Annotated in this window: 54 protein-coding genes, 2 tRNA genes and 1 pseudogene; 38 read left to right on the top strand and 19 right to left on the bottom strand. The window is 68.9% G+C overall.

Features of this window, described 5'->3' with window-relative positions:
* Window positions 1–25 precede the first annotated feature (25 nt).
* The 4 genes from rsfS to HWX58_RS12260 all read left to right on the top strand — a co-directional run bounded on the left by rsfS (window position 26) and on the right by HWX58_RS12260 (window position 1,662).
* Window positions 26–403, top strand: coding sequence for a ribosome silencing factor (rsfS, locus tag HWX58_RS12245; RefSeq protein WP_175988295.1), 378 nt, complete (start codon window positions 26–28; stop codon window positions 401–403).
* 1 nt (window position 404) lies between these two features.
* On the top strand, window positions 405–1,094 hold the full coding sequence (locus HWX58_RS12250; RefSeq protein ID WP_175988136.1) for an SDR family oxidoreductase: 690 nt from the start codon (window positions 405–407) through the stop codon (window positions 1,092–1,094).
* 97 nt (window positions 1,095–1,191) lie between these two features.
* Entirely contained in the window at window positions 1,192–1,365 is a 174-nt protein-coding gene (locus HWX58_RS12255; RefSeq protein ID WP_175988134.1) for a hypothetical protein, read from the top strand.
* Window positions 1,366–1,464: 99 nt separating this feature from the next.
* A complete protein-coding gene (locus tag HWX58_RS12260; protein WP_175988138.1) occupies window positions 1,465–1,662 on the top strand; it encodes a hypothetical protein in 198 nt (65 codons plus the stop codon).
* Window positions 1,663–1,724: 62 nt separating this feature from the next.
* Here the strand turns inward: HWX58_RS12260 and HWX58_RS12265 are convergent, their stop codons facing one another.
* The 3 genes from HWX58_RS12265 to HWX58_RS12275 form a co-directional block, all read right to left on the bottom strand.
* Complete coding sequence (locus HWX58_RS12265) at window positions 1,725–2,072, bottom strand: cupin domain-containing protein (protein WP_175988140.1); 348 nt, start codon at window positions 2,070–2,072, stop codon at window positions 1,725–1,727.
* Window positions 2,073–2,171: 99 nt separating this feature from the next.
* Window positions 2,172–2,855 (bottom strand): response regulator, encoded by a 684-nt coding sequence (locus HWX58_RS12270; protein WP_175988142.1) that lies wholly within the window; start codon window positions 2,853–2,855, stop codon window positions 2,172–2,174.
* Window positions 2,852–4,441 carry an ATP-binding protein gene (locus HWX58_RS12275; protein WP_438268260.1) on the bottom strand — a complete coding sequence of 530 codons (1,590 nt, stop codon included), beginning with the start codon at window positions 4,439–4,441 and terminating at the stop codon, window positions 2,852–2,854. The genes HWX58_RS12270 and HWX58_RS12275 overlap by 4 nt, the downstream gene beginning before the upstream one ends.
* A gap of 158 nt (window positions 4,442–4,599) precedes the next feature.
* Between HWX58_RS12275 and HWX58_RS12280 the strand changes: the two genes are divergently transcribed.
* The 3 genes from HWX58_RS12280 to HWX58_RS12290 are packed head-to-tail and all read left to right on the top strand — an operon-like array spanning window position 4,600 to window position 7,749.
* The gene (locus tag HWX58_RS12280) at window positions 4,600–5,619 is read left to right on the top strand and encodes a Bug family tripartite tricarboxylate transporter substrate binding protein (protein WP_175988146.1); all 1,020 of its coding nucleotides are present in this window, start codon (window positions 4,600–4,602) and stop codon (window positions 5,617–5,619) included.
* Entirely contained in the window at window positions 5,616–6,179 is a 564-nt protein-coding gene (locus HWX58_RS12285) for a tripartite tricarboxylate transporter TctB family protein (protein ID WP_175988148.1), read from the top strand. Before HWX58_RS12280 ends, HWX58_RS12285 begins: the two co-directional genes overlap by 4 nt.
* On the top strand, window positions 6,172–7,749 hold the full coding sequence (locus tag HWX58_RS12290) for a tripartite tricarboxylate transporter permease (RefSeq protein ID WP_175988150.1): 1,578 nt from the start codon (window positions 6,172–6,174) through the stop codon (window positions 7,747–7,749). Before HWX58_RS12285 ends, HWX58_RS12290 begins: the two co-directional genes overlap by 8 nt.
* A gap of 59 nt (window positions 7,750–7,808) precedes the next feature.
* Here the strand turns inward: HWX58_RS12290 and HWX58_RS14885 are convergent, their stop codons facing one another.
* From HWX58_RS14885 to HWX58_RS12305, 4 genes are all read right to left on the bottom strand, one after another.
* Window positions 7,809–7,940 carry a putative transporter small subunit gene (locus HWX58_RS14885; protein WP_217702991.1) on the bottom strand — a complete coding sequence of 44 codons (132 nt, stop codon included), beginning with the start codon at window positions 7,938–7,940 and terminating at the stop codon, window positions 7,809–7,811.
* A gap of 1 nt (window position 7,941) precedes the next feature.
* A complete protein-coding gene (locus HWX58_RS12295; RefSeq protein WP_175988297.1) occupies window positions 7,942–9,603 on the bottom strand; it encodes a sodium:solute symporter family protein in 1,662 nt (553 codons plus the stop codon).
* A 415-nt stretch (window positions 9,604–10,018) separates the two neighbouring features.
* A complete protein-coding gene (locus tag HWX58_RS12300) occupies window positions 10,019–11,167 on the bottom strand; it encodes a calcium:cation antiporter (RefSeq protein WP_175988299.1) in 1,149 nt (382 codons plus the stop codon).
* 251 nt (window positions 11,168–11,418) lie between these two features.
* A tRNA-Ala gene (locus HWX58_RS12305) sits at window positions 11,419–11,494 on the bottom strand.
* 127 nt (window positions 11,495–11,621) lie between these two features.
* Here HWX58_RS12305 and HWX58_RS12310 point away from each other — a divergent pair.
* Genes HWX58_RS12310 through HWX58_RS12320 form a run of 3 tightly spaced genes read left to right on the top strand, consistent with a single transcriptional unit; the run spans window position 11,622 to window position 14,568 of the window.
* Entirely contained in the window at window positions 11,622–12,686 is a 1,065-nt protein-coding gene (locus HWX58_RS12310; RefSeq protein ID WP_175988301.1) for an NAD(P)-binding domain-containing protein, read from the top strand.
* Between the two features lie 26 nt (window positions 12,687–12,712).
* Complete coding sequence (locus tag HWX58_RS12315) at window positions 12,713–13,369, top strand: SDR family oxidoreductase (RefSeq protein ID WP_175988152.1); 657 nt, start codon at window positions 12,713–12,715, stop codon at window positions 13,367–13,369.
* Between the two features lie 5 nt (window positions 13,370–13,374).
* Complete coding sequence (locus tag HWX58_RS12320) at window positions 13,375–14,568, top strand: glycoside hydrolase family 3 N-terminal domain-containing protein (protein ID WP_250646227.1); 1,194 nt, start codon at window positions 13,375–13,377, stop codon at window positions 14,566–14,568.
* On the opposite strand, the gene HWX58_RS12325 is transcribed toward HWX58_RS12320, so the two are convergent.
* Genes HWX58_RS12325 through HWX58_RS12335 form a run of 3 tightly spaced genes read right to left on the bottom strand, consistent with a single transcriptional unit; the run spans window position 14,472 to window position 17,138 of the window.
* Window positions 14,472–15,410, bottom strand: coding sequence for a 3-methyladenine DNA glycosylase (locus tag HWX58_RS12325; RefSeq protein ID WP_250646228.1), 939 nt, complete (start codon window positions 15,408–15,410; stop codon window positions 14,472–14,474). The genes HWX58_RS12320 and HWX58_RS12325 overlap by 97 nt on opposite strands.
* A gap of 10 nt (window positions 15,411–15,420) precedes the next feature.
* Window positions 15,421–16,449 carry an App1 family protein phosphatidate phosphatase gene (locus tag HWX58_RS12330; RefSeq protein WP_175988154.1) on the bottom strand — a complete coding sequence of 343 codons (1,029 nt, stop codon included), beginning with the start codon at window positions 16,447–16,449 and terminating at the stop codon, window positions 15,421–15,423.
* A 5-nt stretch (window positions 16,450–16,454) separates the two neighbouring features.
* Window positions 16,455–17,138 (bottom strand): DedA family protein, encoded by a 684-nt coding sequence (locus HWX58_RS12335; RefSeq protein WP_175988155.1) that lies wholly within the window; start codon window positions 17,136–17,138, stop codon window positions 16,455–16,457.
* A 32-nt stretch (window positions 17,139–17,170) separates the two neighbouring features.
* Here HWX58_RS12335 and HWX58_RS12340 point away from each other — a divergent pair, with 32 nt between their 5' ends.
* The 6 genes from HWX58_RS12340 to HWX58_RS12365 all read left to right on the top strand — a co-directional run bounded on the left by HWX58_RS12340 (window position 17,171) and on the right by HWX58_RS12365 (window position 26,003).
* On the top strand, window positions 17,171–18,493 hold the full coding sequence (locus HWX58_RS12340; RefSeq protein WP_250646229.1) for an anthranilate synthase component I family protein: 1,323 nt from the start codon (window positions 17,171–17,173) through the stop codon (window positions 18,491–18,493).
* Between the two features lie 46 nt (window positions 18,494–18,539).
* On the top strand, window positions 18,540–21,119 hold the full coding sequence (gene leuS, locus HWX58_RS12345; RefSeq protein WP_175988157.1) for a leucine--tRNA ligase: 2,580 nt from the start codon (window positions 18,540–18,542) through the stop codon (window positions 21,117–21,119).
* Between the two features lie 117 nt (window positions 21,120–21,236).
* On the top strand, window positions 21,237–21,833 hold the full coding sequence (locus HWX58_RS12350; RefSeq protein ID WP_250646230.1) for a ComEA family DNA-binding protein: 597 nt from the start codon (window positions 21,237–21,239) through the stop codon (window positions 21,831–21,833).
* Window positions 21,834–21,844: 11 nt separating this feature from the next.
* Window positions 21,845–24,229 (top strand): ComEC/Rec2 family competence protein, encoded by a 2,385-nt coding sequence (locus HWX58_RS12355; RefSeq protein ID WP_250646231.1) that lies wholly within the window; start codon window positions 21,845–21,847, stop codon window positions 24,227–24,229.
* A 9-nt stretch (window positions 24,230–24,238) separates the two neighbouring features.
* Window positions 24,239–25,297: a DNA polymerase III subunit delta gene (gene holA / locus HWX58_RS12360; protein WP_175988159.1), complete on the top strand. Its 1,059-nt coding sequence runs from the start codon at window positions 24,239–24,241 to the stop codon at window positions 25,295–25,297.
* A 22-nt stretch (window positions 25,298–25,319) separates the two neighbouring features.
* Window positions 25,320–26,003: a histidine phosphatase family protein gene (locus tag HWX58_RS12365; RefSeq protein WP_175988161.1), complete on the top strand. Its 684-nt coding sequence runs from the start codon at window positions 25,320–25,322 to the stop codon at window positions 26,001–26,003.
* A gap of 58 nt (window positions 26,004–26,061) precedes the next feature.
* Here HWX58_RS12365 and rpsT read toward each other — a convergent pair whose 3' ends face one another.
* A complete protein-coding gene (rpsT, locus tag HWX58_RS12370) occupies window positions 26,062–26,322 on the bottom strand; it encodes a 30S ribosomal protein S20 (protein ID WP_175988163.1) in 261 nt (86 codons plus the stop codon).
* A gap of 25 nt (window positions 26,323–26,347) precedes the next feature.
* Between rpsT and HWX58_RS12375 the strand changes: the two are divergent.
* Window positions 26,348–26,803, top strand: a pseudogene (locus tag HWX58_RS12375) (MFS transporter); the annotation flags it as partial.
* 65 nt (window positions 26,804–26,868) lie between these two features.
* On the opposite strand, the gene HWX58_RS12380 reads toward HWX58_RS12375, so the two are convergent.
* The 5 genes from HWX58_RS12380 to HWX58_RS12400 form a co-directional block, all read right to left on the bottom strand.
* Window positions 26,869–27,621 carry an alpha/beta fold hydrolase gene (locus HWX58_RS12380; protein ID WP_175988165.1) on the bottom strand — a complete coding sequence of 251 codons (753 nt, stop codon included), beginning with the start codon at window positions 27,619–27,621 and terminating at the stop codon, window positions 26,869–26,871.
* Window positions 27,622–27,704: 83 nt separating this feature from the next.
* The gene (locus HWX58_RS12385) at window positions 27,705–29,414 is read right to left on the bottom strand and encodes an ABC transporter family substrate-binding protein (protein WP_175988167.1); all 1,710 of its coding nucleotides are present in this window, start codon (window positions 29,412–29,414) and stop codon (window positions 27,705–27,707) included.
* A gap of 133 nt (window positions 29,415–29,547) precedes the next feature.
* Entirely contained in the window at window positions 29,548–31,476 is a 1,929-nt protein-coding gene (locus HWX58_RS12390) for an ABC transporter ATP-binding protein (protein ID WP_175988169.1), read from the bottom strand.
* On the bottom strand, window positions 31,473–32,393 hold the full coding sequence (locus tag HWX58_RS12395) for an ABC transporter permease (RefSeq protein ID WP_250646232.1): 921 nt from the start codon (window positions 32,391–32,393) through the stop codon (window positions 31,473–31,475). Before HWX58_RS12395 ends, HWX58_RS12390 begins: the two co-directional genes overlap by 4 nt.
* Before the next feature lie 11 nt (window positions 32,394–32,404).
* Window positions 32,405–33,388, bottom strand: coding sequence for an ABC transporter permease (locus HWX58_RS12400; protein ID WP_175988171.1), 984 nt, complete (start codon window positions 33,386–33,388; stop codon window positions 32,405–32,407).
* A gap of 232 nt (window positions 33,389–33,620) precedes the next feature.
* Between HWX58_RS12400 and lepA the strand changes: the two genes are divergently transcribed.
* The 15 genes from lepA (at window position 33,621) to HWX58_RS12475 (ending at window position 49,201) form a co-directional block, all read left to right on the top strand.
* A complete protein-coding gene (gene lepA, locus HWX58_RS12405; RefSeq protein ID WP_175988173.1) occupies window positions 33,621–35,471 on the top strand; it encodes a translation elongation factor 4 in 1,851 nt (616 codons plus the stop codon).
* Window positions 35,472–35,525: 54 nt separating this feature from the next.
* A complete protein-coding gene (locus HWX58_RS12410; RefSeq protein ID WP_175988175.1) occupies window positions 35,526–36,176 on the top strand; it encodes a DUF1990 domain-containing protein in 651 nt (216 codons plus the stop codon).
* Window positions 36,176–37,393, top strand: a complete 1,218-nt coding sequence (gene hemW, locus HWX58_RS12415) for a radical SAM family heme chaperone HemW (protein WP_175988177.1) — start codon at window positions 36,176–36,178, stop codon at window positions 37,391–37,393. The genes HWX58_RS12410 and hemW overlap by 1 nt, the downstream gene beginning before the upstream one ends.
* 54 nt (window positions 37,394–37,447) lie before the next feature.
* The gene (gene hrcA, locus HWX58_RS12420) at window positions 37,448–38,482 is read left to right on the top strand and encodes a heat-inducible transcriptional repressor HrcA (protein WP_175988179.1); all 1,035 of its coding nucleotides are present in this window, start codon (window positions 37,448–37,450) and stop codon (window positions 38,480–38,482) included.
* 39 nt (window positions 38,483–38,521) lie between these two features.
* The gene (gene dnaJ, locus HWX58_RS12425) at window positions 38,522–39,634 is read left to right on the top strand and encodes a molecular chaperone DnaJ (protein WP_175988181.1); all 1,113 of its coding nucleotides are present in this window, start codon (window positions 38,522–38,524) and stop codon (window positions 39,632–39,634) included.
* Between the two features lie 40 nt (window positions 39,635–39,674).
* The gene (locus tag HWX58_RS12430) at window positions 39,675–40,403 is read left to right on the top strand and encodes a 16S rRNA (uracil(1498)-N(3))-methyltransferase (protein WP_175988183.1); all 729 of its coding nucleotides are present in this window, start codon (window positions 39,675–39,677) and stop codon (window positions 40,401–40,403) included.
* 299 nt (window positions 40,404–40,702) lie between these two features.
* A complete protein-coding gene (locus HWX58_RS12435; RefSeq protein WP_175988185.1) occupies window positions 40,703–41,050 on the top strand; it encodes an HIT domain-containing protein in 348 nt (115 codons plus the stop codon).
* Window positions 41,051–41,102: 52 nt separating this feature from the next.
* On the top strand, window positions 41,103–42,131 hold the full coding sequence (locus HWX58_RS12440; RefSeq protein ID WP_250646236.1) for a PhoH family protein: 1,029 nt from the start codon (window positions 41,103–41,105) through the stop codon (window positions 42,129–42,131).
* Window positions 42,125–42,586 (top strand): rRNA maturation RNase YbeY, encoded by a 462-nt coding sequence (gene ybeY / locus HWX58_RS12445; protein ID WP_175988311.1) that lies wholly within the window; start codon window positions 42,125–42,127, stop codon window positions 42,584–42,586. Before HWX58_RS12440 ends, ybeY begins: the two co-directional genes overlap by 7 nt.
* Window positions 42,583–43,857, top strand: coding sequence for a hemolysin family protein (locus HWX58_RS12450; RefSeq protein WP_175988187.1), 1,275 nt, complete (start codon window positions 42,583–42,585; stop codon window positions 43,855–43,857). The genes ybeY and HWX58_RS12450 overlap by 4 nt, the downstream gene beginning before the upstream one ends.
* On the top strand, window positions 43,850–44,746 hold the full coding sequence (gene era, locus HWX58_RS12455; RefSeq protein ID WP_175988189.1) for a GTPase Era: 897 nt from the start codon (window positions 43,850–43,852) through the stop codon (window positions 44,744–44,746). Before HWX58_RS12450 ends, era begins: the two co-directional genes overlap by 8 nt.
* 1 nt (window position 44,747) lies before the next feature.
* Window positions 44,748–45,683 (top strand): NADP-dependent oxidoreductase, encoded by a 936-nt coding sequence (locus tag HWX58_RS12460; RefSeq protein ID WP_175988191.1) that lies wholly within the window; start codon window positions 44,748–44,750, stop codon window positions 45,681–45,683.
* Window positions 45,684–45,872: 189 nt separating this feature from the next.
* Entirely contained in the window at window positions 45,873–47,627 is a 1,755-nt protein-coding gene (gene leuA / locus HWX58_RS12465) for a 2-isopropylmalate synthase (protein WP_175988193.1), read from the top strand.
* Between the two features lie 36 nt (window positions 47,628–47,663).
* Entirely contained in the window at window positions 47,664–48,404 is a 741-nt protein-coding gene (gene recO, locus HWX58_RS12470) for a DNA repair protein RecO (protein ID WP_175988195.1), read from the top strand.
* The gene (locus tag HWX58_RS12475) at window positions 48,401–49,201 is read left to right on the top strand and encodes an isoprenyl transferase (protein ID WP_175988197.1); all 801 of its coding nucleotides are present in this window, start codon (window positions 48,401–48,403) and stop codon (window positions 49,199–49,201) included. The genes recO and HWX58_RS12475 overlap by 4 nt, the downstream gene beginning before the upstream one ends.
* Window positions 49,202–49,325: 124 nt before the next feature.
* Here HWX58_RS12475 and HWX58_RS15295 read toward each other — a convergent pair whose 3' ends face one another.
* Window positions 49,326–49,457 carry a hypothetical protein gene (locus tag HWX58_RS15295; RefSeq protein WP_284690608.1) on the bottom strand — a complete coding sequence of 44 codons (132 nt, stop codon included), beginning with the start codon at window positions 49,455–49,457 and terminating at the stop codon, window positions 49,326–49,328.
* Window positions 49,458–49,510: 53 nt separating this feature from the next.
* On the opposite strand from HWX58_RS15295, the gene HWX58_RS12485 reads away from it, so the two are divergent.
* Window positions 49,511–50,197: a DsbA family oxidoreductase gene (locus tag HWX58_RS12485; RefSeq protein ID WP_175988199.1), complete on the top strand. Its 687-nt coding sequence runs from the start codon at window positions 49,511–49,513 to the stop codon at window positions 50,195–50,197.
* Between the two features lie 6 nt (window positions 50,198–50,203).
* On the opposite strand, the gene HWX58_RS12490 is transcribed toward HWX58_RS12485, so the two are convergent.
* Window positions 50,204–50,728 (bottom strand): glutathione peroxidase, encoded by a 525-nt coding sequence (locus tag HWX58_RS12490; RefSeq protein WP_175988201.1) that lies wholly within the window; start codon window positions 50,726–50,728, stop codon window positions 50,204–50,206.
* Window positions 50,729–50,790: 62 nt separating this feature from the next.
* On the opposite strand from HWX58_RS12490, the gene dusB reads away from it, so the two are divergent.
* The 5 genes from dusB to HWX58_RS12515 all read left to right on the top strand — a co-directional run bounded on the left by dusB (window position 50,791) and on the right by HWX58_RS12515 (window position 56,111).
* Window positions 50,791–51,945: a tRNA dihydrouridine synthase DusB gene (dusB, locus tag HWX58_RS12495; protein WP_250646233.1), complete on the top strand. Its 1,155-nt coding sequence runs from the start codon at window positions 50,791–50,793 to the stop codon at window positions 51,943–51,945.
* Complete coding sequence (locus HWX58_RS12500) at window positions 51,935–53,299, top strand: deoxyguanosinetriphosphate triphosphohydrolase (protein ID WP_227530854.1); 1,365 nt, start codon at window positions 51,935–51,937, stop codon at window positions 53,297–53,299. The genes dusB and HWX58_RS12500 overlap by 11 nt, the downstream gene beginning before the upstream one ends.
* Window positions 53,299–55,149 carry a DNA primase gene (dnaG, locus tag HWX58_RS12505; RefSeq protein ID WP_175988205.1) on the top strand — a complete coding sequence of 617 codons (1,851 nt, stop codon included), beginning with the start codon at window positions 53,299–53,301 and terminating at the stop codon, window positions 55,147–55,149. Before HWX58_RS12500 ends, dnaG begins: the two co-directional genes overlap by 1 nt.
* Before the next feature lie 14 nt (window positions 55,150–55,163).
* Entirely contained in the window at window positions 55,164–55,940 is a 777-nt protein-coding gene (locus HWX58_RS12510; protein WP_175988207.1) for an ATP-binding cassette domain-containing protein, read from the top strand.
* Window positions 55,941–56,035: 95 nt separating this feature from the next.
* A tRNA-Asn gene (locus tag HWX58_RS12515) sits at window positions 56,036–56,111 on the top strand.
* 52 nt (window positions 56,112–56,163) lie between these two features.
* Here the strand turns inward: HWX58_RS12515 and HWX58_RS12520 are convergent.
* Complete coding sequence (locus HWX58_RS12520) at window positions 56,164–56,700, bottom strand: septum formation family protein (protein WP_250646234.1); 537 nt, start codon at window positions 56,698–56,700, stop codon at window positions 56,164–56,166.
* Window positions 56,701–56,748 lie beyond the last annotated feature (48 nt).

Below are 56,748 nucleotides of genomic sequence, written 5' to 3' on the forward strand. Positions count from 1 at the left end.
CATTCACCACGAATGTATTGGGATGATGCAATCACCTGAGAACGCCGAGGCCATGCTGCAGATCGCGGCGGATGCCGCCGTTTCCAAGGGCGGCGAGGACCTCGTCGCCCTCAACGTCTCGGAGCCGCTGCCGCTCGTCGACATCTTCCTGCTCGTGACCGGGAACAGCGAGCGCAACGTCGCCGCGATCGCCGACGAGATCGAGGACCGCCTGGTCGAAGCCGGTCACAAGCGGGTCCGCCGCGAGGGCCGTGCAGAGGCCCGCTGGGTGCTGATGGACTTCGGCGATCTCATCGTGCATGTCTTCCACGGCGAGGAGCGCGTGTACTACGGCCTCGAGAGGCTGTGGAAGGACTGCCCCGTCGTGCCGATCGAGCTCACCGAGGCCGCAGAGCGCTCCTGAGATGGCGCTGCACCTGATCACCGGCGCCGGCTCCGGCATCGGCGCGGCGGTCGCCCGACGGCTGCACGAACGCGGGGACGACCTGATGCTGCTCGCGCGCGACGCGGGCAGGGCGCGTGAACTCTCGACGCGGTTCCCCGGCGCTTCCACGCTGGTGGGGGATCTGGCGCAGCCGGGGCGCCTGTCCTGGGCGTTCTCGAAGCAGCAGCTGCCCGAGCGCATCGATTCGCTCGTGCACGTGGCCGGCATCGTCGACCTCGGTTCCGTCGCCGATCTTCCGCCGACGCTGTGGGAGCAGCAGCTGGCCGTCAACCTCGTCGCTCCGGCCGAGCTGACCCGGCTGCTCCTCCCGGTGCTCCGGGTGTCGCGCGGGCAGGTGCTGTTCGTGAACTCCGGAGCGGGGCTGCGCGCCCATGCCGATTGGGGCGCGTACGCGGCGTCCAAGCACGGCCTGAAGGCCCTGGCGGACGCGCTGCGGGCCGAAGAGGCCGCGAACGGGGTGCGGGTCACCTCGGTCTTCCCCGGACGCACCGCGACCCGCATGCAGGAGCGGGTGCACCAGCAGGAGGGCGCCGATTACGTGCCCGAGCGCTTCATCGATCCCGAATCCGTCGCGACGGCCATCCTCACCGCCCTCGACCTGCCTCGTGACGCGCAGATCACCGATCTGTCGGTCCGGCCCGGCGTCTGACGTCGCGGACTACCTCTTCGCCGGCAGGCGCGCAAGGCCCTCGAAGGGCTTCGGGCTGCGACCTAGCGTGGGATCAATCGACCAAGGAGGCTGACCCATGGATGAGATGGACGAGCATCGTCCGCACGAGACGCCCGACGCCGAAGGCGGGCATCCCTCGCAGGCAGAGGGAGAGGATCCCGCATGCGCAGGACAGCACCCGGATCCGGCGCTCGACGGGCACCCATCGCAGGCGGAAGGCGAAGACACGACGGAGGACACCGATGGCTGACGGAGATGTGATCACCCGCTCGAAGAACGGTCAGTGGGTCAACCACGTCGAAGGCGAACCGGAGAACTCGCTGAGCTTCAGCAACCGCGAGGAGAGGCCGTGATCGCCGGCGCGAGCTTCGCCTCCGAGCGTGGCACCCGGCATATCGTCGAGGAAACGGAGCCGACCGGTGGCATCGGCGACGGCGGCGGTGAAGGCGAGGCGCCGGTGATCGTGGGGGAGAAGGATTTGGACGGCCCGCTCCCGGACACGACCGACCAGAACGGGATGCCGCTGGACAATCCTTCCGGAGGATGATGGGAACTCCGGCCGATCTCGCCGATCAGGCGCGCAGCCGGTAGCGCAACCGGCCCGCCGCCTCACACGGAGCGGCGCACGGTCAGCAGGAAGAAGCTGTCTTCCCGCGCGAGGACACTGTGCCGCTCCGGGGGAATGGGCATGATGTGCCCGGCGGTGAGCTCCCAGGACCGTCCCTGGCCGGTCAGCCGCAGGTGACCGGTGAGCACGTGCAGGGTCGCCTCCGGCGGGCTGTCATGCTCGGGGAGCTCCGCCTCGCCCAGCAGCGCCATGGCGGTCTGCCGCAGCACCGCATCGCGGTCGCCGTACAGCGTCTCGGCTGCCCTGCGGGAGCTCGATCCGCGAGCTTTTCCGAGCAGTTTCTCCTCGAGCTCTGCGAGGTTGGTGGGCGTCAGCGGAGATCCGGTCATGACCTGCTCCTTTCGATGAGCGACATCCCTGCCATCGTCGCATCGAACCCGCGAAATGCAAGACGGCGGCCGCCGGTCCGGCCCGGGGTCTGAGGTCCGTCACGCGCGAAGCTGGTAGCGCAGCTCCGGGCGGCCCACACCGCCGTAGGTCGGTGTGCTCGCGGCGAGTCCGGACTCCACGAGCCGCTCCAGGTAGCGCCGCGCGCTGACGCGCGACATGCCGAGGACCTCGGCGACCTCGGTCGCCGAGACGGGGTGAGCCTGCTCCTCCATGGTCTCCGCGACGCGCTGCAGCGTCACCCGTGACACCCCCTTGCGATTGCCGGCGAGCGCGACGGCATCCCGGCGCATCAGCGCATCGACGGTCACCTGATCGAGCTCGCCGGTGTCGCTGAACTCGGCATCGCGGGCGAGAACGCGCCAGACGTCGTCGAGACGCTCGTGCAGAGCCTGCATCGGGAAGGGCTTGACGACATAGTGATGGACGCCGTGCGCGCGGGCGCGGCGCACGGTGTCGAGGGCCCGCGCGGCGGTGACGGCGATGACCTCCACGTGCGCTCCCGTCGCGCGCAGCCGTCGCAGCACGTCGATGCCCGCCATGTCGGGCAGATACACGTCCAGCAGCATGACGTCGGGACGTAGATCGTCGAGCGCGCGCAGTGCGTCACCGCCGGTCGGTGCGACCGAGACGACCTCGAAATGCGGGTGCCGTTCCACGAACCCGCGCGTCACATGGGCGACGGCGAAGTCGTCCTCGACGATGAGCGTGCGCAGCCGGCTCATCGCGCTGCCCCGGCGAGATCCCTGACCGGAAGCCGCACGACGAAGCGCGCTCCGCCGAGCGCTGCGGGGCAGAGATCGATCGTGCCTCCGCGGCGCTCCACGACCCGCGCGACGAGCGTGAGACCGTAGCCGCGCTGGCGATCGTCGCTCTTCGTCGAGAAGCCGAGCCGGAACACGTCGCCGCGGTGCTCGATCGGGACGCCGGGCCCGTCGTCCGAGATCTCGAGCACCGTCATGCCCTCGTCGTCCCGCGCGATCGTCACCGCGACCCGCCCACCGCGCCCGGCGGCGTCGAGCGCGTTGTCGATGAGATTGCCGACGATCGTCGTCAGATCGCCGTCCGCCGGACCCGCCGGCAGCGCCGCGCCCGAAACGTCCAGCCTCACGCCGAGCTCCCGTGCCCGGGCGCGCTTGGCGAGCAGGATCGCGGCCAGCTCGATGTCCTGCACGCCGTCCGGGGCGTCCAGGCGGCTCAGCGCGCCGCCGTCGCCCGCGCGATCGATCACGCGGGCGGCCGCATCGAATTCGCCGAGCTCGATGAGTCCGCCGATCGTGTGCAGCGTGTTCGAGAACTCGTGTTGCTGGGCGCGCAGCCCTTCGGCCAGGCTCTGCGCGCCGGCGAGATCGCGCAGCGCGTGGTCGAGCTCGGTGCGATCCATGAGGGTGACCACCGTGCCCACGCGGCGCTCCTGCACGCGCACCGCCGCCGCGCGGGCGACGAGGACGCGTTCGCCGGAGAGCATCAGCCGCTGGGGTGTGGAGTCGTCGTCACCCGAGTCGGCGACGAGCGTCGTCAGGTCGTCGAGCAGCTCCGACGCCGGACGGCCGATGGCGTCCGCGGGCGCGTCGAGGCCGAGCAGGCGGGCGGCCGAATCGTTGCACAGAGAGACGTCGCCGTGCTCGTCGAGGGCGAGCATGCCCTCGCGGATGCCGTGCAGCGTCGCCTCGCGGGTCTCGAGCAGACCGCGGATCTCATCCGGCTCGAGGCCGTAGATGCGCCGACGCACGACTCTCGCCACGCCGGTGGCCGCGACCACCCCGACGACCGTGGCCGCGCCGAGGGCGAGCAGGAAGCCCGTGATGTCGCCGAGGAAGTCCTCGCGGAGCGCGGATTCCAGGATGCCGACCGACACCTGACCCATGACGGTGCCGTCGACGGCGAACACCGGCACCTTCACGCGCCACGACTCGCCGAGCGTTCCGGTCTGCGTGCCGACGTACATGTCGCCCGAGAGCGCGACGCTCGGATCCGTCGACACCCGCTCGCCGATCCGCTCCGCGTCGGGATGCGAGTACCGGATGCCCTGATCGTCGGTGACGACGACGTACGCGACGTTGGACGAATCGCGGATGAGCTCGGCGATTGGCTGGATGACCGCCGCAGGATCGGGGTCGTCGTACGCGTCGATGATCGTCGGCAGCTGCGCCACGGACTGCGCGACGGCGATCATCCGCTCCTGCGACGCCTCGCGGATCTGACGCTCCTGCATGAGCATCGCCGCCAGCCCGACCGTGAGCACGATCGCGAGCACGATGAACACCTGCAGCAGCACGAGCTGCGTGCGGAGCGTCATCGCCTTCACCACGCCCACCATCGTATTCGAGCGCCAGGCGGCCGCTCAGGGTACGAAATGACCGGAACCCCCGGTTCTGAACACAACCCGGATCTCGGGCGCCGACCGCCATAGGCTCACCCGGACCCGACCCGGCACCGAAGCCGGCACCAGGACTCGAGGAGGAGTTCATGACACAGCACATCCGCACCCGCTCGGCAGCGGCGGCCGTTCTCGGCGTCACCGCGCTGGTCCTCGCCGCGTGCAGCGGAACGTCATCACCCGGAGGCGACGGAGGCGCAGGCGGCGTGAGCATCGACAGCGTCGCCGTCGTCGCACCGGCGGACCCGGGCGGCGGGTGGGACCAGACGGCGCGCGCGTTCGCGCAGGCGCTCAGCGACGAGAAGCTCGTCTCGTCGGCGCCGGTCACGAACATCGGCGGCGCCGGCGGCACCGTAGGCCTGGCCTCGCTCGCCACGGAGTCGAACCCGAACACCCTGATGGTCACGGGCAGCGTCATGCTCGGCGCCGTCGAGACGAACGCCTCGGACGTCCGCGTCGAGGAGATGACGCCGATCGCCAAGCTCACCGAGGAGCCGCTCGTGATCGTCGTGCCCAAGGACAGCCCGTACGACACGATCGACGACTTCGTCAGCGCGTGGGCCGAGGAGGGCGCAGATGTCGCCGTCACCGGAGGCTCGGCCGGAGGCATCGACCACATCCTCGCCGCCCTGCTGCTGACGGACGCCGGCGTCGACGCCGCCGATGTCCCGTCGACGCTGAACTACATCGCCAACTCCGGCGGCGGGGAGGCGCTCACGCTGCTGCTGGGCGGCCAGGTGCAGGCCGGCATCTCCGGCGTCGGCGAGTTCGCGCAGCAGGTCGAGGCCGGCGAGCTGAAAGCACTCGCGGTCTCGTCCGACGCTCCGGCACTCCTCCTTCCGGAGGTCCCGACGCTCACGGACGAGGGCATCGACATCGTCGTGACCAACTGGCGCGGGCTCATCGCACCCGGAGGCATCTCGGACGACGAGAAGACGGCCCTGGAGGACCTCGTGACCCAGGTGCACGACAGCGCGGCGTGGACCGGCGTCCTCGAGGACAACGGCTGGACGGACGCGTTCGTCGTCGGCGACGAGTTCTCGAGCTTCCTCGACGGCGACATCACCACCACGAAGGACACGCTCAAGACGATCGGTTTGATCGAATGACGGATCCGGTCACCATGGGGGCGCCGGTCGCGGCCGGCGCCCCCCGCTCCCGCAGAGTCGGCGAGCTCGTCTTCGTCGCCGTGATCATCGCGTTCGCCGCCATGGCGCTCGTGACGACCGGATACATCCGCGAACCGATCGGCTCGTCGAACGTGCTCGGGGCGCGCGTGGTGCCCTATGCCGTGACCGGGCTGATGCTCGTGGCGTCGCTCGGCGCGTTCATCGCCGTGCTGCGCGGGGACGTCGGCGCGCCGGACGAGGGCGAGGACGTCGACACCGAGGCGAAGACGTCGTGGAGGACGGTCGTCCTGCTCGCACTCTCGTTCGCCTCGCTCATCGTCGTCATCCCCGTCGCCGGGTGGCCGGCGGGGGTCGTCGTGCTCTTCACCGGCGCGTCTCTGGCTCTCGGAGCCGCGAGCTGGTGGCGCGCACTGCTGATCGGGCTCGGACTGGGGATCGTCACCCAGGTGCTGTTCGGCACGCTGCTCGGACTCTCCCTGCCCGCGTTCGGAACGATCCTGCCGGGCCTCGTGGGCGGATCGGGGGTGTTCGGTGGATAGCCTGCAACTGCTCATGGACGGCTTCGCGACAGCTCTGCAGCCGCAGTACCTGCTGTTCGCGTTCGTCGGCGTCCTGCTCGGCACGGCGGTCGGCGTGCTCCCCGGCATCGGGCCTGCGATGACGGTGGCGCTGCTGCTGCCGCTGACCTACACGCTCGATGTCACCAGCGCCATCATCATGTTCGCCGGCATCTACTACGGCGGCATGTACGGCGGGTCGACGACATCGATCCTGCTGAACACCCCGGGGGAGTCCGCCTCGATCGTCACCGCGCTCGAGGGCAACAAGATGGCCAGGATGGGTCGCGCCACAGCCGCCCTCGCGACGGCGGCGATCGGCTCGTTCATCGCGGGCACGATCGCGACGGGCCTGCTGACTCTGTTCGCCCCGGTCATCGCCGACTTCGCCGTCACTCTCGGGCCCGGCGACTACTTCGCCCTCATGATCGTCGCGTTCCTCACGGTCGGGGCGCTTCTCGGGGCGAGTCCGATCCGCGGCATCGTGTCGCTCGCGATCGGGCTGTTCCTCGGTCTCGTCGGCACCGACACGCTCACAGGGCAGGCGCGCTTCACCTTCGGCATCCCGAATCTCGGAGACGGCATCGACGTCGTCATCGTCGCGGTCGGACTGTTCGCGGTCGGCGAGGCGCTCTACGTGGGCTCGCGCCTGCGCAGCGGGGCGCTGCCGATCATCCCCGTGTCGGGGAGCTGGCGCTCCTGGATGAAGAAGAGCGACTGGAAGAGGTCGTGGAAGCCCTGGCTGCGCGGCACGGCGATCGGCTTCCCGATCGGATCGATCCCGGCCGGCGGCGCCGATGTCGCGACCTTCCTGTCGTACGCAACAGAGAAGCGGATGGCCAAGGAGCCGTACCGCAAGCAGTTCGGCAAGGGCGCGATCGAGGGCGTCGCCGGTCCTGAGGCGGCCAACAACGCCGCGGCCGCGGGTGTGCTCGTGCCGCTCCTGACGCTGGGACTGCCGACCACGGCGACCGCCGCGATCATCATCTCGGCGTTCCAGACCTACGGCATCCGGCCGGGTCCGCTGCTGTTCGACAGTCAGCCGGCGCTCGTGTGGGCGCTGATCGCCAGCCTGTACATCGGCAACGTCGTGCTCATCATCCTCAACCTGCCGCTGGTGGGCATGTGGGCGAAGGTGCTGCAGATCCCGCGCCCGTACCTGTACGCCGGCATCCTCGTGTTCGCGGGGCTCGGAGCGTACGCGGCGAACTTCACGGTGTTCGACATCGGCATCCTGCTGCTGCTCGGCGTGATCGGGTTCTTCATGCGCCGCCACGGCTACCCGGTCTCGCCGATGGTGGTGGGGGCCATCCTCGGGCCCATGGCCGAGGAGCAGTTGCGCAAGGCCATGGCGATCAGCCAGGGCGACCCGCTGTACCTCGTGCACAGCCCGGTGTCGATCGTGATCTACTGCGTCATGATCGTCATCATCGTCCTCGGCGTCTGGCTCAAGCGGCGTCAGGCGCGGTTCGAGCAGGCACTGGCCGAGGTCGACACCGCGACGATCCGCACGGTCGATGCGGAGATCGCCGAGCAGCTGCGCAAGCGCTGAACCCGGATCCTCGACGAAACAGGGGACGGCCGCGGGAAGCGGCCGTCCCCTGCGGGCGCTCAGATGATCTGGCGCCCCTCCTTCTTGGCCTGCCGCGCGTCCTTCGCGAACGCACGGATGATCACGGCGAGGGTTCCGATGACGATCACCGGCCACACGAGCACGTACGCGGTCATGAGGATGGTCTCCATGTCACTGCTCCTTTCCGGAGTAGGCGGAGTCGGCGTCCTTCACGACGTTCTCCGCGCTGGCGATGATCTCAGTCTCGGCGGTGTCGAATTCGCCCGTGCGATGCCGGATCACCGAGAAGTCGAACCGCTTGTCGGTGTTCAGCATCGTGAGACCCGCGCACACGATGGTGCTGACCGCGTAGGCGACCAGCGAACCGGACAGCACGGGGTAGGTGTGCAGGAACCCGATCGCGAACGGCGCGGATGCGACGGCGGCGACGGCTCCGACCACCAGGGCGACCCGGAGGCCGAAGAACCCGAAAGCCATGAGGCCGAGCACGACGCCGATGCCGATCACGGCCAGCACGTCCGTCGCGATCCCGAGACCGCCGGACAGGTCGATCCATTCGAAGCGCACCGGCAGGAACACCGCCAGGGCCGCGATCACCGCGGCGGTGAAGGCGACGTTGGTGACGCGGTTCCAGTAGAAGCTGGCGATCACCGGGAACACGAGTGCACCCCACAGTGCTCCGACGAATACGAGCAGGTCGAGGATGTTGAACTGCATCGATGCGAAGCCGAGTGCCGCGGCGGTCGCTCCCACCATCGTGAGCCTGCCGACCAGCAGCATGGTCTTCGGGTTCGCGTTCTTCTTGCCCGCGATGTTCTGGCCGTAGATGTCGGCCATCATGATCGACGACAGTGCGGTCATGTCGGCATCCGCGGTCGACGACAGCGAGCCGATGATCATGACGAAGAAGACGCAGATGAGGATCGGGCTGAGGTAGGTGGCAGCCATCTGCGGGATGAGGTTGTTGACGTCGCCGCCCATGGGCTCGATGCCCGCGTACAGGGCGATGACGCCGAGCATCCCGACGCCGATGATCGTCGCGCCGTAGCCGATCGTCGCGGTGACGAAGGTTTTCTTGATCAGGTCCTCGCGCACCGCGAACAGGCGCTGTGCGATGGTCTGATTGCCGATCGCGTAGGCCAGGACGGCGGCGATGTACGGCGCGCCCTGGTTGAAGAACGCGTCCGACGAGAAGAAGTCGCCCTGCTGCGGGGTGAGGTTCGCAGCGCCCGTCACGAACAGGTCGGGGCCGCCGGCGGCGAAGAAGATCACCGGGATGATGACGGCCACCGCGCCCAGCATCGCGAGCACCTGTGCGAAGTCGGTCAGCACCGAGGCGCGGAAGCCCGACCACAGGGTGTAGGCGAGCACGCCGATCGCGATCGCGACGATGCCCTGCGTGAACGTGAACGGCGAGAGCATCGAGATCAGCGCCCCGCCGGCGATGAGGTTGGAGGTCAGGCTGATCAGGCTGCCGAGGACGTTGGATCCTGCGAGCATGAGCTGGCTGGAGCGTCCATGCCGGGCGAACATGACCTCGGCGATCGTGTGAGCCTTCGGCGCGACCTGCCGGATGCGCCGGCCGAAGGGATAGATCAGCAGGATCATCAGCGCGCCCCAGAGCCCGTAGTGGATCGGACCGGAGATGCCGTAGGTGTACCCGGATGTCGCAGAGGCGTACATCGAGGATGCCCAGATCCAGGTCGCCGTCATGGATGCGGCGGAGATGCCGAAGCCGATCTTCCCGCCGCCGGTCATGTAGCCGTCCGCGTTCTCCTTCTTGCGGGAGATGCGGATCGACATGTACAGGCTGCCGCCGAAGAACAGCAGCATGAGCAGGACCGTCACTGGCCCTGAGAGTGTTTGGAGGTCGCCCACCGGATGGTTCTCACTTTCTCGTCGTGGTGCGGCTGAAGCCGCCGGTCGAAGGAGAAAGCGCTCGCTAGGTGGGGGAGGGGACTCGGGGGACGTAGATGGACACGAGGCGATCTGATGCTGTCAGCATGGCGAACGAACCTGGACCACTGAGGCGCGTGAGAACGCGCAGACGAGAGGCCCGGGGTGCGGCTCCTTTCCAGTCGTCCGCGGGCGCGCCGAACGTCGGTGCATCCTCAGCGGGATTCGGATGATCGCGATGGGCGCGCAGTCGGGCGCGCGTCGCACGAGAGCGCACGATGCGCTCTCTGCTCATGCATGCACAAGCATCCTTTTCACCATAGCAAGCCCTCAGGAAAGGGACGAACCGGCCTCATCCCAGCAGCACGAGGACGTACACCGCGAACAGGGCGAGGTGGGCCGAACCGTGGATCGCCGTCACGCGCTTCGCCGCGAAGGTCGTCACCGAGAGGAGGAGGGTCGCGCCGAGGAGCAGAAGATCCGCCGGGGTCTCGGCGAGGACGACGCTCTGTCCAGTGAGCATGCCGATCACGAGGACCGCCGGGATGGTCAGTCCCACCGTCGAGACCAGGGCCCCGTGCGAGAGGTTGATGACCCGCTGGATCTCACCGCGGAGCGCGGCGCGGATGGCGGTGATCGACTCGGGGAGGAAGACGATGGCGGCGATGAGCACACCGGAGAGTGCCACCGGCGCTCCCAGGCGGCCGAGCCCGTCGTCCAGGAGCGCCGCCATGTCGTGGGAGAGGAGCACGATCGGCACGACGGTGATGACGAGCAGCGCCAGGCGCACGACGACTTCGGTGCGGTGATCGCGGAGGACCTGCCGGATGCCGCCGGCATCGGCATTCGTGCCCGTCGCAGCAGCCCGCCGCACCCGGGGGTCGACCTCCGTGAAGTCGGATGCCTGGGAGCCCATCTGACGGAACAGGAAGCAGCCGTACAGACCGGCCGTGATCACGACGACGGGGATCGCCTGTGCCGTCGAGTAGGCGCCGTCGCTGCCGATGAGCGCGGGGAGCCCGAACGCCAGTGACACGAGGACGATGAGCATGGCCAGGTACATCGACGTCCCGGTGCGGTTGTGCGCCATCCCGCGATGACGGGTGCCGCCCACGAGCAGCGCGAGGCCGATCACGAGATTCAGGATGATCATCGACACAGCCATGACGGAGTCGCGTGCGATCGTCGTGTGCTCGCCGGGCCCCAGCATCACCGCGGAGATGAGCGCGACCTCGATGAGCACGATCGACAGTGTCAGCACGAGTGAGCCGTACGGGTCGCTCAGGCGGTGGGCCAGTGCCTCGGCCTGTTTCACGACGCCGAACGCGCATACGAGGATGACCGCGACGATGCCGACGAGCGCGATGATCAGGACAGGCACCGGGACCGGCGCCGCCAGCAGCGGATGAGCGAGCAGCAGGACGCCGAATGCGCCCCAGCCGAGCACGATCCTGAAGACGTCGGATGCGGTGCGGAACGGGATGCGGATGCGCACGGAGATATCCTCCTGCGGGGCCGTCCCCTGATCGTGGTGTGCAGAGCGGGTCGTCCCGCGCGGCGATGTCCGATCGACCAGCTCAGTATCTCACGCGGCGGCGATTCCTCGCTCGTGCACGAGGCGCGCGATGAGGTCCATGATCTGCGCCCCCGTCTCACTGCCCAGCTGCGCGGTCGGTTCATCCGCGAGCAGGATGCCCGGTGTCATGACCTCGGTGCAGCAACGAGAAAACCCCCGGATGACCGGGGGTTTGATGGTGGACCTGAGGGGACTCGAACCCCTGACCCCCTGCATGCCATGCAGGTGCGCTACCAGCTGCGCCACAGGCCCATCTCGCTTCCCCAGGTGACCGGGGCAACTCGAAAAGAATACAACACGTTCCGGCGTCCGCGCGAATCGGAGAACGGCCGGGCGGTTCAGCGGGAACACCCCCGCAGATCCATTAGTTGTCATGAACATGCAGATCCGGGAGAGCATCGTCATCGGCGCGGGACAGGCCGGGCTCTCGACCTCATTCCATCTGAAGCGACTCGGCATCGACCATCTGGTCCTCGACGCGAACAGCGCACCCGGGGGCGCATGGCAGCACCGCTGGGACGCGCTGACGATGGACGACGTGCACGGCGTCGCCGAGCTCCCCGGAGCCGAGGCGCCGGCCCGCGATGCGCAGCGTGCGAACATCGTCGTCCCGGCATCCTTCACGGACTACGAGCAGCGTCACGGGCTGCCGGTCCTCCGTCCCGTGCGCGTTGATGCGGTCACCGACGAGGACGGCATCCTCGTCGTTCAGGCGGGGGAGCGCGCATGGCGCACCAGGGCTCTCGTGAACGCGACGGGAACGTGGACGCATCCGTTCCTGCCGCACTACCCGGGCATGGAGACGTTCATCGGAGAGCAGCTCCACACCGTCGACTACCCAGGGCCGGAGCACTTCCGCGGCAAGCGCGTGCTCGTCGTCGGCGGCGGCGCATCCGCCGTGCAGTTCCTCGGAGCGCTCGCTCCGATCACCGAGACGATCTGGGTGACCCGTCGCGAGCCGGTCTGGCGCGACGACGAATTCACCCCCGAAGCGGGAGCGGCGGCGGTCGCGCTCGTCGAGCAGCGGGTCGCGCAGGGCCTTCCGCCGCAGAGCGTCGTCGGCGTCACCGGCCTCATGCTGCGGCCGCAGGAGCACGAGGCCGAGCGCCTGGGCGCATACGCCCACCGCCGAGGGATGTTCCAGCGGATCGAACCCGACGGCGTCCGCTGGGCCGACGGATCCTTCGAGGCCGTCGACGTCATCCTCTGGGCGACCGGGTTCCGGCCCGCCATCGCGCATCTGGCTGCGCTGCATCTGCGCAGCGCAGCGGGCGGCATCCAGCTCGACCGCAACGGGCGCGGCACGACGGCCGTGAAAGACCCGCGCATCCAGCTCGTCGGGTACGGCCCGTCGGCGAGCACGATCGGCGCCAATCGCGCAGGTCGCACGGCTGCGCTGGGCGTGCAGCGCGCACTGCGCGGCATCCCGACGCCCGTGACGTGATGCGCAGTGCGGGTTACCCTGGAGTCATGTCCCGTGTCATCGTCTTCGGCGGCCACGGCCGCATTGCGCTTCTGCTCGCCCCGATCCTCGTCGCCCGCGGCGACGAGGTCACCTCGGTGATCCGCAACCCCGATCACGTCGCCGATGTCGAGCAGACCGGCGCCACGGCTCTCGTCGCCGACATCGAGAGCCTCGACACCGCCGGGATCGCCGACCTCATCCGCGGACATGATGCCGTCGTGTGGTCGGCTGGAGCAGGCGGAGGATCCCCGGAACGCACCTACGCCGTCGATCGCGACGCCGCGATCCGGTCGATGGATGCCGCAGCCGCCGCCGACGTGAAGCGCTACGTCATGGTGTCGTGGCTCGGCTCGAAGGCCGACCATGGTGTGCCGGAGGATGACTCGTTCTTCCCCTACGCCGACGCGAAGTGGGCAGCCGACGAGCACCTGCGCAGCACGGACCTCGAGGGCACGATCCTGGGCCCCGGCACACTCACCTTCGACGAGCCGACCGGACTCATCGAACTCGACGCTCCTGCCCCCGCACGGGTCGCACGAGCCGACGTCGCCGCGGTCATCGCCGCCACGCTGGTCGAGCCGCTGACGATCGGACGCACGATCCGCTTCGGCAACGGCACGCAGGAAACCGCCGAGCCGATCGCCGCCGCGCTCGCGCGCTGACCGCCGTGCGCCGGTGGGTGCTGCTGACCGCGGCGATGCTGCTGTGCGCCGTGGCATCCGGCAGTTCGATGCCGGCGCACACCGCGTCGGCGGGCGGCCGTGACGTCCCGGTGCAGACGCCCGCGGAGCCTGCGCCGGTCGGCCCGTCAGCGGAAGCGGCCCGGCTGGTCGAGCAGATGACGCCGGCCGAACAGGCGTCGAGCATCGTCATGGGACACATCCCGACGGCGGACCCGGCGAAGCTCGCCGACTACATGGGCACGACAGACCTCGGCGGATTCATCCTCATGGGGGCGAACGTCCCGAACAGCGAGGCGGAGCTGCGCGCGGTCACAGCCGCACTCGCGTCCAGCGCCGATGTGCCGCCGTTGATCGCCATCGACCAGGAGGGCGGCGACGTCTCCCGGCTGCCGTGGGACGACTTCGCCTCATCGATCACTCTGAAGGAGCGTCCCGTCGCGCAGACGGCCGCAGCGTTCGCCGCGCGCGCGTCGCTCGTGGCCCGCGCGGGGGCGAACGTGAACTTCGGCGTCATCGCCGACACCACCGGCGACGCGTCCTCGTTCATCTACCGGCGCTCCCTGGGCGCCGACCCTGCGAGCGCCGCCGAACGGGTCGCCGCGGCCGTCACCGCGCAGGAGCCGCTTGTCGCCTCGACGGTGAAGCACTTCCCCGGTCACGGGGCGGCGCCCGGTGACTCGCATCAGCTCATCCCGAGCACCGACGAGTCGCTGGCCGAGTGGCGCCGCACCGACGCCCTGCCCTTCGAGGCGGGTGTGGAGGCAGGAGCATCCCTGCTCATGTTCGGGCACCTCGCGTACACGGCCGTCGACGAGGAGCCGGCGTCGCTCTCGTCGCGCTGGCACGAGATCGCCCGCGACGAACTGGGATTCGGCGGGGTCATCGTCACCGACGACCTGGGGATGCTGATCTCCACCGGCTTGCCGCAGTACGCGGACCCCATAGACAACGCCGTCTCGGCGGGCGCCCCTGGAACAGACCTCGTGCTCATGGTCGTGCACTCGACACCGAGCACGGCCGGGCAGATGGCGGCGGGCATCGCCGAGGCGGTCGACGAGGGGACGCTGCCGGCGGACCGTCTTCAGGAGGCGGCGGAGCGCGTCATGACCCTGCGCCTGGAGCTCGCGGCAGCTGGGTCGGTCTGGGCGCCCTGCGCGGAGTGCGAACCGGCGTCCTGACCGAGCCAGGCGTCGAGCATCCGGGAGCGCAGCGTATTGCCTCGCTCCGCGAACTCCCGCTGCCGGCGCACGTACTCCGCCTTGCCGTCCGCCGTCTCGATGCGCACGGGGACGACGCCCCAGTCGGAGAGGTCGTACGGGGCCGCCTCCATGTCGAGCAGACGGATGTCGCGGGCGAGTTCGAATGCGTCCAGCAGCAGTTCGCCCGGTACGAGCGGCCCGAGCTTCATCGACCACTTGTAGAGGTCCATGCCGGCGTGCAGGCAGCCCGGCTGCTCGAGGACGGGCTGATCGTCGCGGGTGAGGGCCGTGCGATTGCGCGGAACGGCCTCGGGCGTGAAGAACCGGAACGCGTCGAAGTGCGTGCAGCGCAGGTCGTGCGCCTCCACGACGGCATCCGTTTCCGCCTGTCCCAGGCGGAGGGGAGCGGGATGGCGGTGCTCGGCCTCGCGATAGACCATCGCCCACTCGTGCAGCCCGAAGCAGCCGAACTGGCCGGGGCGTGCGGCGGTGCGGCGCAGGATCCTCTCGATGAGGCCGGCGAGCGGCGCCTTCTCGCGGGCGAAGCCCGCGGCATCCGGCACGACCGACCCCGGCGCCGACCCCGCCGCGTACCAGCGCCACGCGGCGCGCTCCGGAGCGTCCGTGAGCTCGACGCCTGCGCCCGGATGCCAGCGCCGCAGCTGCGACGGCGAATACGAGTAGTACGTGAACAGGAAGTCCCACACCGGATGCTTCTCGCCCCTGCTCGCGCGCTCGCGATGCGCGGCTGTCAGGGCGTCCGCGCGCGCGTGATGGGCGCGCTCTCGCTCGGACCAGACGCTGCGGTCGAGGGTCGTCATGGCGGGCTCGTCAGTGCAGGATGCCGACGTCGGTGAGCCGTTCGCGCAGCCCCGCGCCGTCGGAAGCGGCGACCCAGGGTGCCGTGTCGTGGGAGTGGTCGTCCGAGGTCGCGCGACCACCGGCGAGCATCGCCTCGGCGGTCGAGAGCTGCCGGATCGCGACGCCGGCGACCGAATCGGGGTGGTCGGTCATGAACTCGGTGTAGATCGCTTCGTCGTGCTGGCCGTCGTCGCCGATGAGCAGCCATTTCACGTTCGGGAACTCCTCCGCGAGGCGCCGCAGATTGCGCAGCTTGTGCTCGCGCCCGCTGCGGAACCAGCGGTCATGAGTCGGGCCCCAGTCGGTGAGCAGCATCGAGCCCTTGGGGAACAGATGCCTGCTCATGAAGCGGCTGAGCGTCGGGGCGACGTTCCACGCCCCGGTCGACAGGTACACCATCGGGGCGCCCGGATGCTGTCGCATCAGCTGCTCGATCAGCACCGCCATGCCAGGGACGGGGATCCTGGCGTGCTCGTCGACGACGAACGAGTTCCACGCCGCGATGAACGGCCGGGGGAGGGCGGTGACCATCACGGTATCGTCGACATCGGAGACCACGCCGAAGCGCACGTCGTCGCCCACGATGAACGCCGTGCCCTCGACGGGCGCCGTGCCCTCGACCGACATGGTGAAGTTCTGCCACCCGGCATCGAGCTCGGCATCGATGACGGCGTCGATCACGCCGCCGCGGTCGGCGACCACCTCGTGGGTGCGACCGGCGATCACGACGCTCACCTTCGCGAAGCCGACCGGGATGCCCACGAAGCTGCGCCAGCCGCGCACGGACTCGGGCTCGCCGTCGGCACCGCGGCGGCGCGGGGGCACGATCAGCACACGCCCGACCAGACGCACCCAGCCGGTGCCGCCGTAGCCGGCGAACGGCAGAACCGTCGCGGTCCGACCGCGGCGGCGGGCCCGGCTCTCGCGCCACACGTGCAGGCGGTGCTCGAGGCGTGCGAACCAGTGGATCCTGGGCTTCTTGGCGGTGTCTTCGGACATCGCCCTCAGTCTTTCATGCCCGGCTGGGCACCCTCGTCACCGGCGGCATCCGTGACGCGCATGTGCCGGGCCTCCCACCTCTCGAGAAGCTTCTTGCCGACGTAGACGAGCAGCACGAAGACGACGATCGCGCCGACGAACACGTATCCGGCGAAGTGCACCTGGTCGACGAGTTCGCGGAACCCGCCGGCGGCGAGCGAGGTGACGCTGACGTACGCCGCCGCCCACAGCAGACAGGCAGGGGCCGTCCACGCGAGGAAGCGCCGGTACGAGTAACTGCTCATGCCGACGGTGAGGGGCACGAGGGAATGCAGCACCGGAAGGAAGCGCGAGAGGAAGATCGCCAGGCCGCCGCGACGCTGCAGGTACCGTTCGGCGCGGGCCCAGTGGGCCTCTCCGATCCGTCTGCCCACCCAGGAGCGGCGGATGCGCGGACCGAGCCAGCGCCCCAGCCAGAAGCCGATGCTCTCGCCGATCAGGGCGCCTACCACGACGGCGACGACCATCGCGACGATCTCGACGGGGCCGTCGACACCCATCGACGCGATGATGACGATCGTGTCGCCGGGGACGATCAGGCCGATGAGGATGCTCGTCTCGAGCATGACGGCGAGACCCGCGATGAGGGTGCGGGCGACCGGGTCGACCGCCTGCACGGCATCCAGGATCCACAGCAGGAAGTCGTCCACGCAGTCGAGAATACGCACCCTACGCTGAGACCGTGCCCCGAGACCTGCTGCCCGCCCGCCGAGGTGAAGAGACCATCGATCTGCCGGCCCTGTTCCGCGCGCTCGCCGCCGCGCACGAGGACGTGTTCTGGCTGGATGCCGGTGCAGGAGCCGAAGACGGCTGGAGCATCCTCGGCATCGGAGAGCCGGACCCCGCAGGACCGGGGGATGTGCGGCTCGACGCCGCAGAGGATGCCCATGCCGACGCCGATGCCGGGATGCCGCCGTTCCGGGGCGGATGGGTCGGATGGCTGGACTACGAGAGCGGCGCAGAGCGATTCGGCGCGCCGGCCGCACCGTCGGAAGGGGGCCCGGCCTGGCTGCGGGTCACCGCCGCGGTGGCGGTCGACCACGCGACGAGTTCGGTGTGGGAGCTGGGGGAGAGCGAGACCCTCCGCGGATGGTCGGACCCTTCGACAGACTCAGGGGCCGTCCACTCGATCGCTGAGCCTGTCGAAGCGTCCGTTTTCGAGGCATCCGCCCGGCACACCCCTGCGGAGTACGCCGCACTCGTCGAGCGGTGCCGCGACGCGATCCGCGCCGGCGACGCGTACCAGCTGTGCCTCACGACCCGCTTCACAGTCCCCGGCGCGCACGACGCGGTCGAGACGTATCTGCGCCTGAGGTCGGCGAGCCCCGCCCATCACGGCGGCTTCGTCCGGATCGGCGGCCGTGCGCTTCTCAGCGCGAGCCCGGAGACGTTCCTGCATGCGTCGGGGGGCAGCATCCGCACGCGACCCATCAAGGGCACGCGACCTCGCGGAGCGGATGCGGCATCCGATGCGGCGCTCGCCGCCGAACTCGTCGCGAGCCCGAAGGAGCGCGCGGAGAACGTCATGATCGTCGATCTCATGCGCAACGATCTCTCGCAGGTCTGCGAGCCGGGGTCGATCCGCGTGGACGGGCTGTGGGCGATCGAGTCGTACCCGGCCGTGCACCAGCTTGTCAGCACCGTCAGCGGGCGTGCGATCAGCGGTCTCGACGTGCAGACCCTGTGGGATGCCGCGTTCCCGGCCGGCAGCATGACCGGTGCGCCGAAGCTCTCGGCGATGACCCTGCTGCACGGGCTCGAGGATGCACGACCGCGCGGCGTCTACAGCGGGTGCTTCGGCTACGTCGGCGCGGACGGCGCGATCGATCTCGCGATGGTCATCCGCACCATCCTCCTCACCGCCGATCGTGCGGTCGTCGGCGCCGGCGGCGGCATCACCTGGGGCTCCGTCGCGGACGACGAGGTGGACGAGGTAGCGACCAAAGCGAGGGCGCCGCTGGCTGCGCTGGGGGCGAGTCTTCCCGCGGCCTGGCGGCGCGGGTGATCCGATACCCTGGAACTTCCTGACTTTTCCTGAGATTGGTCGTTCGTTGTCTGAATTCTCCGCCTCCTCCGCCGAGCCCGCCGACGAGTCCACGTCTGCGCACGCCATCCAAGCCAAGTGGCAGAAGTACTGGGCAGAGAACGAGACCTTCCTCACCGGAGGCGACGACGACCGCCGTCCCCGCAAGTTCGTGCTCGCCATGTTCCCGTACCCCTCGGGCGACCTGCACATGGGGCACGCGGAGAACTACCTGTACTCCGACATCGTGGCGCGCTTCTGGCGCCACCGGGGCCACAACGTGCTGAACCCGATCGGGTGGGACTCGTTCGGCCTGCCCGCCGAGAACGCCGCGATCCGCCGCGGCGCCGACCCGCGCGAGTGGACCTACCAGAACATCGAGCAGCAGAAGACCGGGTTCAAGGCGTACGGCGTCTCGTTCGACTGGACCCGTGAGCTGCACACCTCCGACCCCGAGTACTACCACTGGAACCAGTGGCTGTTCCTGCAGCTGCACGAACGCGGCCTCGCCTACCGCAAGAAGAGCCCCGTCAACTGGTGCCCGAACGACCAGACCGTGCTCGCGAACGAGCAGGTCGTCGACGGCCGCTGCGAGCGCTGCGGCGCCGAGGTCGTCAAGAAGAAGCTGACCCAGTGGTACTTCAGGATCACCGACTACGCCGACCGGCTGCTCGACGACCTGAATCAGCTCGAGGGCCGCTGGCCGCACAAGGTGCTGCAGATGCAGCGCAACTGGATCGGCCGCTCCATCGGCGCCGACGTGGACTTCCGCATCGAGGGTCGCGACGAGCCCGTGACCGTGTTCACGACGCGCCCTGACACGCTGCACGGCGCGACCTTCTTCGTCGTCGCCCCCGACTCCGATCTCGCCGCCGAGATCGCGGCGGATGCCCCCGCCGAGGTGCAGGCCGCTTTCGGCGAGTACCTGGCGACCGTGCAGAAGACCACCGACATCGACCGGCAGTCCACCGACCGCCCGAAGACGGGTGTGTTCCTGGAGCGCTACGCGGTCAACCCTGTGAGCGGCGAGCGGCTGCCGATCTGGGCCGCCGACTACGTGCTGGCCGACTACGGGCACGGCGCCGTCATGGCCGTCCCCGCGCACGACCAGCGCGATCTCGACTTCGCCCGTGCGTTCGACCTGCCCGTCAAGGTCGTCGTCGACACGACGGCCCCGGTCACCGGCGTCATCCCGGTCATCGACGTCGACGAGGACGGCGTTCCGATCGAGCCCGTCGAGGCGCTCGACGCGCAGCACCCCGCATCCACGGGAATCGCGCTGTCCGGCGAGGGACGCATGATCAACTCCGGCGACCTGAACGGTCTGTCCAAGCGCAACGCGATCGCCAGGGCGATCGAGCAGCTGACCGCGGCAGGGACCGGTCGTGCGGCGAAGAACTACCGGCTGCGGGACTGGCTGATCTCGCGTCAGCGCTTCTGGGGCACGCCGATCCCGATGCTGCACCACGATGACGGCACCGTCACGCCGGTGCCCGTCGAGCAGCTTCCGGTCACGTTGCCGGGTGCCGCCGGCCTCGACCTCTCGCCGAAGGGATCGTCGCCGTTGGGCGCCGCCGAGTCGTGGGTTCGCACGGTCGATCCCGTCTCCGGTGAGCCGGTGCTGCGCGACCCCGACACGATGGACACGTTCGTCGACAGCTCGTGGTACTTCCTGCGCTTCCTCTCGCCGAACAGCGACCAGTTCGCGTTCGATCCGGCCGAGGCGGCGCGCTGGGCGCCCGTCGACACGTACATCGGCGGTGTCGAGCACGCGATCCTCCACCTGCTGTACGCGCGCTTCATCACCAAGGTCCTCTTCGACATGGGGCTGATCGACTTCACCGAGCCGTTCTCCAGCCTCATCAACCAGGGCATGGTGATCCTGAACGGCGCGAAGATGTCCAAGAGCAAGGGCAACCTCGTGCTCTTCCAGGAAGAGCTCGACAAGTACGGCGCCGATGCGCTGCGCACGGGCCTGGCCTTCGCCGGTCCCGTCGAGGACGACAAGGACTGGGCCGACGTGTCGACCACGGGGGCGCAGAAGTTCCTGTCGCGTGCCCTGCGGCTCAGCCACGAGGTCGCCAGTCCCGTCGACGTCGTCTTCAAGGACGGCGATGCGGCGCTGCGCCGCGGCACGCACCGGCTGCTGGCGGATGCGCCGGGCCTGGTCGAGCAGACGAAGTTCAACGTTCTCGTCGCGCGCCTGATGGAGCTCGTCAACCTCACCCGCAAGACCGTCGACACCGGTGCCGGCGCGGGCGACCCCGCCGTGCGCGAGGCCGTCGAGACGGTCGCCGTGATGCTGGATCTGATCGCTCCGCACACGGCGGAGGAGATGTGGGAGGCGCTCGGTCACGAGCCGTCCGTGGGTCTCGTGACCTGGCGCCAGGCAGACCCCGCTCTGCTCGTGGAGGACACGATCACCGCGGTCGCGCAGGTGAACGGCAAGGTGCGCGCGCAGCTCGAGGTCTCGGCGAAGATCACCGCCGACGAGCTCGAGGCGCTGGCACGCTCCGATGAGCGCGTGATCCGGGCGATCGGCGACAAGGAGATCGTGAAGGTGATCGTCCGAGCGCCGAAGCTCGTGAACTTCGCCGTGAAGGGCTGAGCGAGCCCGAGGCGAATCGCAGCCGTTCATCCTGCACATCCGGCTCGGACGCTCGGGTATCCACGGAACGGGTGCATCCGGCATCCGATGATGCGCACGCGCGTCTAGCGTGGCGGGGTGCCAGCGACTGAACCCGCGCCTGCGCCCCGCGCGCGTCTGCGGTTGAGCATCGGCGCAGCCGTCGTGCTCGGCCTCGTGGTGCTCTCGGGTGCGGTCGGACTCGGCATCATGCGCGGGCAGGCGCAGCCGACGCAGACCGTTCAGGTCGACGCCTCCGACGAGGGAGTCGTGGCCGGCGGAGAGCTGTACGTGCACGTGCTGGGCGAGGTCGCACGTCCCGGCCTCTACGTCCTCGAGCCCGATGCCAGGGTCGTCGACGCCATCGCCGCAGCCGGCGGAACGCTCGACGACGCCGATCTCCAGGCGGTCAACCTCGCGCGCACCCTCAGCGACGGCGAGCAGCTCATCGTCCCGGCGGTGGGCGCCGTCCCGGAAGGAGGCGAGGGCACCCCGGTCGGCGACGGCCTCGTCGATCTGAACAACGCGGATCAGGCGGCGCTGGAGACGCTGCCGAGGATCGGCCCGGCGCTCGCGCAGCGGATCATCGACTGGCGCGAGACGAACGGACGCTTCGCCTCCGTCGATGACCTGCTCGCCGTTCCCGGCATCGGCGAGAAGCTGCTGGCGGGGCTGCGCGACCTGGTGCGGGTGTGACGGGTGGAGTCGTGAACGCCGTGACCGGAGTGCGCGACCTGCGTCTGGTCCCGTTCGCGCTGCTCGTGTGGGGCACGGCGCTCGCGTGCGTCTTCGTGCCGGAGCTCTCCTGGTGGTTGGCCGGTCTTGCGACGGCAGCGGGAATCGGGGCGCTCCTCCTCATGCTCCGCCGGAGCCGTCGCGGGGAGGCCGGCCCGGCGCTACCGGGCCCGGCGCGCCGTGACCGTGCGCGAGGCGGGCTCGCCGTCGTCGTGCTGTTCGGGGCGGCCGCGGCGTCGGTGACCACGGGCCTCGCGGTGCCCCAGCGGGCCGCCGCATCCGATCTCGACGGCCGCGTCGTCGAGGTGATCGCCGAGGTCTCGTCCTCGTTGTCCGTCGGCAGCGACGGGCGGATGTGGTTCGACGTGCAGAGCGTGCGCGCTGGAACGCTCGGTGCGCCGGAGCCCCTCGTCGTGCCGATGCGGGTGGGTGTCGATCCGGCTGCCGGTCTCGATCTCGGCGCTCTGATCCGCGTGACCGGCGACGCCATGGCGACCGATCCGGGGGAGCGGGCCGCCGTCGTCGTGTTCGGCATGCGGGTCGAGATCCTCCGCCCGGCGGAAGGTGCCTTCGGCATCGCGGCGCAGGTCCGCGAGGACTTCGTCGAGCGGGCGAAGCGGCTTCCCGAACCCGGCGCAGGTCTGCTGCCGGGCCTCGCCGTGGGCGACACGAGGGCCGTGAGCGAGGAGCTCAACGCCGCGATGCTCACGAGCGGGCTCAGTCATCTCACCGCGGTGAGCGGGGCGAACTGCGCGATCGTGGTGGGAGCGGTCTTCTGGCTCGTCGGCCTGTGCGGCGGCGGTCGGCGGTTGCGGGTCGTTCTCGCGCTGACCGCGCTGGCCGCTTTCGTCGTGCTCGTCACTCCCGAGCCGAGCGTGGTCCGCGCCTCGGTGATGGCGGCACTGGCGATGCTGACGCTCCTGTGCGGCAGACCGAGCGCGGGCGTCGGCGTGCTGTGCCTGGCCGTGACGGGCATCCTCATCTCCGATCCATGGCTCGCGACGACGCCCGGCTTCGCGCTGTCCGCGGCGGCGACGGCCGCTCTGATCGTCCTCGCCCCGCCGCTCGCGCGAGGGATGTCGCGATGGATGCCGCAACCGCTTGCCCTGGCGATCGGCATCCCCGTCGCAGCCCAGTTGACGTGCGGGCCGATCATCGCGCTGTTCGCGGAGCAGCAGTCCATCATCGGCATCCCCGCGAACCTGCTGGCCGACCCCGCCGCACCCATCGCCACGGTCGTCGGGCTGCTGGCGTGCCTCGCCGCGCCGATTCCGCCGATCGCCGACCTCTTCGCGGCCTCAGCCTGGCCCCCCGCCGCATGGATCGCGACGACGGCGACCGTCTCGGCGGCCGTACCGGGCGGCACGGCGCTGATCGTCCCGGGGATCGGCTCGGCTGTCGTGGTGGCCGTGCTCAGCGCAGCGATCGGGATCGCACTCGCAGGGACGACGCCGTTCGCCGGCGGTCTGGATCGGTGGTCGCGCGTGGCCGCCACGGCGGTCCTCGTGTTCGCCGGCGGTCTGCTCGGTGCGCGGATGCTGGTGACCGGACCGCTCGTCACGGCAACGGTGCCCGAGGACTGGACGATCGCGGCGTGCGATGTCGGGCAGGGCGACGCGCTGGTCGTGCGCTCGGAGGGCCGCATCGCGCTGATCGACACCGGCATGGAGCCCGAGCCGCTCCTGAGCTGTCTGGCGGCTCTGGGAGTGGACCGGATCGACCTGCTCGTCCTCACCCATTTCGACGCGGATCACGTCGGTGCGGCCGGGGCGATCGTGGGCCGCGCCGGCATCGTCCTGCACGGCCCGGTGCAGGAAGTCGGCGAGCAACGTCTGCTCGCGCAGTTCCGGGAGGCCGGTGCGGAGGTCGTCGAGGCATCTGCCGGCATGCACGGGTCGCTGGGCTCGGCGCGATGGCGGGTGCTGTGGCCGCAGAAGGACTCGGCGGCGTTCCCGGCCGGCAACGACGCCAGCCTCGTCCTGGAGTTCGAGGGCGGCGGTGTTCCGCGCTCGCTCCTCCTCGGCGACCTGTCCGAGACGCCGCAGCGCATGCTCTCCACCCGGCTGCGCACCACCTACGCGGTCGTGAAGGTCGCCCATCACGGGAGCGCCGATCAGGACCCTGCGCTGTACGCGCGCATCAGCCCCGCCGTCGCGATCTTCAGCGCGGGCGCCGACAACGACTACGGGCATCCGCGCGATGAGACCATCGCGATCACGGAGGGCACTGGCGCAGTCACTCTTCGCACCGACCGTCAGGGGCGCATCCTCATCGGACTCGACGGCGACCAGCTCGCCGTCTGGACCGAGCGCGAAGACAGCCCCGCCGAGACCGCCGATGTCGATCACCCCGAGTAGGCTCGGATCATGGCCGCTCCTCGTTCTTCAGCCCGTGGTGGCACAGCCCGCGGCGGAGCGAAGGCGACCAGGATTCCGCAGATCTCCTGGCGCGAACCGCGTCCGGCACCGGTCGTGCTCGTCTCGGGTCCTGAAGAGGTCTGCGCCGAACGGGCGATCGCCGGCATCCGCGACTACCTGCGCGCCGAGGATCCGGCGCTCGAGGTGAGCGACGTCCGCGCCGACGACTACGCGCCCGGAACTCTCCTCTCGCTGACGTCTCCGTCGCTGTTCGGCGAGCCGCGCCTGGTCCGCGTGTCCGGTGTCGAGAAATGCAACGACGCGTTCATCCAGGAGGCCGTGGCCTACCTCGATCATCCGCAGGAGGGGGCGACCGTCATCCTCCGCCACACCGGGGCGAGTGTGCGCGGCAAGAAGCTGCTCGACGCACTCCGTGCCGGATCGGGCGACGGCATCGAGATCGCCTGCCCGACGATCAAGCGCGACAGCGACCGAGTCGACTTCGCTTCAGGGGAGTTCGCCGCGGCGCGGCGCCGGATCGCGCCCAACGCGCTGCGCGCCCTGGTCTCGGCTTTCGCCGACGACCTCACCGAGCTCGCCTCGGCCTGCCAGCAGCTCATCCGAGACGTCGACGGCGACATCTCCGAAGAGACGGTCACCCGCTACTACGGCGGGCGCGTCGAGGTCTCCGCCTTCGTCGTCGCCGACACCGCGATCGCGGGGCGGTACGGGGAGGCGCTGATCGCGCTGCGGCATGCGCTCGACTCCGGCGCCGATCCCGTGCCCATGGTGGCGGCCTTCGCGATGAAGCTGCGCACCATGGCCAGGGTCGCCGGCCACCGCGAGCCCAGTCGCAGCCTTGCGCAGCGCCTCGGTATGAAGGACTGGCAGGTCGATCGCGCCCGGCGCGACCTCAGCGGCTGGAACGAGCGATCCCTGGGACTGGCGATCCAGGCGACCGCACGAGCCGATGCCGAGGTCAAGGGTGCCGCCCGCGACCCGATCTTCGCACTCGAGCGCATGGTCACCGTCATCGCGACCCGGGCGCCGTTCGGCGAACAGGCATAGGCTCCGCTCGTAGGCTGGGAGCATGAGACTCCTGCTCATCCGTCATGGCCAGACCCCGAGCAACGTCGCCGGCGCGCTCGACACGGCGCGGCCCGGCGCCCCGCTGACCGCGCTCGGTCGTGCGCAGGCCGCCGCGATCCCCACCGTGCTCGCGGCGGAGTCGCTCGACGCGGTCTACGCGTCGCCGCTGATCCGCACCCAGCTCACGGGTCGCCCGCTCGCCGACGTCCGCGAACTCGACATCGTCGTCCGGGAGGGGCTGGAGGAGATCTCGGCCGGAGACTACGAGATGCACACGGACGCGGACGCCGTCCAGGCGTACGTCGAGGCCGGATGGCGCTGGGTGAACGGCGACCTCGATCACGCCATCGCCGGCGGCGAGAGCGGTCACGACTTCTTCGACCGATACGACGCGGCGATCGCCGAGATCGCACGGTCGCACGAATCCGCCGTCGTCGTGAGCCACGGCGCGGCGATCCGCGTGTGGGCCGCGACCCGCTCGGTGAACATCCCGTCGGCCGAGGCCGCACGACGCCGCCTGCAGAACACCGGCATGTGCGTGCTCGAAGGCGACCCCGAGGGCGGCTGGCTGCTCGAGGACTGGCGCGAGGAGCCCCTCGGGGGCACGGACCTGGAGGACAGGCTCGCGCACGATGTCACCGGGGAGCCCGAGGACGCCGAAGAGGTGATCGCCGAGGGGCGCTGACACGATACGACGAAGGCCCGCCCCGCGAACGGGACGGGCCTTCGTGAAACCGAGCGGCTCAGAGAGCGGCGACCTGCTTGGCGATCGACGACTTGCGGTTCGCAGCCTGGTTCTCGTGGATGACGCCCTTGCTGACGGCCTTGTCGAGCTTCTTCGAGGTGACCTTCAGCGAAGCTTCGGCAGCGGCCTTGTCGCCCTTGGCGATGGCCTCGCGGGTGCTGCGGACGAGGGTCTTGAGCTCGGACTTCACAGCCTTGTTGCGGATGCGAGCCTTCTCGTTGGTCTTGTTGCGCTTGATCTGCGACTTGATGTTTGCCACGCGTGACGCTTTCGTTCAGTGATTGATGGGAAGTGCCGTGAGCAGGAAGAGGGCTGCCTCCGGCGGTCGTGAGGGACGAACCCACACGCAAGCCAAGAATCGAGTCTACCAGGTCTCGCAGGAATCCATTGCGCGTCGCTCCCGCGAGGCGTGCGGATGCGCCGAGGACGACCTTCACGTGCTCATCGTGAGCTACACGGTCTTCGTGGTCGCGGCATCCCTCATCGCCGGGTCGATCTCGGATCGCACCGGCAGGCGCAAGCCGATCGTCATCATCGCGGCGCTCGTCCAGGCGCTGTCGGCTGTGCTGATCCTCATGTCGCCCACCTTCGTCGGGACGGCCATCGCTGCGGCGGTCAGGATGGCGCTAGCGACGGATCTGCTTCCGCGTCCGGAGCACCACGCCCGCGACCTCGGGGTCGTGAACGTCGCAGCGAACCTCGGTCAGCTGCTCGGGCCGCTCCTCGGGGCGGGTCTGGTGGCCCTGGTCGGTGGATTCTGGCTGCTGTTCCTGGTCGCCGGCATCCTCTCGGTGCTCGGGGGCGGTCATGACGATCGCCGTGCGGGCTCCTGTGATGCCTCGCTCCGATGCAGCGTCGCGATCGCCACGTCCAGCAGGGCGTTGAAGACGCGCGGCCGCATGGCGGTGACCAGGTGCGAGGTGCGCGGCACCACGATGAGTTCGGAGTGCGGGGTGAGCCTGCGGAACAGGCGCTCCTGCATCCGCAGCTGATCGAACTGGCCGTTGATCCACCACACCGGCATCGTGAGCCGGGTGAGGTCAGCGGCGAGGTCCAGGGCCCCCAGGCTCGCGAGGGCTGCGTCCTGCGTGTCGAGCGCGTAACCACCGGCGGCGAAGTCCGGTCGCGTCTCCTCGGGAATCGTCGCTGCGAGCACGCGTTCGGTCAGCCACATGCCCCGGTCGGGCAGGGCGTCGAAGGCTCGCGCGAGCGTCCGGTACGTGGCGAGCCCTGCACCGCGGGGGAACGCCGTGCACGACGCGCCGATGAACGCGGACACCGGGGGAGCGGCCTCCGATCCGGCGTACGCGACGGACACCAGGCCGCCCATGGAGTGCCCGGCCAGCAGCACCGGCCCGCGGCTCGCGGCTTCTTGCACGGCCTCGTCGATCGTCGCGAACGCGGCCCCGAGGGTGAAAGTCTCATCCATGCGCGACCCGTGCCCGGGCAGATCGACGGCGACGGCGGGCACGTCGCGCCCGGCGAGGTGCTCCATCTGCGCGCGCCACATCGTGCGCGAGGTGCGGATGCCGTGAACGAGGACGACCTGGACGTTCATGGTCACAGCATACGAAGGAGCGGGGCCGGTGGATGAACCACCGACCCCGCTCATTTCGACAGGCTCAATGTCCCGTCAGAGAATCACTTCTCCCAGCCCACGTTCTCCACCGGCTGGACGCCGAAGCCGTCCAGGCCCACGTAGGGCTCAGGGGTGAGGTTCGCAAGACCGGTCTTGACAGCCGAGATCGACGGACCGTTGTAGAGCGGGATGAGGCCCCACTCCTGGAAGATCTCCGCCTCGAGCTTCATGGCCGCAGCCGTCTGCTCCTCAGCGGTCGGCAGGGACTCGACCTCGTCGTGGATGCGCTGATCGGTCTCCTCGTTCTGGACGCCCGAGAGGTTCAGGCCCATGTCCATGCAGTACAGCTGGCAGAACCAGGCCGCACCGAACGGGTCGGAGGAGGTGAAGCGCAGCGACGAGACGTCCCAGTTCTTCGAGGTGTAGTCAGCCGAGAAGTCAGTCGACGGACGGACGTCGATCTGGAAGTCGATGCCGACCTCCTTCATCTGCTGCTGCAGCGCCTTGGCAAGAGCCTCAGCGGTCGCGTCATCGCTCCACACGGGGTAGACGACCGAGAGCTTCTCGCCGTCCTTCTCGCGGATGCCGTCTTCGCCCTCGGTCCAGCCGGCCTCGTCGAGGAGAGCCTTCGCGTCGTCCGGGTTGTACTCCCAGCCGGCCTCAGCCAGTGCGTTGGAGTAGCCGGGCTGGAACGGGAACAGCGTCAGGGATCCTGCCGGCTCCTCCTCGTAGTCCAGGCCGTTCCAGGCGATCTGCTTCTGCTGGTCGATGTTGATGGCCTTGAAGAACGCCTCGCGGACCTTGACGTCAGAGAACTGCGGCTTCTCCGCGTCGACCTGGATCAGCGTGTTCGCCGTCTGGGTCGATCGGTAGATGGTGATGTCCTCCATGTCCTTGACCTGCTCGAGGCGGTCCTTGGTGCTCACACCGACCATGTCGATCTCGTCGGCCTTGAAGGCGTTGATCGAGGCCGAGGCCTCCATGCCCTGGAAGGAGACCTTGTCGAGCAGCGGCTCGTTGCCCCACCACTCCTCGTTCGGCACGAACGAGATGTATTCGGATTTGGCGTCGAACTCGTCGACCTTGTACGGGCCGGCGCCCCACTCGGGGTGCGGGTTGTCGATCATGGCCGTGTTGAAGGTCTCGGGGTCGGCCAGTGCCGGGTGGATGATGCCCGTGAGGAACGGCATCTCCGGCCAGGCGAACTCGCCGTCGAACTTCACGATCGCGGTCTTGGCGCTGTCGCCCTGCTCGACCGAGGTGATGGCCTTGTAGCCGTCGGTCGCGTTCGGGTTGAACTCCTCGTTCGTGCCGTTGTTGGCCTTCCAGGTCGCCTCGATGGCGGTCCAGTCCATGTCGGTGCCGTCGTTCCAGTGCGCGTCATCCGTGAAGGTGAACGTGATCTGGGTGTTGCCGTCGACCGTGTCGATCTTCCACTCGTCGAGGTACGCGTCGTTCTTGTACGGCGTGCCGTCGTCCTCCTGCAGGAGGATCTGCGGCATGTACCACGCGGCGACGCGGGCCGTGTCAGCGGAACCGTCTCCGTTGAACGCGTTCAGCTGCTCCGGGATCTCGTTGATCGGGAAGCGGACTTCTCCGCCCGTCTGCAGGTTCTCGCGGGGCTGCGGGTTGTAGTCGGCGAATGCGGTCTCGGTCGGCTCGTTGCCGCCGTCGCCGCTGCCGCCGTCGTTACCGGACGACGCACAGCCCGCGAGGGCAAGTGCGAGGGCTCCGCTGAATGCGATCGCCCCCATCAGCTTGTGCTGCTTCATGGTGCTCCTTTCGCCTTTCGGCGTGTCATATTGCGAGAATAGTTCGCACCGTGGCGGAATTCGCCTGCTCGGAGTGAATGGCGCCTAACTGTTATCGGACGGTGATGCTCTGTTACCGGCCGTTAACAGAGCATCACCGGCCGACGGGTTCGGCCTGCATCGTCTCCGGGTTGAAGATCAGTCGTTCGCGCCCGCGCTCGATGTCGGGATCGGGCACGGGGATCGCCGAGAGCAGCGCCTTCGTGTAGGGATGCTTCGGGTTCTCGAAGATCTCGTCCACGTCGCCGTGCTCGACGAAATCGCCGAGGTACATCACCGCGACCCGGTCCGCGATGTGGCGGATGACCGACAGGTCGTGCGCGACGAACAGGTACGACAGGCCCAGCTTCACCTTCAGCTCGTCGAGCAGGTTGATGACGCCGGCCTGGATCGACACGTCCAGCGCCGAGACGGGCTCATCGAGCACGATGATCTTCGGGTTCGTGGACAGGGCGCGGGCGATGCCGATGCGCTGGCGCTGACCGCCGGAGAACGCCCCGGGGAACCGGTCGATGTGGGCGGGGTTGAGACCGACGAGATCCATGAGCTCCCGGACGCGCCGGTGCACCTCGTCCTTGGGCGTGCCGATGGCGTGCAGCGGCTCGGCGATGACGTCGGCGACGGTCATGCGCGGATCGAGAGCGCCCATCGGGTCCTGGAAGACGATCTGGATGTCGCGGCGGACCTGGCGCTCCACCTTGCGGCTGGTGATGTCGTTGACGCTCGTGCCGTTGATGATGATGTCGCCGCCGTCCTGCTTGACCAGATCCATGATCTGCAGCAGCGTCGTCGTCTTGCCCGAGCCGGATTCGCCGACGATCGCCATCGTCTCGCCCTCGCGCACGTCGAAGGTGACGTTCTTGACCGCGTGCACCTCGCCGACCTTGCGCTTGAGGAACGCGCCCTTCAGAAGCGGGAAGGTCTTGTTGAGGTTCCGGACGTCGAGGGTCACGGGGCGCTGCTCGCGGGGCGTGCGCGTCAGGTCGCTCTCCGGTGCCTCGTGCACGGGATAGACCGGGAGTCCGCCGATCATCCCGCCGTCCGAGATCTCATCCGCGCGGATGCAGGCGGCCTGGTGCGGTGCGCCGGTGCCGGTGGCGACGTCGACGAGGTCGGGTTCGCGCGTGCGACACGCGTCGATCGCGATCGGGCAGCGGTCGGCGAACGGGCAGGCGTCGGGCAGATCGATCAGCAGCGGCGGGTTGCCCTTGATGGGGACCAGCGGCTCCTTCTCGGCCTTGTCGACGCGCGGGATCGCTCCGAGGAGGCCGATGGAATACGGCATCCGCGTGTGGTGGAACAGCTCGCCCACGGGCGCGTGCTCGATGGGCTTTCCCGCGTACATGACCATGACGTCGTCGGCCATGCGCGCGACGACGCCCATGTCGTGGGTGATCATGATGGTCGCGGCGCCCGTCTCCTGCTGCGCCTTCTCGATCAGGTCGAGGATCTGCGCCTGGATCGTGACGTCGAGCGCGGTGGTCGGCTCGTCGGCGATGATCAGCTTCGGGTTGTTCGCCATCGCGATGGCGATGACGACGCGCTGACGCATGCCGCCGGAGAACTCGTGCGGGAAGCCCTTCATGCGCTTCTCCGGCTGCGAGATCCCGACGAGTGTCAGCAGCTCGATCGCGCGGTCCCACGCCTGCTTCTTGGTGAGGCCGCGGTGCACCGTGAGCGCCTCGATCAGCTGGTCGCCGATCGTGAACACCGGGGTCAGCGAGGTCAGCGGGTCCTGGAAGATCATCGCGAGACCGTTGCCGCGGATCACCGACATCTGCTTGTCGGACTTGCCCAGAAGCTCCTGGCCGTCGTAGATGATCGAACCGGTGACCTTGGCGTTCTCGTCGAGCAGGCCCATGATCGCGAGAGACGTGACGGACTTGCCGGAGCCGGACTCGCCGACGATGCCGAGGGTCTTGCCCTCTTCCAGGTCGAACGAGACGCCGCGCACGGCATCCACGCGCCCGGCCTCGGAGGCGAAACTGACCTTGAGGTCGCGAACGGAGATGATGGCGCTCATGCGCGGCCTCCTGCAGCAGAGGTGGGATCGAGGGCGTCGCGCAGACCGTCGGAGACGAGTGCCATCGAGACGGTCAGCAGCGTGAGCGCCGCGGCGGGGAAGTAGAACAGCCACGGCGCGCTGGTGATCGTGTTCGCGCCGGAGCCGATGAGCGATCCCAGCGACACGTCGGGGATCTTCACGCCGAAGCCGATGAACGACAGGCCGGTCTCGGCCATCACGGCTCCGACGATGCCGAGCGTGAAGTTGATCACGAGCAGCGAACCGATGTTCGGGATGAGGTGGCGCAGCACGATCCGGAAGCCGCCGACGCCCATGTAGCGCGAGGCGTGCACGTACTCGCGCTCGCGCAGCGACAGGGCGGTGGTCCAGACGACGCGGGCGGGGAAGTACCAGCCCGTCACGAAGATCATGATCAGTGCGATCACGCGCCAGTCGCCGCCGGAGCGGTTCGACAGCAGCGACAGGATCAGGAAGCTGGGGACGACCATCATGAAGTGGATCACCAGCAGCGTGAGCTTCTCGGTGCGCCCGCCGAAGTAGGCGGCGGCGGTTCCGATGATGGCCGACAGGATCGTCGTTCCCAGCGACACGGACACGGCGATCATGAGCGAGCGCTGCAGGCCGATGGCGACCTGGGCGAAGGTGTCGTTGCCGGATGCCGTTGTGCCGAACCAGTGGTCGGCGGAGGGGCCGGTGCCAAGGTTCAGGAAGTCGAGCTCGATGTGGTCGTATCGGGCGATCAGCGGTCCGATGATGGCGAACAGCACGAGCAGCACGAAGATGATGATGCCGCCGACGGCCGGCTTGTTGCGCATGAAGCGGCGGGTGTAGAGGGTCCACTTCGACATCGGCTTGCCGCTCTTGCCCCGCTCGGGGGCAGCCGGCTCGGCGACGGTGACGCTGGGGTCGATCATTTCACTCATGCTCAGCTCACCCTCACTCGCGGGTCGAGGACCACGACGATGATGTCGGACAGGATCGCGCCGATGGCCACCATGACGGCGCTGAAGGCCGCGACCGCGACGACACCGTTGATGTCGCTTTTGACGATGGTCTCGATGAAGTACTTGCCCATTCCGTTCCAGGCGAAGATCGTCTCGGTCAGGATCGCGCCGGTGAAGATGCCGGGGATGCTGAAGGCGACCTGCGTCGCGACCGGGATGAGCGAGGTGCGCAGCGCGTGCTTGCGGATCGCCTGCTGCTTGGTCAGGCCCTTGGCGCGTGCCGTGCGGACGTAATCGGCGTTGATGTTGTCCAGGAGCAGCGTGCGCTGGAGGAAGTGGGTTCCCGCGTAGCCCGTGATGACCAGGGCGATCGTGGGCAGGGTCACGTGCTGCAGTTTGTCGATGAGGACGGGGAAGAACCCTTCGACACCCTTGCTCGCCGCCCCGGTGACGAAGAAGATCCGGGCGCCGAACAGGTCGTTGATCGCGATGGCGAGAAGGACCAGGCCGAGGGCTGCGACGATGACGTTGATGTTCATCGTGATGATCGAGGTCGCCTGGCCGATGCGGTCGGCGAGTTTGTACTGACGCGATGCGGTGTACACGCCGAGCGCGATGCCCAGCACGGTCATGATCACCGTTGCGCCGAGAACCAGCTCCGCGCTCACCCACATGCGGTAGGCGATCTGCTCGTTGACCGATCCGCCTGTCGGGCTGACACCCCAGTCCCAGCGGAACAGGATCGAGCTGAACCAGTTCCACCACCGCTCCCAGATCGGCACGGTGTCGCTGAGGTTGCGCGGCTCGAGGAGGTTGACGATCTGCTCTTCGCTGAGCGGAGGGCGTCGACCGACGAAGTTGTTCCGGGGGTTCAGGAAGCCCCACGCAAGGAAGAACGTGATGTTGGTCGCCACCACGATCATCAGCAGCCAGCCGAGGAAACGGCGCAGGAGATACTTGATCAAGGTGTTGTCTTTCTCTTTGCAGGCGCGCTCGGGATCGGCCGACGCAACGCAGAGTCGGATGTATTCAAACATCTCTGGCTCTCATGTGCGACCGATCCGGACAGCGTCTGGTACGGAGTCGGGTTGCAACTGACACTCGGTGTCGCCGATCTGTACAGGGCAACCTCGCGAGACTATCACCGGTCATGGCGAATCGAGCATTAGGTGCGCCTGACCGTAGACTGCTGGAGACATGTCACCACGCGCCCTCACCCCGCTCTCGCCTGCCGCAACGCCGCCGGCGCAGATCCGGAACTTCTGCATCATCGCCCACATCGACCACGGCAAGTCGACTCTCGCCGACCGGATGCTGCAGATCACCGGTGTCGTCTCCGACCGCGACATGCGGGCGCAGTACCTCGACCGCATGGACATCGAGCGCGAGCGGGGCATCACGATCAAGAGCCAGGCCGTCCGGATGCCGTGGGACGTCGACGGTGAGACCTACGCACTGAACATGATCGACACCCCGGGACACGTCGACTTCACGTACGAAGTGTCGCGCTCGCTCGCGGCGTGCGAGGGCGCGATCCTGCTCGTCGACGCCGCTCAGGGCATCGAGGCCCAGACCCTGGCGAACCTCTATCTGGCGCTCGAGAACGATCTGCACATCATCCCCGTGCTGAACAAGATCGATCTGCCTGCAGCCGACCCCGACCGCTTCGCGAAGGAGCTCGCCGACCTCATCGGCGGCGACCCCGACGACGTGCTGCGCGTATCCGGTAAGACCGGTGTCGGCGTCGAGGAGCTCCTCGACCGCATCGTCGCCGACATCCCGGCACCGGTCGGGGATGCCGATGCGCCGGCCCGGGCGATGATCTTCGACTCGGTGTACGACGCCTACCGCGGCGTCGTCACCTACGTGCGCATGGTTGATGGGAAGCTCGAGCCGCGCGAGCGCATCCAGATGATGTCGACCCACGCCAACCACGAGCTCCTCGAGATCGGCGTGTCGAGCCCGGAGCCGATCCCGTCGAAGGGGCTCGGCGTCGGCGAGGTGGGCTACCTCATCACCGGTGTGAAGGACGTGCGCCAGTCGAAGGTCGGCGACACTGTCACGACGAGCCGGGACGGCGCGACGCAGGCGCTGGCGGGCTACACCGATCCCAAGCCGATGGTCTTCTCGGGCATCTATCCGATCGACGGCAGCGACTACGCCGAGCTGCGCGAGGCGCTCGACAAGCTGAAGCTGTCTGATGCTTCCCTGCAGTACGAGCCCGAGACCTCCGTCGCCCTCGGCTTCGGCTTCCGATGCGGGTTCCTGGGGCTCCTGCACCTCGAGATCATCACCGAGCGGCTCAGCCGCGAGTTCGGGCTCGACCTCATCACGACGGCGCCGAGCGTGATCTACGAGGTGACCACCGACACCGGCGACACGGTCACGGTCACGAACCCGAGTGAGTACCCGGACGGGCGTGTGGCGTCGGTCGCCGAGCCCATGGTGAAGACGGCGATCCTGCTGCCCAAGGACTACGTGGGCACCGTGATGGAGCTGTGCCAGTCGCGCCGCGGATCGCTGCTGGGCATGGAGTACTTCTCGGAGGAGCGCGTCGAGCTGCGGTACATGATGCCGCTCGGCGAGATCGTGTTCGACTTCTTCGATCACCTGAAGTCCAAGACGCAGGGGTATGCGAGCCTCGACTACGAGCCCGCCGGGCAGCAGACCGCCGACCTCGTCAAGGTCGACATCCTGCTGCAGGGCGACAAGGTCGATGCGTTCAGCGCGATCGTGCACCGCGACAAGGCCTACTCCTACGGGACGCTCATGACGGAGCGCCTGCGCAAGCTCATCCCCAGGCAGAACTTCGAGGTCCCCATCCAGGCCGCCATCGGCGCGCGGATCATCGCCCGCGAGACCATCCGCGCACTGCGCAAGGACGTGCTCGCCAAGTGCTACGGCGGTGACATCAGCCGCAAGCGCAAGCTGCTCGAGAAGCAGAAGGAGGGCAAGAAGCGCATGAAGATGGTCGGCCGCGTCGAGGTCCCGCAGGAAGCGTTCATCGCGGCGCTCTCCGGCGACGTCGACGGCAAGGACAAGAAGTAGCAGGACGTGCCCCGTCCGGGGCATCGTTCAGGTAACGGAAGTAATCTGGATCTCATGCGGCGCGGAACTTTCCGAGACGACACGGTCGACTATGCGGCGGTCGGGGCGACGCACGCGCCCGATCTCATGCAGTATCCGCCGGAGCGCAGCGTCCCCGCCGAGGAGACCTGGCGGCTGGGCAGCGGCGAGGAGCGGTTCCGCACAGCCGGAGACGCCCTGCTGTCGTGGACGGCGCAGCGCGCCGCAGGTCTGAGCGTCGAGGACGTGCGCCCGGCATCCGGCCCCGCGTACGCAGGAGTGAGCTTCGACGCCGACGGCAATCCGGTCGCGCCGAGCAAGCGCGAGGTCGAGCAGCGCTTCGACGCGGAGGGCACGCCCTTCGCCGGACCCGGCATGACGCTGCGGCTGCGCGGACGCGTGGCCGGCATGCGCGCGGATGCCGAACTGCGCGTGATCTCGGTCACCGAGGAGGCGCGCCGGATCGGCCTCGTGCTCGGCACCGTGGGCGGCTCCGTCGTCAGCGGCGAGGAACTCTTCGACATCGAGTGGCGCGACGACGACTCGGTCTGGTTCACCGTGCGTGCGTTCGATGCGCCCAACTCCGTGCTGTACCGGATGGTTCCCGGCCTGCTCAGGCGGCGTCGCAAGGAGCTGTTCGCCCGGTACCTGCGGGCGATCTCACCGCTGTACACCACGCCTCTGTGATGGCGGGACCACTGCCGATCGGCGATCCAGCCCCCCGCGACGGTGCGCTCCCCGCAGATCTCCGCATCGATCGGGATACGCCGTTCTCGGCATACCTCCACGTTCCGTTCTGCCGCGTGCGCTGCGGCTACTGCGACTTCAACACCTACACGTCGGGGGAACTGCGCGGAGCACGTCAGGACGAGTACGCCGACACACTGATCAGGGAGATCGCGCTGGCCGGGCGGGTGCTCGGCGACGCCGGCGCCCTGCGCCCGATGGACACGGTGTTCTTCGGCGGCGGTACGCCGACGCTCCTGCCGCCGGGCGACCTGGCGCGGATGCTGGATGCCGCCGTATCGGCATTCGGCATCACTGACGGCGCCGAGGTCACGGTCGAGGCGAATCCGGACACGGTGACGCCCGAGGTCGCCCGCACCCTTGCGGATGCCGGCGTGACACGGCTCTCGGTCGGCATGCAGTCGGCCGTGCCGCACGTGCTCGCAGCGCTCGATCGCACGCACCGCCCGGAGAACGTGCGGACGGCGGTCGACGCCGCGCGGGAGGCGGGCCTCGCCGTGAGCGTCGACCTCATCTACGGTGCCCCCGGCGAATCGCTCGCCGACTGGGAGGCCTCTCTGGACGCCGCGACCGCACTCGAGTCCGATCATGTCTCGGCCTACGCGCTGATCATCGAGGACGGCACCAAGCTCGCCAGGCAGATCCGTCGCGGCGAGGTGCCGGCCCCGGACGACGACCTTCAGGCAGACATGTACGAGCTCGCCGATGAGCGTCTCGCGGCAGCAGGTTTCGACTGGTACGAGGTGAGCAACTGGGCCAGGAGCGACGACCAGCGCTCGCGCCACAATCTCGCGTACTGGCGGGGAAGCGACTGGTGGGGCTTCGGGCCGGGTGCGCACAGCCACGTCGCGGGGCTCCGCTGGTGGAATGTGAAGCACCCGGCGGCGTACGCGCAGCGGCTCGCGGCATCCGAATCGCCCGCCGCGGGCACCGAGCGTCCCGACCGTGAGGCACACCTGCTCGAGCGGGTGCTGCTGGAGACGCGCCTGGCGGACGGCATGGCGATCGTCGATCTTCCTGAGGCGACGCGCCCGAGGGTCGCAGGTCTGATCGCTGACGGCCTGGTGGATGCTGGAGCCGCGATCCGCGGCCGCGTCAGACTGACCCTGAAGGGGCGTCTTCTGGCCGACGCGGTGGTGCGCGAGCTGACCGATTAGCTCAGCGAGTAGAATTGGCACTCTGAGTATTCGAGTGCCAGAGAGGAGCGCATGATGGTCTCAGAACGTGGACTTCAAGTGCTCCGCGCGATCGTGCAGGACTACGTCGAGACGCACGAGCCCGTCGGCAGCAAGTCGATCGTAGACCGACACTCCTTCGGCGTCTCAGCCGCGACGATCCGCAACGACATGGCGCTCCTCGAGGACGAGGAGCTCATCACGGCGCCGCACACCTCATCGGGCCGGGTGCCGACGGACAAGGGCTACCGGGTCTTCGTCAACCATCTCGCGCAGCTGCGTCCGCTCTCGGGCGCGCAGCGCACCGCGATCGAGTCGTTCCTCACGGACCCGGCAGACCTCGACGACCTCATGGCGCGGACCGTGCGCGTGCTGACGCAGCTGACCGGCCAGGTCGCCCTCGCGCAGTACCCGTCGTTCGCCCGTGCGCATCTGACGCACATCGAACTCGTCTCGCTCGCTCCCAACAGGCTGCTCGTCGTGCTCGTGACGGACGCGGGCGGGGTCTCGCAGCGCATCGCCGTGCTGCCCGCCGATCTCGACGAGTCCGACGTCGCCGTGCTGCGGGCGCGGCTTTCGGCTCAGTTGATGGGGCAGACCGTGCGGGAGGCGACCGACCGCGTCCAGACGCTCGGCGAGGGATCCGAGGGAACACGCGTGGATCAGGCGATCAGGCTGCTCGCCGGGATCATCGGCGAGGAGATCGCGGAGTTCCGCCAGGAGCGGCTCGTGATGGCGGGGGCGGCGACACTCGCCCGGCGCGAACAGGACTTCCGCGGCAGCATCCATCCTCTGCTCGAAGCGATCGAGGAGCAGGTGACGCTGCTGCGGCTGATGAGCGAGATGATCACGGACGAGCAGGGCCTCGCGGCGAGCATCGGCACCGAGAACGAGGCGTTCGGGCTGCCGGAGGCGTCGATCGTCGCGAGCAACTACCTGACGCCGGGCGGGACGGCGCGCGTCGGCGTGATGGGCCCGACCCGCATGGACTATCCGAGTAACCTCGCGGCGGCGCGGGCCGTGGCCCGCTACCTGTCCAGGCTGCTCGATGAGGACGAGGCCGGCCGCTGAGCGGCTCGGCCGGAAGCACGCACACGCAGGAAGGTGATTGTGGCGGACCACTACGAGGTCCTCGGGGTGTCGCGAGACGCGTCGACGGATGAGATCAAGAAGGCCTACCGGAAGCTGGCGCGTCAGCTGCACCCGGATGTGAACCCGGGTGAGGATGCTGCGGAGCGGTTCAAGCTCGTCACGCACGCGTACGACGTGCTCGGCGACGAGGACTCCCGTCGCCGCTACGACATGGGCGGCGGGGACGGTGCCGGAGGAGACTTCGGTGGCTTCGGCGGCTTCGGCGACATCTTCGAGACGTTCTTCGGAGCGGCTCAGGGCGGCGGACGCGGCGGGCGGCCCCGGTCGCGCAGGGAACGTGGCCAGGATGCCCTGGTGCGCGTGACCCTCGACCTCGGCGACGTCGTCTTCGGCGCCCACCGCGAGATCGAGGTCGACACCGCCGTGCTGTGCGAGACGTGCCAGGGATCGTGCACGCAGCCGGGCACGTCACCCGTCACCTGCGATATCTGCCACGGCACGGGCCACGTCCAGCGCCAGGTGCGCAGCCTGCTCGGCAACGTCGTCACCTCGCAGCCGTGCGGCAGCTGCCAGGGCTACGGCACCGTCATCCCGCATCCGTGCGCGACGTGCAACGGCCAGGGACGCGTGCGCTCGCGCCGCACGGTGTCGCTCGACATCCCCGCCGGCGTCGAGACCGGGCTGCGTCTGCAGCTGCCAGGCTCCGGCGAGGTCGGACAGGCCGGCGGACCGAACGGCGACCTGTACGTCGAGGTGACCGTCTCGCCGCACGCCGCGTTCAGCCGCGACGGCGACGACCTCCTCGCGACGCTGGAGGTCTCGATGGCCGACGCCATCCTCGGGACGGAGACCTCGATCGACGGCCTCGACGGCAAGGTCGATCTCGAGATCCGGCCGGGCGTGCAGTCCGGTGACGTGCTCACGATCAAGGGCCGGGGCATCACGCCACTGCGCGGCGACCAGCGCGGCGATCTGCGGGTCGGCGTGCAGGTGGTGACTCCCACCAAGCTCGACTCGGCGCAGCGCACCCTCATCGAGGACTTCGCGAAGAAGCAGAAGGCGCCCGGTCCTCAGTTGGCGCAGTTCCAGCAGGGGCTGTTCTCGAAGCTGCGCGACCGCTTCAAGCACTGATCATCCCGTACTGACCGTCTCTGGACCGATCGGAGAACCCGTGGCCCTGCACTTCCTCGTCGAGAGCTGCACCGGCGCCGCCGTCGGCGACATCGTGGAGCTGATGGGTGCCGAGGCGAAGCATGCGGCCGTCGTCCGGCGAGTGCGCGTGGGGGAGTCGGTCACGCTCGGCGACGGACGCGGCGTTTGGCTCGAGGGCGAGGTGCGGGATGCGTCGCCCTCCCGTGTCGACGTCCTGATCACCGGGCGTTCGGCGACGGAGGCTCCGCCGGTGCGGCTGATCCTCGCGCAGGCGCTCGCGAAGGGTGATCGTGACGAGCTCGCGGTGCAGGCCGCGTGCGAGCTCGGCGTCGACGAGGTCGTGCCCTGGCAGGCATCCCGCAGCGTCTCGCGCTGGGAGGGCCCGAAGGCTGTGAAGGGCCGCGAGCGCTGGGCGACGATCGTCCGCGAGGCGGCCAAGCAGGCGCACCGGCCGTGGGTGCCCGCCGTCGCCGAGCCCGCGTCGACCGCTCAGCTGATCGCCCGCTCCGAGGGCGCGCGGATGCTGGTGCTCGATCCGGCGGCGACGACTCCGCTGTCGCACCTCGCCGCAGACGATCGCGACCTGGTGCTCGTCGTCGGTCCCGAGGGCGGGATCTCGCCCGAGGAGCTGGCCGCGTTCGAGGCGGCAGGGGCAGAACGCGTGCGTCTGGGCGAGACGGTGCTGCGCACGTCGACGGCCGGCCCGGCAGCCATCGCCGTCCTCTCCGTCGCCCTCGGCCGCTGGTAGTCCGGTTCGGCGCGGCTGCCCGGCCCAGCATCCCGGTTCCAGCATCCCGGTCCAGCATCCCGGTTCCCGCATCCCGGTTCCCGCATCCCGGTTCCCGCATCCCGGTTCCCGCATCCCGGTTCCCGCATCCAGAGACCTCTCGTTGCCTACGAGACCTCACCTGATTCACGTCGTTGCGAGGGGGTTTCGTCGCTGCCGAGAGGTCTGTGGAGGCTGAGGAGAGGTCTGTGGATGCCGCGGCGCGGCGCGCGCCTGAAGGCCGCCGGCCCGGGAGACATTCGCCCACGTAGACTGAGAGCATGACCGAACCGTCGATCTTCACTCGCATCCGCACCGGCGAGATCCCCGGTGAGGTCGTGGTCGACACCGGCACGGTCTTCGCGATCCGCGACATCAATCCGCAGGCTCCGCTGCACATGCTCGTCATCCCGAAGACCGAGCAGTACCGCGACGTCACCGAGCTCGCCGCCGGAGATCCCGGGCTGCTGGCGGACATGGTGGCTGTCGCGAAGCAGATCGCCGCCGAGCACGCGAACGGCGAGTATCGTCTGATCTTCAACAACGGACCCAGCGTCGCTCAGTCCGTCTTCCACGTGCACGCCCATGTGCTCGGCAACCTCGAGGAGGACAAGCTCGTTGGCTTCTGACGATTCGACCACCCCGTCCGTGACAGAGCGCATCTACGCGGACGGCGTCGCCATGGTGCAGCTGCTCGGTCCGCAGGACCGTCTGCTGCGCATGCTCGAGAAGCAGCATCCGCACGTCGAGGTGCTCGTCCGCGGAAACGAGATCACGCTGACCGGCGAGCCCGTCCTCGTCGCCGACGCGAAGGCGCTGGTCGATGAACTCATCACGATCACGCGCGAGGGTGCGGATCTCGCACCGTCCGACGTCGAGACCTCGGCGCGGATGCTCCGCCATGAGGGCGGTCCGCGCCCGAGCGAGGTGCTCGGCGAGGCGATCCTGTCGACCAGGGGCAAGGTCATCCGCCCGAAGACACCCGGTCAGAAGGAGTACGTCGACGCGATCGACGAGAGCACGATCGTGTTCGGCATCGGCCCGGCGGGAACAGGAAAGACCTACCTGGCGATGGCAAAGGCCGTCCAGGCCCTGCAGCGTAAAGAGGTCGAGCGCATCATCCTCACGCGCCCTGCCGTCGAGGCGGGGGAGCGGCTGGGCTTTCTGCCCGGCACGCTGACCGACAAGATCGACCCGTATCTGCGACCGCTCTACGACGCGCTCAACGAGATGATGGACCCCGAGATCGTCCCGCGCCTGATGGCGACGGGGACCATCGAGGTCGCCCCGCTGGCGTACATGCGCGGGCGAACGCTCAACGACTCCTTCGTCGTGCTCGACGAGGCGCAGAACACCACGCCCGAGCAGATGAAGATGTTCCTCACGCGCCTCGGATTCGGCACGAAGATGGTCGTCACCGGCGACATCACCCAGGTCGACCTGCCCCAGGGCGCGTCGGGCCTGCGTCTGGTGACTCGCGTCCTCAAGGACATCGACGACATCCACTTCGCCCGCCTCACGAGCGAGGACGTCGTCCGCCACTCACTCGTCGGCCGCATCGTCGACGCGTACAGCGAGTACGACGAGCAGCGCACCGCTGCCCGCCACGAACGCGAACAGGCTTCGGAGTTCGCCAGTCGGGCCGAACGCCGGTCCGGTCAGCGCCCCGGACCCCGCGATCGCATGCCCAGACGAGGACACTCATCATGATCGAGATCAACAACGAGTCCGCGATCGCCGTCGATGAGACGGTCCTGCAGCGGCTGACCGACTTCAACCTCGCCCAATTGCACGTCAGCGCGGATGCCGAGGTTGCGATCGTCCTCGTCGACGAGGGCGCGATGGAGGCGCTGCACGTCCAGTGGATGGACGAGCCGGGCCCGACCGACGTGCTGAGCTTCCCCATGGACGAGCTGCGCCCCGGCACCGAGGACCGTCCGACCGCTCCGGGTCTGCTCGGAGACATCGTCCTGTGCCCGCAGGTCGCCGAGACGCAGGCGCAGGCAGCCGGACACTCCCTGATGGACGAGCTGATCCTGCTCACCACGCACGGGCTGCTGCACCTGCTCGGCTTCGACCACGCAGAGCCCGACGAGGAGCGTGAGATGTTCGGGTTGCAGAAGGAGCTGATCAGCGGCTTCGCGCGCGCTGAACGCAGCCGATGACCGAGATCCTCCTGCTGATCGCCGCGGTCCTTCTGGTGGCGTTCGGCGGCCTCATGGCCGCCATCGAAGCCGCATACAGTGTGACCTCGCGCGCCGACCTCGCCGACATGGCGTCGAACGGTCGCAACGCGACGGCGCTGGGCCGTATCGGCGACGACCTTGACGCGCACGTCAACGCGGTCTCGTTCATCCGCGTCATCGTCGAAGTGACCGCCGCCGTGCTCGTGACGGTCGCCTTCACCCTGCTCTTCGACAACATCTGGTGGGCGATGCTCGCCGCAGCAGTCCTCATGACAGGGATCACGTTCGTGCTCGTCGGCGCGAGTCCCCGCGCATTCGGCCGACAGCGCTCCGAGAGCATGATCCGGGGGACGGCGTCGATCGTCCGCGGCGTGCGCATCATCCTCGGGCCGCTCGCCCAGGGCCTGGTCGTCCTCGGTGACAAGGTGACACCCGGCACCGGCCGCAGCTCGTTCACGAGCGAGGACCAGCTGCTGAGCATGGTCGATGAGGCGGCATCCAACGACCTCATCGAAGAGGACGACCGCGACCTCATCCACTCCGTGTTCGACTTCACCGACCAGTTCGTGCGCGCCATCATGGTGCCGCGCACCGAAATGGTGACGGTTGACGCCGAGGCGACGACCGACGAGGCCATGTCGCTGTTCCTCCAGCGCGGAATCTCGCGCGCGCCGGTGGTGGACGACGACGCCGACGACGTCGTCGGCATGCTGTACCTGAAGGATCTCGTGCAATTCGCCTACCGCGACGAGCAGGCGTGGCGTGCCGCACCCATCCGCCCGATCGCTCGGCCGGCGACCTTCGTGCCCGAGTCCATGCGCGCCGAGACCCTGCTTCAGCAGATGAAGCGGGATGCCGTGCACGTGTGCCTCGTGGTCGACGAGCACGGCGGGATCTCTGGTCTGGTGACGCTCGAGGACCTCATCGAGGAGCTCGTCGGGGAGATCTCCGACGAGTACGACCACGCCGCCGCCGAGGTCGTCGACCTGGGAGGCGGGCGCTACCGCGTGAGCGCCGGGCTCTCGCTCGACGACGTCGGCGACCTGTTCGGCATCGAGCTCGACGACGAGGACGTCGATTCGATCGGCGGACTGCTCGGCAAGGCCGTCGATCGAATCCCGCAACCGGGCGACACCGCGACGATCGACGGTCTCGTGCTCACCGGCGGCGCCTCGCGCGGTCGCGGGCGCGGCATCGCCACCGTGTTCGTCGAGCGGGCCGCGGCACCAGAGGAGACCCAGGATGACTGAATCGTTCCGCAGCGGGTTCGCGACCTTCGTCGGGCGCCCCAACGTCGGCAAGTCGACGCTCACGAACGCTCTCGTCGGCGAGAAGATCGCCATCACGAGCGAGAAGCCGCAGACGACCCGGCGCGCGATCCGCGGCATTCTGAACCGGCCCACCGGTCAGCTGGTCATCGTCGACACACCCGGCATCCACAAGCCGCGAACGCTACTGGGTGAGCGGCTCAACGACCTCGTCGAGCAGGTGCTCGGAGACGTCGACGTGATCGGATTCTGCGTGCCCGCGACCGAGAAGATCGGCCCGGGCGACCGGCGGATCGCGGCGTCCCTCGACGGCTACCCCCGTGCGAAGAAGATCGCGATCGTCACGAAGACGGACGTCGCCGAGCGCGACCAGATCACCGAGCGCCTCATCGAGGTCGACGCTCTGCGCGAGGACTGGGCCGCCGTCATCCCGCTCTCGGCGCTCACCCGCGACCAGCTCGACATCCTCACCGACGAGATGCTCGCCCTCATGCCCGAGGGCCCCGCGCTCTACCCGGATGGCGTCGTCACGGACGAGTCCGTCGAGGACCGCATCGCCGAGATGATCCGCGAGGCAGCCCTCGACGGCGTGCGCGACGAGCTGCCGCACTCGATCGCGGTCGTCGTCGACGATGTCGCGCCCCGCGAGGACAGCGACCTGACCGACGTGCACGCCTCGATCATCGTCGAGCGGGACAGCCAGAAGGCGATCATCATCGGTCGCAAGGGCTCGCGGCTCGCCGATGTCGGCAAGCGCGCCCGCGTCGGGATCGAGGAGCTGCTCGGCACCCGGGTGTTCCTGGGGCTCCACGTCAAGGTCGCCAAGGAATGGCAGCGCGACCCGAAGCAGCTGGGTCGCCTGGGCTTCTGACATGGCGGTGCACTGGGTCGCGACGCAGTGGGGGAGCCCCGAGCAGTGGGAGCTCCTCGAGTACGAACCACCGGTACCGGATGCCGGAGAGATCACGGTCCGCGTGCACGCGGCCGGGGTGAACCCGGCGGATGCCAAGCACGTTGCCGCTCCGCGCGCGGGGATGCAGCTGCCCGTGCCGATCGGCTACGAGATCTCCGGCGTCGTCACGGCGGTCGGACCCGGCACGCGCATCGGCTCGGGCGCCGTCGCGATCGGCGACGAGGTGCTGGCGTTCCGCGTGCGGGGCGGATACGCCGATGAGGTCACGATCCCTGCCGAGAAGGCCTTCCGCAAGCCGGCGCGTCTGACGCATCCTGAGGCGGCGAACCTCCTGCTCGCCGGAACCACAGCCGCGCAGATGCTGGCCGTGACGCGAGCAGCCGAAGGTGAGACGATCCTCCTGCACGGCGCGTCCGGGGCCGTCGGGGTCAGCGTGCTGCAGCAGGCGGCGCTGCGCGGCATCCGCGTCGTCGGCACTGCGAGCGAGGCCCGATCAGGCGAGGTCAGTCGATTCGGCGGCATCCCCGTCGTCTACGGCGACGGCTTAGCGGACCGCGTGCGCGCAATCGCGGAAGGACCGATTGCCGCGGCGCTCGACGCGGTCGGCACCGACGAGGCGGTGGATGTTTCGCTCGACCTGGTGCACGACCGCTCGCGCATCGTGACGATCGCGGCGGCGGGGCGTGCCCAGGCGGAGGGGTTCTCGTGGATCGTCGGTTCGCAGCCGGAGAGCACCCGATTCCGCGACGAGGTGCGTGCGGAGCTCGTCGGACTCGCCGCGAGAGGAGACCTCGTCGTGCCCATGGCGGTCACATATCCACTCGCCGATGCGCGCGAGGCGCTGCGCGTCGTCGCGGCGGGGCACCCGGGCGGCAAGATCGCCCTGATTCCGTGAGCTGCGTCGCGGATACGCTTTCGGACCGGTGTGCGCGACGGCATTCGACCCTGTTACGATCAGTCCATGCGCTTCGGCGGTCTGCTTCTTCTTAGCTGCCGCGACGAGTCCTCAAACTAGGGCCTCCCTCGTCGCGGCGCTTGTGCTGGCCCGATCATTCAGATCCGAGATGTAGAGAAGAAGCCCATCATGAAGAACCACCAGCGCCCGTCCGCGATGCCGATTCACAAGTACCGGCCGTTCCATGAGCAGATCGCCGTCGACCTGCCCGACCGCACGTGGCCCGCCCAGCGCATCACCGAAGCGCCTCGCTGGTGCGCGGTCGACCTGCGCGACGGCAACCAGGCCCTCATCGACCCGATGTCCCCCGAGCGCAAGCGGGTCATGTTCGAACTGCTCGTCGGCATGGGTTACAAGGAGATCGAGGTCGGCTTCCCGTCGGCGAGCCAGACCGACTTCGACTTCGTGCGCCAGCTGATCGAAGACGACCTCATCCCCGACGACGTGACCATCCAGGTGCTGACGCAGGCGCGCGAGCACCTGATCGAGCGCACCTACGAGGCGATCGCCGGGGCCAAGCAGGCCATCGTGCACCTGTACAACTCGACGAGCATCCTGCAGCGCGACGTCGTGTTCCGCACCGACAAGCAGGGCATCATCGACATCGCCCTCGAAGGCGCGCGGCTGTGCAGGAAGTACGAGAAGACGGTGCCGGGCACCGAGGTGTACTACGAGTACTCGCCCGAGTCGTACACCGGCACCGAGCTGGAGTTCGCCGTCGACATCTGCAACCAGGTGATCGAGATCTTCGAGCCGACGCCCGACCGCAAGGTGATCATCAACCTGCCGGCGACCGTCGAGATGGCGACGCCGAACGTCTACGCCGACTCGATCGAGTGGATGGGTCGCCACCTGAACCACCGCGAGAACATCATCCTGTCGCTGCACCCGCACAACGACCGCGGCACAGCCGTGGCCGCCGCCGAGCTCGGGTACATGGCAGGCGCGGACCGCATCGAGGGATGCCTGTTCGGCAACGGCGAGCGCACCGGCAACGTCGACCTGGTCGCCCTGGGCGTCAACCTGTTCACGCAGGGCATCGACCCGCAGATCGACTTCAGCGACATCGACCAGGTCAAGCGCACGGTCGAGTACTGCAACCAGCTGCCCGTTCCCGAGCGCAGCCCCTGGGCGGGCGACCTCGTGTTCACGGCCTTCAGCGGATCGCACCAGGACGCCATCAAGAAGGGCTTCGAGGCCATGGAGGCTCGCGCGGCAGTCGAGGGGACGACCGTCGACGAGATCGAATGGGCCGTGCCGTACCTGCCCGTCGACCCGAAGGACCTGGGCCGCTCGTATGAGGCGGTCATCCGCGTGAACTCGCAGTCCGGCAAGGGCGGTGTCGCGTACCTGCTCAAGACCGACCACGCGATCGACCTGCCCCGGAAGCTCCAGATCGAGTTCTCGGGCGTCGTGCAGTCCAAGACCGACAGTGAGGGCGGCGAGGTCACGAGCGACCAGATCTGGTCGATCTTCCACGACGAGTACCTCCCCGCCGAGGACGTCGATGCCAAGTGGGGCCGGTTCGAGCTGCTGGCCACGCAGACGCGCAGCGACATGTCCGGCGACGTCGCGCTCGACGTGGTCGTCCGCGACGGCGACGACCAGCACAGCGTCACCGCCCAGGGCAACGGCCCGATCGCCGCGTTCATCGAGGTGCTCCGCGGCCAGGGCTTCGACATCACCCTGTACGACTACGTCGAGCATGCTCTCAGCGCCGGCGGCGACGCGCAGGCGGCAGCCTACGTCGAGTTGCAGGTCGACGACCAGCGCCTGTGGGGCGTCGGCATCGACGGCGACATCTCGACCGCGTCGCTCAAGGCGATCGTGTCGGGCGTGAACCGTGCGATCCGCACCCGGGAGCAGCAGCTCGCCGCCGTGTGAGCCCCGGGTGTCCGCCAGGCGGAGGATAATCGAGGGGTGCCCACCTATCGAGACGAAGCGGTGATCCTGCGCACCCACAAGCTCGGTGAGGCGGATCGCATCGTCACCATGCTCTCGCGCCGCAACGGCAAGATCCGTGCGGTCGCGAAGGGCGTGCGGCGCACGTCGTCGAAGTTCGGCTCGCGGCTCGAGCCGTTCATGGTGGCGGACGTGCAGCTGTACCAGGGGCGCTCGCTCGACATCGTCCAGCAGGCCGAGTCGCTCGGCGCCTACGGCAGCGAGATCGCCGCGCATTACGAGCGGTTCACCTCGGCCAGCGCGATGGCGGAGACCGCAGACCGTCTGAGCGATGCCGAGGCGACACCGGAGCAGTACCTGCTGCTCGTCGGAGGGCTGAGGGCTCTGTCGCGCGGCGAGCACGACGCGCGCAGCATCCTGGACTCCTACCTCCTGCGCGTGATGGCGCTGTCGGGCTGGGCGCCGGCTTTGGAGGACTGCGCCCGGTGCGCAGCCCCCGGACCCCACCGGAACTTCGTCGTGCAGCTGGGGGGACTGGTGTGCGGCGACTGCGCGGCCGCCGGTGCGCCGCGGGTCGCCGAGTCGACACTGGCGCTGCTGCGCGCGCTGATCCGCGGCGACTGGGATGCCGTGGATGCTGCGCCCGCAGCCGACACGGCGGCCGCATCCGGCCTCGTGTCGGCGTACACGCAGTTCCACCTCGAGCGCGGCATCCGCTCGCTCGCGCACGTCGGATCCGACCGGGAGGGAACCCGTTGAGCCCGAAGCCGTACACGCACAAGGATGCGGTGGCATACCGCCCGCTGGACTGGACGGGCGTGTACCCGCCGAAGTTCCCGAAGGTGCCGGAGCACGTCGCGATCGTGATGGACGGGAACGGGCGCTGGGCGAACAGGCGCGGACTCACGCGCATTCAGGGGCACAAGGCGGGCGAGGAGGTGCTGCTCGATGTCGTCGCCGGCGCCATCCAGGCGGGCGTCAAGCATCTGTCCGTCTACGCCTTCTCGACCGAGAACTGGGCGCGCTCCCCGGAGGAGGTCCGCTTCCTCATGGGATACAACCGCGACGTGCTGCATCGCCGCCGCGATCAGCTCAACGAGTGGGGCGTGCGCGTGCGCTGGGCGGGACGCAAGCCGCGGCTGTGGGGATCGGTCATCAAGGAGCTGCAGTACGCCGAGAAGCTCACCGCGGGCAACGACGTGCTGACGCTGACCATGTGCGTGAACTACGGCGGGCGGGTCGAGCTCGTCGACGCCATGCGCTCTCTGGCGGGTGAGGTCGCCGCGGGGCGCCTGAAGCCGAACGCCATCAGCGAGAAGATGATCCGCCGCAACCTGTACGTCCCCGAGATGCCGGACGTGGATCTGTTCCTGCGGTCGTCGGGTGAGCAGCGCACGTCGAACTTCCTGCTGTGGCAGTCGGCGTACGCCGAGATGGTGTTCCTCGACACGCTCTGGCCGGACTTCTCGCGCGAGGAGCTGTGGCGGGCGATCGAGATCTCCCTGTCGCGCGACCGCCGTTTCGGCGGCGCGGTGGACGCCCCGGACCCCGCTTGAGCTCCGCCTCCGCCTCGCCGGGGCCGTCACTGCGGCACGGATGCAGGGAGGTTTCACGAATGCAGGGTGAAACGCCGTCGGATGCCGCTGCATCCGTTCGATCGCCCTGCAAGAGTGCGTGCGGCTACGAGTTGCGCAGCCACCGCTCGGTCTCGCGGGGATGCCGCAGGCGCACGATCGTGAGATGCGGAAACTGCTCCTGCTTCTCCAGCATCCGCTCGGGCCGGAACGGCAGCGGATCATCGGCGGTGAGCATCCGAAGATGCTATCAACGGAATACGTCGCGCCTGCGCGAGCGTTGCATCTGATGTGAGCGAACCCATCTCCATCGACATCTGGTCCGACATCGCGTGCCCGTGGTGCTACATCGGCAAGCGCAATCTTGAAGCGGGACTCGCGTCCACAGCATCCGACGACGACGCCCCGCAGGTGAACATCACCTTCCACTCCTTCGAGCTCTCGCCCGACACCCCCGTCGACTTCGACGGCGACGAACTCGACTTCCTCGCCGGGCACAAGGGGATGCCCCGCGAGCAGGTCGCGCAGATGCTCGACAACGTCACGAACGTCGCCAAGAACGCCGGCCTCGAGTACCGCTTCGACCTGCTCAAGCACACGAACACGGTGAAGGCGCACGAACTGCTCCACCACGCCAAGGCCGAGGGGCTGCAGCACGAGATGGAGGAGCGGCTGATGTCCGCGTACTTCACCGAGGGCAAGCACGTCGGCCGCATCGACGACCTCGTCGAGCTCGCGGCCGAGGTGGGGCTCGATGCCGACGCCACCCGCGACGCGCTCGAGAACGACAAGCATCTGCCCGCTGTGCGTCAGGATCAGGCGCAGGCCCGCGCCTACGGCATCCAGGGCGTGCCGTTCTTCGTGATCGACGGGCAGTACGGGATCTCCGGCGCCCAGCCGCCGGAGGCGTTCGCGAACGTCCTCCGCGACCTGTGGTCCAAGCGCGGCGCGCCCGCCGAGGAGCAGCCGGCGGGCTGACCGGCGTCAGCGAGCCAGGGCGCCCTCGATCGCCTCGACGATCTCGGGGGCGTCCGGCTTCTGCTTCGGGCGGAAGCGCTTGACCTGGCCGTCGGGCAGCACGAGGAACTTCTCGAAGTTCCACTCCACACGTCCGGCCTTGCCGCCGGCGTCCGGCGTCTGCTTGAGCGTCTTGTACAGGTCGACGGCGCCCCGCCCGTTCACCTTCACCTTGTCGCCCAGCGGGAACGTCACCCCGTAGGTCGTCGAGCAGAACTCCTGGATCTGCTCCATCGATCCCGGCTCCTGGCCCATGAACTGGTTGCACGGGAAGCCGACGACGCTGAATCCGCGTTCGCCGTACGTCCGCTGCAGCTGCTCGAGCTGCTCGTACTGCGGCGTCAGACCGCACCTGGATGCGACGTTGACGACGAGCACGACGTCGGCGCCGAGGTCGTCGAGCGTCTTCTCGGATCCGTCAGCATCCGTGAACGGGATCTGGCGCACGTTGACTTCAGAAACAGCGGTGTCGGGAGCAGAGGATTCCGTCATATCCACAGACTACGTCCGCCATGCGGCGCCGGGCGCCGCGAGGATGGGAGAATGGTCTGGAAATGACTATTGCCGCAGCCCCCGCCCGCGCCCTGAAGATCGGCCCGATCGAACTCGACGTGCCGGTCGTCCTCGCACCCATGGCGGGCATCACGAACACGGCGTTCCGGCGCCTCTGCCGCGAGTACGGCGCCGGCCTCTATGTCAGCGAGATGATCACCTCGCGGGCCCTCGTCGAGCGCAACGACACGACGATGCGTCTCATCCGCCACCACGAGTCCGAGACCCCGCGGTCGATCCAGCTCTACGGCGTGGATCCTGCGACGATCGCCGAAGCAGTCCGCATCATCGTCGCCGAGGACCACGCAGACCACATCGACCTGAACTTCGGATGCCCCGTCCCCAAGGTCACCCGCAAGGGCGGGGGAGCGGCGCTGCCGTGGAAGACGAGTCTGTTCGCCGACATCGTCGACCAGGCTGTGAAGGCCGCGGGTCCCCTGCCGCTCACCGTGAAGATGCGCAAGGGCATCGACCCTGATCACCTCACGTTCCTCGACGCCGGCCGCGCGGCCGAGGACGCCGGGGCCGCAGCCATCGCGCTGCACGCCAGGACGGCGAGCGAGTTCTACTCGGGGCACGCCGACTGGAGCGCCATCGGCGAGCTCAAGCAGGCGGTCACCAGCATCCCGGTGCTCGGCAACGGCGACATCTGGTCGGCGGACGATGCAGTGCGCATGATGGCCGAGACCGACTGCGACGGCGTCGTCGTCGGACGCGGATGCCTCGGTCGACCCTGGCTGTTCGGAGATCTCGCGACGGCCTTCGGCGCCGAGGCGCACCCGGTCAATGCCACCCTCGGATTCGTCGCCGACGCGTTCCGCCGGCACGCAGAGCTCCTCGTCGACTTCTTCGACGACGAGGACCACGGATGCCGCGACATCCGCAAGCACGTGGCGTGGTACTTCAAGGGCTACCCGGTCGGCAGCGACATCCGCACGGGCCTAGCCACGGCGCAGAACCTCGCGCACATCGACGAACTGCTCGGCCAGCTCGACCGGAACGCCCCCTACCCGGGAGCGGATGCCGAGGGACAGCGCGGACGTGCCGGCAGGCCCAAGCGTCCGGCGCTGCCGGAGCGGTGGCTGGAGTCGCGCGAGGTCGCGGCCGAGACCGGTGAGATGCTGCGAGGTGCGGAGATCGAGAACAGTGGCGGTTGAGGGCTACAGCGCGCACGACGCCGAGCGATTCTTCACCCAGACCCACCGATCCGAGCGCGACGACTTCGCGCGCGACCGCGCGCGGGTGCTGCACTCCGCGGCTCTTCGGCGCCTCGCGGCGAAGACTCAGGTGCTGAGCCCCGCCAGCACCGCGGACTTCGCCCGCAACAGGCTGACCCATTCGCTCGAAGTCGCACAGGTCGGCCGCGAACTCGCCGCCGCCCTCGGCGTCTCGGCGGACGTCGTCGACACCGCGTGCCTCAGCCACGACCTCGGTCACCCGCCGTTCGGCCACAATGGCGAGCGGGCGCTCAACGAGTGGGCCGAGCCCATCGGCGGGTTCGAGGGCAATGCGCAGTCGCTGCGCATCCTCACCCGGCTCGAGGCGAAGGTCCTCGACGACGACGGCCATTCCGTCGGCCTGAACCTCACCAGGGCGAGCCTCGACGCCACCTGCAAGTACCCGTGGACGGTCGACAGCCCGGTGCCCGACCCCGGCGGCAGGCTCAAGTTCGGCGTCTATCCGGAGGACGAGGCGGTGTTCCGCTGGATGCGCGATGGCGCCCCGGGGCGTCTGCGCTGCATCGAGGCCGAGATCATGGATCTCTCCGACGACATCGGCTACTCGGTGCACGACTTCGAGGACGCCATCGTCAACGGCTACCTCGACGTCGCCCAGCTCTCCGACCCCGGCGAGCACCACGCGCTGGTCAGCCGCATCCAGCAGTGGGTCGGCTACGACTTCACCCGCGAAGAGCTCGAGGACAGCCTGTACCGCCTCACCCGGCAGCCGATGTGGCTGAAGTCGTTCGACCGCTCCCGGCAGGATCTCGCCCGGCTGAAGAACCTCACGAGCGACCTGATCGGCCGCTTCGCGCGGGCCGCGGTGACCGCGACCCGCGAGGCGTACCCCGGGCCGTCGCTGGTCCGCTACAACGCTCACGTCGTCGTGCCGCGCGTCGTCGAGGCCGAGATCGCGGTGCTCAAGGGCATCATGGGACAGGCGATCGTCACGATCGATGCCCGCAAGGGCGTGTACAAGGAGCAGCGCCGGGTGCTGCGGCGCCTCGCGGACGCCCTCTGGTCGACGGACGCCCTGTGGAACGCGGGCGCCGATGTGCTCGAACCGGCCTTCGCGGCCGATTTCGTCGCCGCCGAGACGGATGCCGAACGCGCCAGGGTGGTCGTCGACCAGATCGCGAGCCTCACGGATCAGACGGCGCTGGACTGGCACAGCAGACTCGTCGGTGACATCGATCCGGCCGAGGTCGGGATCTGGACGCCGCGCACGGCGCGCTCGGGATCCCGCCCGCACCCGCACGCGCCGGTTCGGCTGGTCGAAGGGGCGCACTGATGCCCCGCATCCGTCAAGCCGACGTCGACGAGGTCAAGTCGCGCACGAACATCGCCGATATCGTCGGAGAACGCGTCGCCCTGAAGTCGGCCGGCGTCGGATCGATGAAGGGCCTGTGCCCGTTCCACGACGAGAAGAGCCCAAGCTTCCACGTGCGCCCGCAGGTGGGGTACTACCACTGCTTCGGATGCGGCGAGTCGGGCGATGTCTACTCGTTCCTGCGCGCCATGGACCACGTGAGCTTCACCGAGGCCGTCGAGCGCCTCGCCGGGCGCCTGGGCTACACGCTGCACTACGAAGACGGCGGTGCGGCGCCCGAGACGAGCGGCCGCAGCCGGCTGTATGCCGCGAACACGGCGGCTGCGGAATTCTTCCGCGGCCAGTTGCTCACTGCCGAGGCCGAGACCGCTCGACGCTTCCTCGGGGAGCGTGGCTTCGACGCCGGGGCCGCAGCCCACTTCGGTGTCGGGTACGCCCCGCGCGGCTGGGATGGGATGCTGAAGGCCCTCACCGCGCAGGGATTCAGCCGCGACGAGCTGCTCGGCGCGGGCGTCGTCTCGCAGGGCCAGCGCGGGGTGTACGACCGGTTCCGCGGCCGGCTCGTCTGGCCGATCCGCGACGTCACGGGGCAGACGATCGGGTTCGGCGCCCGCAAGCTCTACGACGACGACCAAGGCCCGAAGTACCTGAACACACCCGAGACGATCATCTACAAGAAGGCGCAGGTGCTCTACGGACTCGACCTCGCCAAGCGCGATATCTCGCGCGGCGAACCCCGTCGCGCGGTCGTGGTCGAGGGGTACACCGACGTCATGGCCTGCCACCTCGCCGGGGTCACCACGGCGATCGCGACGTGCGGAACGGCATTCGGCGCCGAGCACATCAAGGTGCTGCGCCGTGTGATGGGCGATGACTCCAGCTCGGGTGAGGTCGTCTTCACGTTCGACGGCGACGAGGCCGGTCAGAAGGCGGCGCTGCGGGCCTTCAGCGAGGACGACCGCTTCAACGCCCAGACCTTCGTCGCCGTCGCGCCGGACGGTCTTGACCCGTGCGACCTGCGCCTGCAGCGCGGGGATGCCGCCGTCCGAGGCCTCATGGACGCGAAGGTGCCGATGTTCGAGTTCGCGATCGATCGCAAACTCCAGGGCTTCGACCTCGCGACCGTCGAGGGGCAGGTCGGAGCGCTGCGCGCAGCGGCCTCGATCGTGGCGGAGATCCGGGATCGGCTCCTGCGGCCCGGCTACGAGCGCGTGCTCGCGCGCCGGCTGGGCATGGACCCCACCGAGGTGCACGCCGAGGTCGAACGCGCCGCGCGCGGTGCCGGCGCGGCGAAGGCCAAGCAGGAGTCTCCGCGCGAGCAGACGGACGCACCGGCGGTGCCGACGGTGACGCTGGTGAGCCTGCCGCGGACCGCTGACGTCGCCGTCGAGCGCGGCATGATCATGGGTGCGCTGCAGTACGGCCATCAGGTGGATCAGTCGATGCTGGCGCGAGCGCTGGAGGCGCCCTTCCGGCATCCGGCCCTCGAGGCGATTCGCGAGACGATCGCCGCCGTGCCCGACCGCACGCGGGTCGGCTGGGCCATGGATGCGGTCAACAGCGTCCGCGAACCGTATCGCGCCCTGGCGGGGGAGCTCTTGATGAGTCCGTTCCCCGCGAAGGATGAGGCGGGCGCCGTCGCATCGACAGCGGATCTGTCGCGCCGCATGATCGTGCGTGGGCTGGAGCGCGAGAAGCACGAGCTGCTCGGTGCGATCCAGCGGGTGCCGGCGGACTCCGACGGCGGGCGTGCGCTGCGCATGCGGTTGCGCGACATCGACGCCGAACGTCAGCGCTTCGCCGAGTCGTAGGGGAGGATGGGGGGATGGCTCGCCATCCCGCCCCGGACCATCTGATCGACTGCTCAGATCTCGTCATCGACAGGATCGGGCACAGCGCACCCACGCGCGCCGTCGACGGTGTCACCTTCGCGCTCCCTCCAGGAGAGCTCATCTGCGTCGCCGGCCCGACGGGCTCGGGCAAGTCCACTCTGGTGGCGGCACTCGCCGGATCCACCGACCCATCGGTGCGGATCGCCGGCGGCAGCGCCGAGGTCTGCGGCGTGAACGTCCGCAAGCCCGGCCGCAGGCACCGTGAGCTCACCTACCTCACCGGATACATCCCGCAGGGCGCCGGTGCGAACCTGCCTCCGACGCTCACCGTCAGCGATGTGATCGCCGAGCCCATCCTCATCCGCGAGAAGCGCGTGAACAGCAGGGCGCTGTCGATCCGCATCGCGACCCTGCTCGACGAGCTGCACCTGCCGCTGGGCGTGGCGGCGAAGTTCCCCTACGAGCTCAGCGCCGGGATGCGCCAGCGCGTCGCGATCGCCCGGGCGTTCGTGCTCGAGCCGCGGGTGCTCATCGCCGACGAGCCTCTGGCGAACCTCGACCTCGAGGTGCGCCCTGTCGTCTTCGACGCGATCACCCGGCGACGCAAGGAGCACGGGATGGGTGCTCTGCTCGTCACCAACGACGCGGCGTTCATCCGTGAACTCGATGCCGAGACGCTCATGCTCAAGGGCGGTCACGTCGTCGCCAGAGGCGTCGGCAAGGACCTCCTGTGGGTGCCGAACGCGGAGGCGGATTCGCGTGCCGGGTGAGCGCGAGCGGACACGCCCGACCGGGGCCGCCGATGTCACGAGCACGGTTCGGAGTTTGCTAAGCTAGTGGAGTTGCCCCGCGCAGCGGAGCACATTCCTCGGTAGCTCAATTGGCAGAGCAGCCGGCTGTTAACCGGCAGGTTCTTGGTTCGAGTCCAAGCCGGGGAGCCAATGCAGAAGGCCCCGTCACCATGACGGGGCCTTCTGCATTCCTCGGGTCGGATCAGACCGCGGCATCCTTCAGCGACCCGGTGACCTCGAGCTGGGTCTGGCCCGTGGAGTCCTCGGGGTCGGGCTTGTAGATGACGCACTGGACGATCCGGTCGTTGGCCTGCGTCCAGGTCTCCTCGGTCGGGGTGATCCACCAGAAGTCGAGGGTCGAATCCGCCCACTCCACGCCGACGAAGTCCGCGAATGCCGGAACGCACTCGGCCTCGACCGCGGCCATGATCTCGTCGTCGCTCGGCAGGTCGCCGTCCTCCAGCTCGAATTCGTAGAACACCTCGTCGGTGTGCGGCTCCGAGCAGGGCACGACGTCGAGATCGGTGATCTCGCCGGTGGTGTCGGTGGCGGGCATGCAGTCGCCGACCTTGAGGGAGAAGACGTCGATGTTCGCCCCCTCGGTGACGTTGCCGTCATCATCGCGCTGTGCGTCGCCGCCGCCCAGGATTCCGCTGAGCGCGCTGCAGCCGGTGAGCGCGAGGCTCAGCGCCATGGCAGAGCCTGCGAGCGCCAGTGAGCGCTTGGTGCGCATCTTCATGATCGATCCCCTCCGGAGTGTGTGACGGACGAAGCTGTGAATCGCCCG

The organism is Microbacterium tenebrionis (genome assembly GCF_903645325.1).
Taxonomy (GTDB): domain Bacteria; phylum Actinomycetota; class Actinomycetes; order Actinomycetales; family Microbacteriaceae; genus Microbacterium; species Microbacterium tenebrionis.

What these genes read in the sequence shown, in the direction of transcription:
- rsfS (WP_175988295.1), top strand. Translation starts at nt 26, where the DNA reads ATGCAATCACCTGAGAACGCCGAGGCCATGCTGCAGATCGCGGCGGAT.
- HWX58_RS12250 (WP_175988136.1), top strand. Translation starts at nt 405, where the DNA reads ATGGCGCTGCACCTGATCACCGGCGCCGGCTCCGGCATCGGCGCGGCG.
- HWX58_RS12255 (WP_175988134.1), top strand. Translation starts at nt 1,192, where the DNA reads ATGGATGAGATGGACGAGCATCGTCCGCACGAGACGCCCGACGCCGAA.
- HWX58_RS12265 (WP_175988140.1), bottom strand. Translation starts at nt 2,072, where the DNA reads ATGACCGGATCTCCGCTGACGCCCACCAACCTCGCAGAGCTCGAGGAG.
- HWX58_RS12270 (WP_175988142.1), bottom strand. Translation starts at nt 2,855, where the DNA reads ATGAGCCGGCTGCGCACGCTCATCGTCGAGGACGACTTCGCCGTCGCC.
- HWX58_RS12280 (WP_175988146.1), top strand. Translation starts at nt 4,600, where the DNA reads ATGACACAGCACATCCGCACCCGCTCGGCAGCGGCGGCCGTTCTCGGC.
- HWX58_RS12285 (WP_175988148.1), top strand. Translation starts at nt 5,616, where the DNA reads ATGACGGATCCGGTCACCATGGGGGCGCCGGTCGCGGCCGGCGCCCCC.
- HWX58_RS14885 (WP_217702991.1), bottom strand. Translation starts at nt 7,940, where the DNA reads ATGGAGACCATCCTCATGACCGCGTACGTGCTCGTGTGGCCGGTGATC.
- HWX58_RS12295 (WP_175988297.1), bottom strand. Translation starts at nt 9,603, where the DNA reads ATGCTGCTGTTCTTCGGCGGCAGCCTGTACATGTCGATCCGCATCTCC.
- HWX58_RS12310 (WP_175988301.1), top strand. Translation starts at nt 11,622, where the DNA reads ATGCAGATCCGGGAGAGCATCGTCATCGGCGCGGGACAGGCCGGGCTC.
- HWX58_RS12315 (WP_175988152.1), top strand. Translation starts at nt 12,713, where the DNA reads ATGTCCCGTGTCATCGTCTTCGGCGGCCACGGCCGCATTGCGCTTCTG.
- HWX58_RS12325 (WP_250646228.1), bottom strand. Translation starts at nt 15,410, where the DNA reads ATGACGACCCTCGACCGCAGCGTCTGGTCCGAGCGAGAGCGCGCCCAT.
- HWX58_RS12330 (WP_175988154.1), bottom strand. Translation starts at nt 16,449, where the DNA reads ATGTCCGAAGACACCGCCAAGAAGCCCAGGATCCACTGGTTCGCACGC.
- holA (WP_175988159.1), top strand. Translation starts at nt 24,239, where the DNA reads ATGGCCGCTCCTCGTTCTTCAGCCCGTGGTGGCACAGCCCGCGGCGGA.
- HWX58_RS12365 (WP_175988161.1), top strand. Translation starts at nt 25,320, where the DNA reads ATGAGACTCCTGCTCATCCGTCATGGCCAGACCCCGAGCAACGTCGCC.
- HWX58_RS12380 (WP_175988165.1), bottom strand. Translation starts at nt 27,621, where the DNA reads ATGAACGTCCAGGTCGTCCTCGTTCACGGCATCCGCACCTCGCGCACG.
- HWX58_RS12385 (WP_175988167.1), bottom strand. Translation starts at nt 29,414, where the DNA reads ATGAAGCAGCACAAGCTGATGGGGGCGATCGCATTCAGCGGAGCCCTC.
- HWX58_RS12390 (WP_175988169.1), bottom strand. Translation starts at nt 31,476, where the DNA reads ATGAGCGCCATCATCTCCGTTCGCGACCTCAAGGTCAGTTTCGCCTCC.
- HWX58_RS12395 (WP_250646232.1), bottom strand. Translation starts at nt 32,393, where the DNA reads ATGATCGACCCCAGCGTCACCGTCGCCGAGCCGGCTGCCCCCGAGCGG.
- lepA (WP_175988173.1), top strand. Translation starts at nt 33,621, where the DNA reads ATGTCACCACGCGCCCTCACCCCGCTCTCGCCTGCCGCAACGCCGCCG.
- HWX58_RS12410 (WP_175988175.1), top strand. Translation starts at nt 35,526, where the DNA reads ATGCGGCGCGGAACTTTCCGAGACGACACGGTCGACTATGCGGCGGTC.
- hemW (WP_175988177.1), top strand. Translation starts at nt 36,176, where the DNA reads ATGGCGGGACCACTGCCGATCGGCGATCCAGCCCCCCGCGACGGTGCG.
- hrcA (WP_175988179.1), top strand. Translation starts at nt 37,448, where the DNA reads ATGGTCTCAGAACGTGGACTTCAAGTGCTCCGCGCGATCGTGCAGGAC.
- HWX58_RS12435 (WP_175988185.1), top strand. Translation starts at nt 40,703, where the DNA reads ATGACCGAACCGTCGATCTTCACTCGCATCCGCACCGGCGAGATCCCC.
- HWX58_RS12440 (WP_250646236.1), top strand. Translation starts at nt 41,103, where the DNA reads ATGGTGCAGCTGCTCGGTCCGCAGGACCGTCTGCTGCGCATGCTCGAG.
- HWX58_RS12450 (WP_175988187.1), top strand. Translation starts at nt 42,583, where the DNA reads ATGACCGAGATCCTCCTGCTGATCGCCGCGGTCCTTCTGGTGGCGTTC.
- era (WP_175988189.1), top strand. Translation starts at nt 43,850, where the DNA reads ATGACTGAATCGTTCCGCAGCGGGTTCGCGACCTTCGTCGGGCGCCCC.
- HWX58_RS12460 (WP_175988191.1), top strand. Translation starts at nt 44,748, where the DNA reads ATGGCGGTGCACTGGGTCGCGACGCAGTGGGGGAGCCCCGAGCAGTGG.
- leuA (WP_175988193.1), top strand. Translation starts at nt 45,873, where the DNA reads ATGAAGAACCACCAGCGCCCGTCCGCGATGCCGATTCACAAGTACCGG.
- HWX58_RS15295 (WP_284690608.1), bottom strand. Translation starts at nt 49,457, where the DNA reads ATGCTCACCGCCGATGATCCGCTGCCGTTCCGGCCCGAGCGGATGCTG.
- HWX58_RS12490 (WP_175988201.1), bottom strand. Translation starts at nt 50,728, where the DNA reads ATGACGGAATCCTCTGCTCCCGACACCGCTGTTTCTGAAGTCAACGTG.
- dusB (WP_250646233.1), top strand. Translation starts at nt 50,791, where the DNA reads ATGACTATTGCCGCAGCCCCCGCCCGCGCCCTGAAGATCGGCCCGATC.
- dnaG (WP_175988205.1), top strand. Translation starts at nt 53,299, where the DNA reads ATGCCCCGCATCCGTCAAGCCGACGTCGACGAGGTCAAGTCGCGCACG.
- HWX58_RS12510 (WP_175988207.1), top strand. Translation starts at nt 55,164, where the DNA reads ATGGCTCGCCATCCCGCCCCGGACCATCTGATCGACTGCTCAGATCTC.
- HWX58_RS12520 (WP_250646234.1), bottom strand. Translation starts at nt 56,700, where the DNA reads ATGAAGATGCGCACCAAGCGCTCACTGGCGCTCGCAGGCTCTGCCATG.